Source organism: Embleya sp. NPDC025285, from assembly GCF_055558835.1.
The window spans coordinates 1-57671 of sequence record NZ_JBVHLU010000051.1; the positions used below are offsets into that span (position 1 = coordinate 1).

General features: G+C 69.9%; 55 protein-coding genes. 31 read left to right on the forward strand and 24 right to left on the reverse strand.

What is annotated here, in order from left to right; genetic code table 11:
- Positions 1-971: 971 nt before the first annotated feature.
- The 5 genes from ACZ4FV_RS29530 (at position 972) to ACZ4FV_RS29550 (ending at position 6877) form a co-directional block, all read left to right on the forward strand.
- Positions 972-3308, forward strand: a complete 2337-nt coding sequence (locus tag ACZ4FV_RS29530; RefSeq protein WP_465323675.1) for a hypothetical protein — start codon at positions 972-974, stop codon at positions 3306-3308.
- Between the two features lie 658 nt (positions 3309-3966).
- The gene (locus ACZ4FV_RS29535) at positions 3967-5553 is read left to right on the forward strand and encodes a hypothetical protein (protein ID WP_465323676.1); all 1587 of its coding nucleotides are present in this window, start codon (positions 3967-3969) and stop codon (positions 5551-5553) included.
- 179 nt (positions 5554-5732) lie between these two features.
- On the forward strand, positions 5733-6233 hold the full coding sequence (locus ACZ4FV_RS29540; protein WP_465323677.1) for a hypothetical protein: 501 nt from the start codon (positions 5733-5735) through the stop codon (positions 6231-6233).
- Positions 6234-6297: 64 nt separating this feature from the next.
- Positions 6298-6507 (forward strand): hypothetical protein, encoded by a 210-nt coding sequence (locus ACZ4FV_RS29545; RefSeq protein ID WP_465323678.1) that lies wholly within the window; start codon positions 6298-6300, stop codon positions 6505-6507.
- Positions 6508-6511: 4 nt separating this feature from the next.
- Positions 6512-6877, forward strand: coding sequence for a fic family toxin-antitoxin system, toxin component (locus ACZ4FV_RS29550; protein WP_465323679.1), 366 nt, complete (start codon positions 6512-6514; stop codon positions 6875-6877).
- 50 nt (positions 6878-6927) lie between these two features.
- Here the strand turns inward: ACZ4FV_RS29550 and ACZ4FV_RS29555 are convergent, their stop codons facing one another.
- Positions 6928-7353, reverse strand: a complete 426-nt coding sequence (locus ACZ4FV_RS29555) for a hypothetical protein (RefSeq protein ID WP_465323680.1) — start codon at positions 7351-7353, stop codon at positions 6928-6930.
- 570 nt (positions 7354-7923) lie between these two features.
- A complete protein-coding gene (locus tag ACZ4FV_RS29560; protein WP_465323681.1) occupies positions 7924-8823 on the reverse strand; it encodes a tyrosine-type recombinase/integrase in 900 nt (299 codons plus the stop codon).
- 348 nt (positions 8824-9171) lie between these two features.
- Here ACZ4FV_RS29560 and ACZ4FV_RS29565 point away from each other — a divergent pair, with 348 nt between their 5' ends.
- Entirely contained in the window at positions 9172-9639 is a 468-nt protein-coding gene (locus ACZ4FV_RS29565) for a hypothetical protein (RefSeq protein ID WP_465323682.1), read from the forward strand.
- A 41-nt stretch (positions 9640-9680) separates the two neighbouring features.
- On the opposite strand, the gene ACZ4FV_RS29570 is transcribed toward ACZ4FV_RS29565, so the two are convergent.
- The 4 genes from ACZ4FV_RS29570 to ACZ4FV_RS29585 form a co-directional block, all read right to left on the reverse strand.
- Positions 9681-10130: a hypothetical protein gene (locus ACZ4FV_RS29570; protein WP_465323683.1), complete on the reverse strand. Its 450-nt coding sequence runs from the start codon at positions 10128-10130 to the stop codon at positions 9681-9683.
- Between the two features lie 30 nt (positions 10131-10160).
- Positions 10161-10313, reverse strand: coding sequence for a hypothetical protein (locus tag ACZ4FV_RS29575; RefSeq protein ID WP_465323684.1), 153 nt, complete (start codon positions 10311-10313; stop codon positions 10161-10163).
- 286 nt (positions 10314-10599) lie between these two features.
- Positions 10600-12093 carry a SulP family inorganic anion transporter gene (locus tag ACZ4FV_RS29580; protein ID WP_465323685.1) on the reverse strand — a complete coding sequence of 498 codons (1494 nt, stop codon included), beginning with the start codon at positions 12091-12093 and terminating at the stop codon, positions 10600-10602.
- 312 nt (positions 12094-12405) lie between these two features.
- Positions 12406-13137: a hypothetical protein gene (locus ACZ4FV_RS29585; protein WP_465323687.1), complete on the reverse strand. Its 732-nt coding sequence runs from the start codon at positions 13135-13137 to the stop codon at positions 12406-12408.
- A gap of 358 nt (positions 13138-13495) precedes the next feature.
- Between ACZ4FV_RS29585 and ACZ4FV_RS29590 the strand changes: the two genes are divergently transcribed.
- Together ACZ4FV_RS29590 and ACZ4FV_RS29595 are read left to right on the forward strand one after the other, a co-directional pair.
- A complete protein-coding gene (locus ACZ4FV_RS29590) occupies positions 13496-15094 on the forward strand; it encodes a peptide chain release factor 3 (protein ID WP_465323688.1) in 1599 nt (532 codons plus the stop codon).
- Between the two features lie 58 nt (positions 15095-15152).
- Positions 15153-15365, forward strand: coding sequence for a hypothetical protein (locus ACZ4FV_RS29595; RefSeq protein WP_465323689.1), 213 nt, complete (start codon positions 15153-15155; stop codon positions 15363-15365).
- A 5-nt stretch (positions 15366-15370) separates the two neighbouring features.
- Here the strand turns inward: ACZ4FV_RS29595 and ACZ4FV_RS29600 are convergent, their stop codons facing one another.
- The gene (locus ACZ4FV_RS29600; protein WP_465323746.1) at positions 15371-15802 is read right to left on the reverse strand and encodes a MerR family transcriptional regulator; all 432 of its coding nucleotides are present in this window, start codon (positions 15800-15802) and stop codon (positions 15371-15373) included.
- 390 nt (positions 15803-16192) lie between these two features.
- On the opposite strand from ACZ4FV_RS29600, the gene ACZ4FV_RS29605 reads away from it, so the two are divergent.
- Positions 16193-16915 carry a phosphatase PAP2 family protein gene (locus tag ACZ4FV_RS29605; RefSeq protein ID WP_465323690.1) on the forward strand — a complete coding sequence of 241 codons (723 nt, stop codon included), beginning with the start codon at positions 16193-16195 and terminating at the stop codon, positions 16913-16915.
- A 92-nt stretch (positions 16916-17007) separates the two neighbouring features.
- Here the strand turns inward: ACZ4FV_RS29605 and ACZ4FV_RS29610 are convergent, their stop codons facing one another.
- Positions 17008-18336, reverse strand: a complete 1329-nt coding sequence (locus tag ACZ4FV_RS29610) for a class I SAM-dependent methyltransferase (RefSeq protein WP_465323691.1) — start codon at positions 18334-18336, stop codon at positions 17008-17010.
- 166 nt (positions 18337-18502) lie between these two features.
- Entirely contained in the window at positions 18503-20005 is a 1503-nt protein-coding gene (locus tag ACZ4FV_RS29615) for a SulP family inorganic anion transporter (protein WP_465323692.1), read from the reverse strand.
- Between the two features lie 523 nt (positions 20006-20528).
- Here ACZ4FV_RS29615 and ACZ4FV_RS29620 point away from each other — a divergent pair.
- The 3 genes from ACZ4FV_RS29620 to ACZ4FV_RS29630 all read left to right on the forward strand — a co-directional run bounded on the left by ACZ4FV_RS29620 (position 20529) and on the right by ACZ4FV_RS29630 (position 23561).
- On the forward strand, positions 20529-20939 hold the full coding sequence (locus tag ACZ4FV_RS29620; RefSeq protein WP_465323693.1) for a MerR family transcriptional regulator: 411 nt from the start codon (positions 20529-20531) through the stop codon (positions 20937-20939).
- Between the two features lie 94 nt (positions 20940-21033).
- Positions 21034-21762: a hypothetical protein gene (locus ACZ4FV_RS29625; protein WP_465323694.1), complete on the forward strand. Its 729-nt coding sequence runs from the start codon at positions 21034-21036 to the stop codon at positions 21760-21762.
- Positions 21763-21872: 110 nt separating this feature from the next.
- Entirely contained in the window at positions 21873-23561 is a 1689-nt protein-coding gene (locus tag ACZ4FV_RS29630) for a ribonuclease J (protein WP_465323695.1), read from the forward strand.
- Positions 23562-23819: 258 nt separating this feature from the next.
- On the opposite strand, the gene ACZ4FV_RS29635 is transcribed toward ACZ4FV_RS29630, so the two are convergent.
- Positions 23820-25220, reverse strand: coding sequence for an MFS transporter (locus ACZ4FV_RS29635; protein WP_465323696.1), 1401 nt, complete (start codon positions 25218-25220; stop codon positions 23820-23822).
- A gap of 169 nt (positions 25221-25389) precedes the next feature.
- Here ACZ4FV_RS29635 and ACZ4FV_RS29640 point away from each other — a divergent pair, with 169 nt between their 5' ends.
- Positions 25390-26019 carry a TetR/AcrR family transcriptional regulator gene (locus tag ACZ4FV_RS29640; protein ID WP_465323697.1) on the forward strand — a complete coding sequence of 210 codons (630 nt, stop codon included), beginning with the start codon at positions 25390-25392 and terminating at the stop codon, positions 26017-26019.
- A gap of 32 nt (positions 26020-26051) precedes the next feature.
- On the opposite strand, the gene ACZ4FV_RS29645 is transcribed toward ACZ4FV_RS29640, so the two are convergent.
- Together ACZ4FV_RS29645 and ACZ4FV_RS29650 are read right to left on the reverse strand one after the other, a co-directional pair.
- Positions 26052-27317, reverse strand: coding sequence for an MFS transporter (locus ACZ4FV_RS29645; RefSeq protein WP_465323698.1), 1266 nt, complete (start codon positions 27315-27317; stop codon positions 26052-26054).
- On the reverse strand, positions 27314-27934 hold the full coding sequence (locus ACZ4FV_RS29650; protein ID WP_465323699.1) for a hypothetical protein: 621 nt from the start codon (positions 27932-27934) through the stop codon (positions 27314-27316). The genes ACZ4FV_RS29645 and ACZ4FV_RS29650 overlap by 4 nt, the downstream gene beginning before the upstream one ends.
- Before the next feature lie 174 nt (positions 27935-28108).
- Here ACZ4FV_RS29650 and ACZ4FV_RS29655 point away from each other — a divergent pair, with 174 nt between their 5' ends.
- Positions 28109-28771, forward strand: a complete 663-nt coding sequence (locus ACZ4FV_RS29655; RefSeq protein WP_465323700.1) for a TetR/AcrR family transcriptional regulator — start codon at positions 28109-28111, stop codon at positions 28769-28771.
- A gap of 241 nt (positions 28772-29012) precedes the next feature.
- Here ACZ4FV_RS29655 and ACZ4FV_RS29660 read toward each other — a convergent pair whose 3' ends face one another.
- Positions 29013-30119 carry a tyrosine-type recombinase/integrase gene (locus tag ACZ4FV_RS29660; protein WP_465323701.1) on the reverse strand — a complete coding sequence of 369 codons (1107 nt, stop codon included), beginning with the start codon at positions 30117-30119 and terminating at the stop codon, positions 29013-29015.
- A 1952-nt stretch (positions 30120-32071) separates the two neighbouring features.
- Here ACZ4FV_RS29660 and ACZ4FV_RS29665 point away from each other — a divergent pair.
- The 7 genes from ACZ4FV_RS29665 (at position 32072) to ACZ4FV_RS29695 (ending at position 41335) form a co-directional block, all read left to right on the forward strand.
- Complete coding sequence (locus tag ACZ4FV_RS29665) at positions 32072-33706, forward strand: hypothetical protein (RefSeq protein WP_465323702.1); 1635 nt, start codon at positions 32072-32074, stop codon at positions 33704-33706.
- Positions 33707-33715: 9 nt separating this feature from the next.
- Complete coding sequence (locus tag ACZ4FV_RS29670) at positions 33716-34129, forward strand: hypothetical protein (RefSeq protein ID WP_465323703.1); 414 nt, start codon at positions 33716-33718, stop codon at positions 34127-34129.
- A gap of 2225 nt (positions 34130-36354) precedes the next feature.
- Complete coding sequence (locus ACZ4FV_RS29675) at positions 36355-37518, forward strand: AAA family ATPase (RefSeq protein ID WP_465323747.1); 1164 nt, start codon at positions 36355-36357, stop codon at positions 37516-37518.
- Positions 37519-37531: 13 nt separating this feature from the next.
- The gene (locus ACZ4FV_RS29680) at positions 37532-39157 is read left to right on the forward strand and encodes a VWA domain-containing protein (protein WP_465323704.1); all 1626 of its coding nucleotides are present in this window, start codon (positions 37532-37534) and stop codon (positions 39155-39157) included.
- A 95-nt stretch (positions 39158-39252) separates the two neighbouring features.
- A complete protein-coding gene (locus ACZ4FV_RS29685) occupies positions 39253-40395 on the forward strand; it encodes a DUF6744 family protein (protein ID WP_465323705.1) in 1143 nt (380 codons plus the stop codon).
- A 182-nt stretch (positions 40396-40577) separates the two neighbouring features.
- Complete coding sequence (locus tag ACZ4FV_RS29690; RefSeq protein ID WP_465323706.1) at positions 40578-40913, forward strand: DUF4381 domain-containing protein; 336 nt, start codon at positions 40578-40580, stop codon at positions 40911-40913.
- A gap of 44 nt (positions 40914-40957) precedes the next feature.
- Complete coding sequence (locus ACZ4FV_RS29695; protein ID WP_465323707.1) at positions 40958-41335, forward strand: SH3 domain-containing protein; 378 nt, start codon at positions 40958-40960, stop codon at positions 41333-41335.
- Between the two features lie 16 nt (positions 41336-41351).
- On the opposite strand, the gene ACZ4FV_RS29700 is transcribed toward ACZ4FV_RS29695, so the two are convergent.
- From ACZ4FV_RS29700 to ACZ4FV_RS29750, 11 genes are all read right to left on the reverse strand, one after another.
- Positions 41352-41954 carry a zinc-ribbon domain-containing protein gene (locus tag ACZ4FV_RS29700; RefSeq protein WP_465323748.1) on the reverse strand — a complete coding sequence of 201 codons (603 nt, stop codon included), beginning with the start codon at positions 41952-41954 and terminating at the stop codon, positions 41352-41354.
- Positions 41954-42841, reverse strand: a complete 888-nt coding sequence (locus ACZ4FV_RS29705) for a zinc-ribbon domain-containing protein (protein WP_465323708.1) — start codon at positions 42839-42841, stop codon at positions 41954-41956. The genes ACZ4FV_RS29700 and ACZ4FV_RS29705 overlap by 1 nt, the downstream gene beginning before the upstream one ends.
- The gene (locus ACZ4FV_RS29710; RefSeq protein WP_465323709.1) at positions 42841-43746 is read right to left on the reverse strand and encodes a zinc-ribbon domain-containing protein; all 906 of its coding nucleotides are present in this window, start codon (positions 43744-43746) and stop codon (positions 42841-42843) included. The genes ACZ4FV_RS29705 and ACZ4FV_RS29710 overlap by 1 nt, the downstream gene beginning before the upstream one ends.
- A 111-nt stretch (positions 43747-43857) precedes the next feature.
- Positions 43858-44655: a hypothetical protein gene (locus ACZ4FV_RS29715; protein WP_465323711.1), complete on the reverse strand. Its 798-nt coding sequence runs from the start codon at positions 44653-44655 to the stop codon at positions 43858-43860.
- Entirely contained in the window at positions 44652-45014 is a 363-nt protein-coding gene (locus tag ACZ4FV_RS29720; RefSeq protein ID WP_465323712.1) for a hypothetical protein, read from the reverse strand. Before ACZ4FV_RS29720 ends, ACZ4FV_RS29715 begins: the two co-directional genes overlap by 4 nt.
- A gap of 374 nt (positions 45015-45388) precedes the next feature.
- Complete coding sequence (locus tag ACZ4FV_RS29725) at positions 45389-46426, reverse strand: protein kinase domain-containing protein (protein WP_465323713.1); 1038 nt, start codon at positions 46424-46426, stop codon at positions 45389-45391.
- A 167-nt stretch (positions 46427-46593) separates the two neighbouring features.
- Complete coding sequence (locus ACZ4FV_RS29730; RefSeq protein WP_465323714.1) at positions 46594-46716, reverse strand: hypothetical protein; 123 nt, start codon at positions 46714-46716, stop codon at positions 46594-46596.
- A 98-nt stretch (positions 46717-46814) separates the two neighbouring features.
- On the reverse strand, positions 46815-47426 hold the full coding sequence (locus tag ACZ4FV_RS29735; protein WP_465323715.1) for a hypothetical protein: 612 nt from the start codon (positions 47424-47426) through the stop codon (positions 46815-46817).
- A gap of 236 nt (positions 47427-47662) precedes the next feature.
- A complete protein-coding gene (locus ACZ4FV_RS29740; RefSeq protein WP_465323716.1) occupies positions 47663-48172 on the reverse strand; it encodes an ATP-binding protein in 510 nt (169 codons plus the stop codon).
- A 917-nt stretch (positions 48173-49089) separates the two neighbouring features.
- On the reverse strand, positions 49090-49281 hold the full coding sequence (locus ACZ4FV_RS29745) for a DUF397 domain-containing protein (RefSeq protein WP_465323717.1): 192 nt from the start codon (positions 49279-49281) through the stop codon (positions 49090-49092).
- Positions 49278-49958 carry a DUF5753 domain-containing protein gene (locus ACZ4FV_RS29750; protein WP_465323718.1) on the reverse strand — a complete coding sequence of 227 codons (681 nt, stop codon included), beginning with the start codon at positions 49956-49958 and terminating at the stop codon, positions 49278-49280. Before ACZ4FV_RS29750 ends, ACZ4FV_RS29745 begins: the two co-directional genes overlap by 4 nt.
- Before the next feature lie 390 nt (positions 49959-50348).
- On the opposite strand from ACZ4FV_RS29750, the gene ACZ4FV_RS29755 reads away from it, so the two are divergent.
- The 10 genes from ACZ4FV_RS29755 (at position 50349) to ACZ4FV_RS29800 (ending at position 57482) form a co-directional block, all read left to right on the forward strand.
- On the forward strand, positions 50349-50588 hold the full coding sequence (locus ACZ4FV_RS29755) for a hypothetical protein (protein ID WP_465323719.1): 240 nt from the start codon (positions 50349-50351) through the stop codon (positions 50586-50588).
- 56 nt (positions 50589-50644) lie between these two features.
- Complete coding sequence (locus ACZ4FV_RS29760) at positions 50645-51238, forward strand: hypothetical protein (RefSeq protein ID WP_465323720.1); 594 nt, start codon at positions 50645-50647, stop codon at positions 51236-51238.
- A gap of 161 nt (positions 51239-51399) precedes the next feature.
- Positions 51400-51732: a hypothetical protein gene (locus ACZ4FV_RS29765; protein ID WP_465323721.1), complete on the forward strand. Its 333-nt coding sequence runs from the start codon at positions 51400-51402 to the stop codon at positions 51730-51732.
- Positions 51733-51854: 122 nt separating this feature from the next.
- Positions 51855-52064, forward strand: a complete 210-nt coding sequence (locus ACZ4FV_RS29770; RefSeq protein ID WP_465323722.1) for a hypothetical protein — start codon at positions 51855-51857, stop codon at positions 52062-52064.
- 798 nt (positions 52065-52862) lie between these two features.
- Positions 52863-53291 carry a hypothetical protein gene (locus ACZ4FV_RS29775; protein WP_465323723.1) on the forward strand — a complete coding sequence of 143 codons (429 nt, stop codon included), beginning with the start codon at positions 52863-52865 and terminating at the stop codon, positions 53289-53291.
- A 286-nt stretch (positions 53292-53577) separates the two neighbouring features.
- Entirely contained in the window at positions 53578-54108 is a 531-nt protein-coding gene (locus ACZ4FV_RS29780; protein WP_465323724.1) for a hypothetical protein, read from the forward strand.
- Between the two features lie 108 nt (positions 54109-54216).
- A complete protein-coding gene (locus tag ACZ4FV_RS29785; RefSeq protein ID WP_465323725.1) occupies positions 54217-54930 on the forward strand; it encodes a hypothetical protein in 714 nt (237 codons plus the stop codon).
- 286 nt (positions 54931-55216) lie between these two features.
- Positions 55217-55855, forward strand: coding sequence for a hypothetical protein (locus ACZ4FV_RS29790; RefSeq protein ID WP_465323726.1), 639 nt, complete (start codon positions 55217-55219; stop codon positions 55853-55855).
- A gap of 432 nt (positions 55856-56287) precedes the next feature.
- Positions 56288-56464 (forward strand): hypothetical protein, encoded by a 177-nt coding sequence (locus ACZ4FV_RS29795; RefSeq protein ID WP_465323727.1) that lies wholly within the window; start codon positions 56288-56290, stop codon positions 56462-56464.
- 253 nt (positions 56465-56717) lie between these two features.
- Positions 56718-57482 carry a hypothetical protein gene (locus tag ACZ4FV_RS29800; RefSeq protein WP_465323728.1) on the forward strand — a complete coding sequence of 255 codons (765 nt, stop codon included), beginning with the start codon at positions 56718-56720 and terminating at the stop codon, positions 57480-57482.
- Positions 57483-57671 lie beyond the last annotated feature (189 nt).

Below are 57671 nucleotides of genomic sequence, written 5' to 3' on the forward strand. Positions count from 1 at the left end.
GGGGGGTGGGGGTGTTTTTTTTTCGGGGTGGTCGTGGGCTGTGGGGGGGGGGGGGGGGGGGGGGGGCCCGCCCCCCCCCCCCCCCCCCCTCCGGCACGTGTGCTTACGTCTCAAAAATCAAAGTCGATAAAACTATTTATAAAGTCGATGACAGCTAGTCGGACGAATAGCCCGTATTGGTGCTTTTAGATTCCTGACCTTGGGAAACGCGCCATTGCGCAGTCTTGCTGCAAATCAATGGCATGATCTACCTGTGAGACAACGGCAAGCGGGAGGCGCGAAGCGCGGTACGCGGTTCCGCCTGCCCAATTACGACCCCGCCACGGAGGAGTCGTATCGGCCCGGTTCGAATTTCGAACCGCGACAGGCCGTGAAGCTCATCGCCATGTGCGAAGCACTGGATATCAGCGTGGCCGGGTTTCTCAACGACCTGGTCGACCTCTTGGAGGTAGACCCCTCCACGGGTAAGCCGGTCGGATGGCCAGAGTCTGTGCGGCTGAAGTCGCCGCGACAGGAGGCCGGATGATCTGACCGGCCTAGGGCCGCTCCCGTCCGGCTTCCTAACCGGACATTGGGACTGCGGCTCCACGGTCTTCCGGGATCTCAGCGAACTCCACGGTTCCCCAACCAGCGCCGAGACTCCCGATCCCTGAAAAGGCACTGAACGCGCTACCGGTTTCCTAGGCCGGTGGCGGGCTCTCGTGCGTCCTCATAACACCGAGGTGGCTGCCATCGTAGCGCAGACCTCCGGTGGCGGTACCCCCTTGCCTTCTGCCGGCGTGTCGGTTTCGACACGTGGGCCGAGTCAACTCGCCGCTGCCGGTCATGTTTCTTGTCCTGAAAACCCCGAATCGACCCTGACCGCCTTCCTCTTGTTGTCTCCTCGTGAGTTGGTGCGTGGAGCTGCCCGGCGGCAGTCGGGTGGGTGGGGGAATGTATATCCGCCCGAGGACCAGGTACCGGTCGAGGCGGTGGATTTCGCGCGTCCGGTGGCGATGCACCTCGCCCGCCAAGTTGGCCCCAAGTCGTGGCTCTTCGCCCTGCTGGTTCTCGATTTGGACACCGTGCGCGGCCTGTGGTCGCGTGCCCAACTCCTCGCGTGGGCGGAAGTGTTCGTCTCGGCCGCGCGGGCGGAGGGCATCACCGCGGTGGTGGCGCATTCGGGTCCGGGCGGTGGTGTGCACGTGTGGATGGGCTGCGCCGAGGGCGTGAAGCCGGCCGTCGCGGCTCGGGTGGCACAGGCGGCGCGGCGGTTGTGTCCGGCGGTGGATGTGGCGCCGTTGATGAATCCCGTCACGGGTGCGGTGCGTCCGCCGGGCGCGGCTCACCGCGACGGCGGTCACAGCGTCCTGGTCGGTCACACGGCCGAGGACGCGGTGCGCGAACTCGGTTGGGATTCGCCCCCGGCCGCCGCGTTCACGCGTCTCGCGGCGCGCCTGGAGTCGGTCGGCACTGTGGTGGCGTCGGTGGCACCGGCGCGTGCCGGTGCTGCGGCGCGGGTGGCGGATGGCGCTGCGGTGTACGACCACCGCGCCCTCCAGGCCGCCGTGCGGACGGTTGCGAAGGGGCCGGTGCGGCCGCCGGTTGCGGGTGGGTTGCGGTTGCGTGCGGTGCAGGCGTTCGCGGCGGACGGGGGTGTGTTGCCGCAGGACATCGCGGCGAGGGGTCCGATCCTGTGTCCGGTGATCACGGATGCGTTCGGGCGGGTGCGTCTGGACGTCGAGCCGCGGGGGTTGGGTGCGCGGGGGGTGGCGAGTCTGATGCGCCGTCACGCCCCTTCCGACGACCACTCGGCGCTGTGCCACGGCCCGGCGAAGGTGATGGCGTTGGCCGGGTGGAACTACGTGCAGGCTCGCGAGGTCGCGTTCGACGCGGCTCGCTCGCCGGCGCTGGAGTGGGTACGCACCTCGCGTTCCGGCACAGGTCGCGTGGCGGTCGATCCGGTGGAACGTGAGCGCCGGTTCGGGCGGGTGTGGTGGCTGGCGGTGCAGGACGCCGCACGGATGCCGGTTCGGGGCCCGCGGGCGTCCGGTCGCGCCGCAGCGGTCGAGGAGGCGGTGCGGGACCTGCTGGCGCGGATGCGGTCGGTGGCCGTGGAGGTGTGGTCGCGTCCGGGTGGTCCGGCGGACCAGGCGGTGCTGCGTGTGGTCGCGCTGTTGATGGTGGAGTCGGGCGAGTTGGAGGTGACGGCGGATTGCCGCCGGGTGGCGGTGCTTGCCGGGTATTCCGTGCAGACCGCGAACGAGGCGTTGAAGCGTCTGTTCCGGGACGGGTGGCTGGTGGAGGTGGACGGGGCCGATCTGCAGGCCGGTGTGGCCCGTAGGGTGCGCCCGGCGACCGCGCATGTGTGCACGGGTGCGATTGGGCACCGGTGCGCGGTGTACGCGGCCGCCCCTCATGCCCGTGCCGTCTCGGATGCCGTCGTCGCAGGTCACTACGGGTCTGACAGAAGGCGGAACGCCCGCCCCCCCTACGGGAACCGCAGCCTCCCGGAATACCTCCGTACCACCTCCACCCGGGCCCAAGCGGGTCTGTGGCACACCCTGGGACATCACCTCATGCGGACTCTGGAGATCGTGGAGAGCAGTGCCAAGCCGGTTATCTGGGACGATTTGAAGACCGAGTCGGGGTACGTCGACGCGACCTTGAACCGGCATCTGGGGCACCTACGACGGTTGGGGCTGGTTGTACTGGGCCGGGACGCGTCCGGAGCCCACACAGCCGTACACAGCCCCTCACGCACCCTCTACGAGGCCGGGGAACTCCTCGGCGGGGACGTCCAGGACCGGCCCGCACACCACGCAGTCAAGGCCCGGATCGAGCAAGCCCACGCTCGCTGGTGGGCGGGTGAGGTCGCCTGGTGCCGGTTGTCCCGCGACGACAAACGAGCCCGGGGCCGGCGGGCCCACCCCGACCAGACCGTGCTGCGCGACGCCGACCCCACCGCCCGCGCCTACCCCCGCACCCCCACCGGAGCCCCCGACCACGCCCGCGCCCGCACCATCGAAGTCGCCCGCATCGACGCCGCCGCCCTCCTGAACCACGCCATCCGCCTCGCCCGCGCAGGCACCCTCATCGACCCACCCCGCATCCGCGACACCCCCGTCCCCACCCGACCCCGCACCGCCACCCCCAAGACCCGCACCATGGTCGGCCGCAGCGCCGGCCGGCTCGCCGTCGCCTGCCCCCAGTGCAACGCCCCCACCGGCCACCGCTGCGTCACCTGGCACGGCACCCCCGCCCGCACCACCCACATGGTCCGGCTGTACGCCACCGTCGACCCACAGACCGCATCCACCGGAGCCTGAACGTCGGAGCACGCGGTTACGCTCGCCGTGACCCGGATCCGGCGGGGCATCCCGGGTACGAGGCGGAACCCAGCACGCACCAAGGGGACACCATGGCCGAGCGGTTGAGCGTCGACGAGGTCGTACGGCACCTCACGACCAGCGACGGGGACAACTTCACCGCCGACGACCAGTACGGCGCGGCCGACACCGAACGCCGCAGGCAGATTCGGGCGGCCGTCGCGAAGGTCGTCACCGACCTGCTCGTCGACGGGGCCGACGGCGACTTCGGCGATGGGCGATCGCGGCGGAGAACATCTGCAACACCATGTGGCACCTCGCCGGCGTGGCCGACCAAGAGGACGTACTCGCGCGCACGGAGACGGATGCCGCAGGCGCCTGAGCCCACCGGCGCCGGAACACTTCCTCGGTGCGTCCATTGCCGACCCGCGCCCGCCGTGGCCCCGCATCCGTGAAGGCCGCTTCGGCGTCGGCTGGGCGTGCGAGTATTCCGGGTCGAGGAAAGGGGAGCGTCATCGTCGACATCCCGTGGGAGCATGTGGGGCAGCCGCGATACGACCGGATCGTGGAATCCCTGATCCAGCGCAAGTACGGCGAGAACTGCACCGTCGAGGTCTTCGACGGCCGCGGCGGGGACCAGGGCCGTGACATCGTTGTCGTGGACGCCCAGGACCGGATGTGGATCTATCAACTGAAGTACTTCCCCGACGGGTTCCCCACCGGCGCCAAGAGCCGGCGGCCGCAGATCAAGAGATCCTTCATCAGCGCCCTGAGGCATCGGCCGTGGGGCTGGATCCTCGTCGTCCCGTGCAACCTCACGGCTTCAGAGCGCAAGTACGTGGACGACCTCGTCGCCGGACGCGGGCTGAAGTCCACCGACGTGTGGGATCGGTCCCGGTTGGACACACTGATGTCTCTGCAACCGGGCCTGAACGACTACTGGATGCGTGACCCCCTTCTGGAACAGGCGCGCGTGTACGGCCAGGAGAAGGCCATTCTGCTCGGTGCCGACGACCTCGCCGAGCGCGTTCACGCACTCGGTAAGGTCACCGACGGACGTGACGAGGACTGGACCGTCGACTTCGAACGCGACGGTGACGCAGTGGTGCAGACCGTGCGGGAGCAACACCCACGTGCACACCTGCGAAGCCCGATCACAATCGACTTCGCGGTCTCCACCGACCCGGATCTCCAAGCCGCCATGCGGCGCAGCCTGGGCTACGGCCTGCCGGAAAAGGTGACCTTTCCCCCGGAATCGGTGAGACGACTGGAGGTTCGCGGACCTTCCTGGCTCAGCGCGACACACCAGAACGTCAAGGCTTTCATCCTGCCCCTCGAACGCCCGCAGCCGAATCCCGCCACTCCCGTCGACATCCGCTTCACCGACGACGCCGGTCGCACCACCAGCTCGCATGAGGGCACCCTCGTGCACCTCGGCAGGGGCACGAGGGGCCACTCCCTCAAGGCACGCTTCCACAACTGCGCCGACCTGACATTCTTCCTTCCCGATACGCAGGAGGAGCCCCACCGGGTCGAGAACGACTGTGACGTGGCCCGCCGATCCACCTCCGAGGTGCTGGGGGCCGTTGCCCTGACCCGGTCGTTGCTCGGCCGCGAGTCTTTCGAGATCCGCGTCGACGGGAATCCACTGGGGTCCTTCGACTGGAACGATCCCTCACCCGACGACCCGACGACACACGAACACCTACACGGTCTCGAGCTTCTCGCCGGCGACCTGGAGGCCGTCCAGCGCCACTGCAGCACGACGTTCGGCATGCCTGAAGCGCTCACCCTCGGCGAGCGGATCGATCTGCGAGTCGCGCGTCTGCTGCTCGAAGGGCACTGCGTAATCCACCCCGCGCGCAACACGCGTACGTTCGTCCTCACCAACCCCGACGCCCCGATACTGGGCGACCTCCTGGCCGGGAAGGCGAGGGGGGTCCGTTTTCGGGACCCCGACTACCGCCTACGGCTGGGAGATCGTGTGTTGAACATCGGCCCGGTGGAGGCGTTCCATATGCACACGCTTCTGGACGATCCCGATGATCTCGCCAAAGCCCTGAAGGCCGGAACCGCGACTGATCGCCGCATCAGTGTCACCACCGTGGACCGGACCGGCTTCTGCTTCTTCAAGCCGGACAAGCTCCGGACCGGAGAGCAGTTCGTCGTCACTCCCTTGGGGCTGCCGGAAATTCCCGCTACCGACGACGGCCCCTTCGGCCTCGGCCAGCCGACCGCCTCGTAACGGTCGTGCGCGGTTGCCAGCACGCGTCGTCCCCGCAAAGGCCCCAACAGCCGCACACGCCGGGGACACGCGCGTCAGCCGGCATGGCGCCACTGCCCGATTCCCGGCCGACAAGACATTCGATGACTCGAACGCATATTCGAAATCGAACGTGCTTGGCGCTACCCTGATCGACGTGAGTGACATGGGCGATTCCACCGGGGACGCCGGCGTGGAGCCCTCCTTCACCGACCGCCCCACCCTGGGCGAGCGCGTCGACGCCACCCGCGCGAGCCGCCCGCGAGCAGGGACCCGCGATCCCGGCACCGTCACGGGCCGATCGCGTCGACCCGCTTCCTGTCGACTGGCCACCGGGACTGCCCGGCCCCGGCCGCGTCGGATGGGTCGAGCGGGCGGTCGGGGAGATCCTGGACCTGTCCGCCCTCGCGCACTACCGCGGACACAGGGTCCTGGTCGAGCACCCTTGCATCGCCGCCCGGGTCACCCGCCACCAGATGCTCGCCGAACGCGAGGCCCTGCGCGCCGGGTATCGAACCGCCCGCCTGGAACTCAAGGCCCTGTTCGACGACCCGGCCGTCATCGACGCGGCCCTCGCCCTCTACATCGAACTCGGCCGCGAATGGGGCGAGCGGGCCCACCAGGTCGCCGCCGTCGCACGCCGTCGCACGGGTCTTGCCTGAGCACCTCGAATCCGACCGGGAGGACCGCTCCCCCGCGGATCCCCACGCCCGCTACCGTGTGGGCATGAGCGACACCAGCATCGAGTTCACCGACGCCGAGCTCGCGGCCCTGCGCGAGCGCGCCGCCGAATTCGGCACGACCGTTCACGACTACGTCGTGTCGACCGCGACCGGCGAGCCCGGCGAATTCGTCGACAAGGCCCGGGGCCGGTTCGACGCCTGGATCCAGGACCCGGCGTTCGCCGAGGCCGACCGCGCCGTCGACGCCGCATAGCCGCGTGGCCCGCTACGTCACTTTCGCCGAACTCCTCGAACTCGCCGAGGAGATCGAGGACCCCGCAATCTCCGATTTCGGCGCGCTGATCGCTGCCGTCGCACGCCACCAGGGCGTGGTGATGGGCATGGAGGTCTACCAGGGCGCGCGCGCCAGGGCAGCCGCTCTCCTGCATTCCCTGGCGCGAGTCCCTGCGCTGGAGGCCCACAACGGCACGTTCGCCGCCGCGGTGGCCGCCGCCTACCTCGACGACCAAGGCGTCACCATCGACCCCGATCCCGCCAAGTGGGCCGCCCTGGCCGTCGATGCCGCCGAGGGACGCGCCACCGTCGTCGACGTCGCCGCCCGCATCCGCACACTGACCTCCTGACCGTCGCCGTCCTGCAGGACGGCGACGCGGCCACGCTCGCGCGTCGAGACTCAGCCGACCGGCCAGTGGATTCCCTGTCCTTGCCCGCGGACGGCACGCCACCGGGCGACGGGCACACGACCCTCGGCGACCAGGATCCAACTCGAGTGGTAGGCGCGGTTGACCACGTCGTCCAGGACGTGCCAGTCGGCCTGGACCCCGCACCGTGCGCACCGGTTCGGGTTGAAGCCGCGTCCCCGCTGCCACGCGGGCCGATCGCACAACTGGGCCGCCATGTCCGCGGTGTCGCCGTCCGGATCGGCCAGGATGCCGCGCGCCATCGCGACGGCCTCGGGAAAGTCCGTCGTGGTGAACTCCTCCCCCGACGGTCGATACGACGGCAGCAACCCGAACACCCACCACATCGAGAACGCGCACGACGCGCACGGCATCTCGAAGGCCATCACATCCACCCGCAGCGTCCCCGACCTGCCCAAGACTCCCCCGTCGACGTGCCGGCCACCACAACGGACCGAGTGTGGCATCGCAACGTCCCTTCCCCCGTCGGCCCCGCGAAACCCGGGCACCTACCAACGCCGGTCGAGGCAGCCGGCCGAGCAATTCCGGTGCCCCCCACACAGGTGACCCAGGCCCCGGACCCCGGCGTGCCGGGGTCCGGGGTGGCACGCCGGGGAGCCGGCGCGCGGGTCACGCAACCCGAGTACGACCCGAGCCCTCCCCTACCGCGGCCACCGAGCCCGAGCCCCGTGTCGACTCGGGCCCTGCGAAACGAGCGCGCCCCCGGTCGCGGCGGAGCCGCGAGGCCGCCCCCCAGGCGGCTCGCGACCGGAGGGCGCGAACCAAAACGCCCGTTTATGCGCACAGAGACGGCGGCCGACCGGCCTGTCGTCGAGAACTGTGACCCGCGTTCGAGGTCGAACGCCCCGAACGGATCTGATACCTGCGAGAGTTGCCCTAGGCGCCCGCCCCGGGTCCGTCGTCACCCGTCGGGTGCTGTGCGGGCTGTGCCCGGGGCGGGCGCCGATGTCGCAGCCCCCGGCCCCGCCTCAGCCTTCCGCTCCGACGCCGCGCCGTAGTTGTTCGAGTCGGGTCGGCAGCGGTTCCCAGCCCGGTTCGCCGGCCAGCTCCACGTTCAGCTCCACGACCGCGCGGGTGTAGGCCCGTGCCAGACCCCGAGGCATCAGCGGCATGCCGACGGGCCCCGAGGGGTGCGCGCGCACCGACACCCACACCGCGGTCGCCGTGCCCTGCACCCGGCGGACCAGGAGCGCGCGCACATCGAGCCAGTTCCGCAACGCCTTCTGCGTGGACGAGGAAAGCGGTTCCACCCGGCTGACCGGTGGGCTCACCGAACGGGCCTGGGGCCGGCGGGTGATCACCACGCTCGCCCGATCGTCCCCCAGATCGTCCAGCCGCATCGCGCACAGCTCGCCGAGCCGGGCGCCGGTGTCCAGGACCACCCCGATGACCGCGAACAGCCGGAGCCGGCCGGGGTCGGCCCCGGGACGCTCGGCGTGAGCGGCGAGCCGGCTCAACAGGTGTGAGCGCTGTCGGAACCCGACCGGAACTCTCAGCTCTGGCATCCCCGGGCGCTCGGGCAGGTCGACGACCACCTCACCCGCACGGGCCAGGATTCCCAGGCAGTCCAGCCGCACCCGCGTGCTCGCCGCGGACGGCCTGACGGGGGCGACGGACGCACGAGCACTCAGTTCCCCCGCCTCGGCCAGCTCCACGTACCTGCGAACGCTCGCGGCCGACAGAAGATCGGCCAACGAGCCATCCGCACCGCCGGGGAGAACGTCGCCCCGCGCGAGCGCCCTGCGCAACTCACCGGCGACCCAGCGCAATTGACGCGCGCGAGCGGGTGACGTCTCCTCGTTCGCGGTCGCTCGCAACAGGGCTCGATCGAGTTGATCCAACGCCGGAGCACGCGGAGTGGAATCCATGTCGGCACTATACGGACGATTCAGCCCGCAACTGAGACGGATAACGGGCTTGGCAGACATTCCCGTCGGACCCGACATCACCACCGGTCGGCATCGCATTCCCCTGGCCGACGCGCGACGGTGGCCCGACCCAACGCTGGGAGCACTCATCGAGGACGCCATGGCACTCGACCCTCGCCTCGCGTGCCGGCGCGATCGTCCGCCCTGCCTGACCGCCGACGGGCGGGGCGGCGTCGGCCCGATCGTGTGGTGCCGCTTCGGGGGACGGTGACCCGGCATCGGAACTCCAGACGGGCGCCCTCGTTGTCTCCGGGGACGGTCACCGTTGTCTCGAAGGGAAGTCGCCCGATGGGTAAGAAGTCTCGGACGAAGGCGTCGCGGCGTGCGGCGGGGACGAGCCGACGCAGCAACCAGGTGCGGTATCCCCTGTACGTGGCGTGCGCCCCCGGTGAGGCGGAGGCGGCCGTGGGCGCCGAACGAGCCGCCGAACTGCTCGCCCTGTACGAACTTCCCCTGCGGAAGGTCGACGTCGCACTCGACCGGGCTTTGCGGGGGTCGTTCGTGGTGGTGAACGACGAGTGGCCGCAGGGCCGGACCTGGACCCTGGACACCTACGAGAGCGTGTGGGCGAAGGACGACGAGATCGAAACCTCGCTCGGGGACTTCCTGCACCAACTCCATGCCGACGGCGCGTTCTTCGTCGACCGGGAAGGCGCGCTGCGGGAAGAGTGGATGGGGACGCTGTCCGGCGATCATGCCGACAGCGCCGTCCGACGCCAGGTGCTGAACCTGCCCACCCAGCGTTTCTGCCCCTGACGGGCCCGACCGCCGCCGATCCCCGGCACTGCCGAGTCTCCCTAGAAGCATCGGATGGGGCCGGGGTCCCGAGGCAGAGTTGCGGCGTGCTTCTCTTCCTCCATCCGCTGCCGATCCCGGTGCCGGGCGTCCTCTCGGGCCTCGGCGGTGACGGCCTCGCCGAAGATGATCGCCGCCGAGCTGGCGACCGCGCTCAGCGAGTACCGGACGGGAGAGCGGCTGGACCGTGCCGGCAGGTGCAGACGCGCGACACCGGCCGGGAGGTTCGTACGCAGCGCTCCGTGCCAGCGGATCCACAGCGCGGGACGCCCACGCAGCCCTTCGTCGCGGAGCTTGTCCACGGCGGTGCCGCGCTCCTCCCGGTCGATCTCCACGGCGATGGGAGGGCCGTTCCCGCGCACCAGGCGGAGGTCCAGATAGGCGGTCCAGGGCGGCGACCAGTAGATCCGGCATCCCCCGCTCAATGGGCGAGGCGGGTCGATGTAACGCATCGGCGCCTCCCCTTCGCTCCTCCAGCCCGACTACTTCGCCCATTCCGCCACGGCCCGGGTGATGCGCCGGGTCGCCTGTTCGCCGGTCAGGCCGGTGAAGGCGAACTGCGTCTCGGACAGGTACGCGCGCAAGGCGGCGGCCAGGTCTTCGGACTCGCCGATCGCCGTCGATTCGAGGGTCACCCGCCGATTGTCCGCCTGGGCACTGACACTCGCCGAGGCTGTCGAAGCGGACAATCCACGAACGGAGGATCTTCCGGTGGAGTCGGGATCCGTATCGGTGCGACAGCCCGTGAGTTCCCCTTGCGGCGCTGATGGCGCCGCAACGCTCGGAACCCGATGTGTGCGCCTGCACGCCCCCGAAATACAACGCTGCGCTGACAGTTCGGCGTTGTCAGCTTGGTGTTGTGCGAGGAGGATCCGGAATATGACGAAAACCGATGAACCGACTCGGTCGACGGTGCGGTTTTCAGTGTCCGCCGCTGAGTTCTCCGGTGAGGTTGCCGTGCATCGCGGCGGAGTGTTCGTTGAGGCCGGTGATCTCGACGGTCTTGCCGTAGCGGGCGTATTTGGTGGTGATGGCGTCGAGGGTGGCGACGGTCGAGGCGTCCCAGATGTGCGCGTCGCTCAGGTCGATGACCACGTGGTCGGGGTCGCCCGGGTAGTCGAAGCGGTAGACCAGGTCGTTGCTGGAGGCGAAGAACATTTCCCCGGTGACGTGGTAGACGACGCTGTCGCGGTCGGGGTCGAGCACCGCTTTGACGTCGGCGAGGTGGGCGACGCGGCGGGCGAAGATGATCATCGCGGTGATGGTGCCGACGACGACGCCGATGGCGAGGTTGTCGGTGGCGACGACGACGGCGACGGTGACGACCATGACGGTGGTCTCGCCGATCGGCATCCGCTTGAGCGTTGCCGGCGCGACGGAGTGCCAGTCGAACGTGCCCACGGAGACCATGATCATGACGGCGACCAGGACGGCCATGGGGATGTCGGAGACCACGGACCCGAAGGCGACGCACAGGATCATCAGGAACACCCCGGCGAGGAACGTCGACAGGCGGGTGCGTGCCCCGTTCTTGACGTTGATCATGGTCTGGCCGATCATCGCGCAGCCGCCCATGCCGCCGAAGAACCCGGTGACGATGTTCGCGACGCCCTGCCCGATGGACTCGCGGGTCTTGTTCGAGTGGGTGTCGGTGATGTCGTCGACGAGCTTGGCCGTCATCAGCGACTCCATCAACCCGACCAGGGCCAGGGCGAGTGCGTAGGGGGCGATGGTGGTGAGGGTGTCGAGGTTGAAGGGCACGTCGGGCAGGCCCGGGGTGGGCAGGGACGAGGGCAGTTCGCCCTTGTCGCCGACGTTTGGAACGGCGATCCCGGCGCCGACGGTGAGCGCGGTGAGCGCGACGATCGACACCAGCGGGGCGGGCACGATGTTGGACAGGCGGGGGAAGAACACCATGATCGCCAGCGCGAGCACGACGAGCGGGTAGACGGCCCACGGCACGTCGTGCAGTTCGGGGACCTGCGCGATGAAGATCAGGATGGCGAGGGCGTTGACGAAGCCGACCATCACCGAGCGGGGCACGAACCGCATGAGTTTGGCGACGCCGAGCGCGCCCAACAGGATCTGGAAGACGCCGCCCAGGATGACGGCGGCGATGAGGTAGCCGAGGCCGTGGTCGTGGTTGAGCGGGGCGATGACCAGCGCGATGGCGCCGGTGGCGGCGGAGATCATCGCCGGGCGTCCGCCGACGATCGCGATCGTCACGGCCATGGTGAAGGAGGCGAACAGGCCGACGGAGGGGTCGACGCCGGCGATGATGGAGAACGAGATCGCCTCGGGGATGAGCGCGAGCGCGACGACGAGGCCGGCGAGGATCTCGACGCGGGCGACTTTGGGGGACAACCAGGACGGCCGCTCGAAGCGCGGGCGTGCGGTCAGGGCGGGACTGGGCAAGTTCGGGAACCTTCACGTGGGACGGAGCGCGTGCGCTCGGATCGGGGTGCGACGGGTTTCGGTCGCGTTTCACCGCCGGGCGGGACGGGGCGTACGAGAGGGGGCGACCATGGGCGTTGTGCCGGCTGCCCGGCCGCGTCACGGCGGGCACATGGCTGCGCGAGGCGGTTGAGGCGTGACGCGCTCCCATTGGCCGTGATGATCAGGGCGAAGCCGTCGAGGCCCCGCCGGGCAGCGCGCGGCAGGCGCTCCCCCCGACGTCATTTTACCTAACGTAAGGGTAGAGATGGCGGCGGGCGGGAGAGGGGTCGGTCAGGGGTGCAGCAGGTGGAGACGTCCGGGCAGTGGAAGCAGGTCGACCGGTCCGTGCGCGTCGTGGGCGGGCACGCCGTCGATGTCGAGCCTGTATGGGCCCCAGTGGTGGTCGTGTCGGAGACGATCCGCGGTTCGGTGGCCCAGCGTGGGGCTGTGGACCTGGAGCCGCGGAGTTCCGGGGATCAAGGCGACGTGCAGTGGTTGGTGGTCGGGGAGGGCCAACGGCTGACCGTCGAGGGTCACCGTGAGGGGGCCCGTCGAGGGATGGGCCGGGAGCAGCGTGACGTCGCGGATCGCGGCATCCGTCCGGCCACCGGCGAGGACGACGCCTATGACGTCGTGGCGGCCGGCGCCGAACAGGTTCGACGTCTGCGGGGGATCCCCTTCGACTCGGGGAGCCAGAAGCGGTAGTCGCCACAGGGCGGCGAGTCGCCGGGAGCGGGTGTCGGCGGAGCCGCTGACGTCGGCCAGGAGATCCACGGGCGGACGCGTGGGTTGGCGTCCGTGGTGCGTTCGGTCTCCGGCCGACGGGACGAGTGTGTGGGCGGTTGTCGCGATGCCGTGGGCTTCCAGGTGTCCGCGAAGGCGGGCGGCTTCCCGGCGGCTGACCGGGTCGAAGTCGTGTAGGACGGCGACGCGAGGATGCGCGGAGGTGCGCCGGGCGAGAAACAGTGCCGCGGTGCGCATGCGCAGGTGCGTCGGGTGTTCTGTGTCGTCATGGCCGTTCATGTTCGCCCCCCGGATATGGTCGGCATCTGGTCCGACGCGACCGATGGCAGGTACGCGTCGAGGTGCCGGGTGGAGGGTTGCCGTGGCGGCCCATGCGGCCGGTGATCCGATGAGGCTCCGCTCGACATGGCGGCTTCCCTCCCGACGCAACTCTACTCTAGCGTGAGGGTAGAGTTGTGTTTCGGGGGGGACGGAAGACCGTCCGATTCGTGTACGGGACCCGCATGCAGGCGAAGGGAGGTTCGCGTGGCCGAGGCGGACGAGGACACGAACGCGTGGCCGCGATGTCGGCGATGCGGACCCGCGGCGGCCCGCGGAAACGTGGCGTCATGGGGATCCGCCCCACTGGAGGACGCCCGTGAATAGGGACGGCGACGTCACGGTGCTCGACGAGTCGGCCCGGCGTCGGACATTCGCGGTGATCAGCCACCCGGACGCGGGCAAGTCGACGCTGACGGAGGCGCTCGCGTTGCACGCGCGGGCGATCTCGACGGCGGGGGCGGTACACGGGAAGGCCGGACGCGCACCGGTGGCGAGCGACTGGATGGAGCTCGAGCAGGCCCGGGGCATCTCGGTCACCTCGGCGGTGCTGCAATTCCCCTACCGCGGCGCGGTGTTGAACCTGTTGGACACCCCCGGTCACGCGGACTTCTCCGAGGACACCTACCGTGTCCTGTCGGCCGTCGACTGTGCGGTGATGTTGATCGACGCCGCCAAGGGTCTGGAACCGCAGACGCGGCGGCTGTTCGCGGTCTGTCGCGCGGGCGGGGTGCCCGTGATCACGTTCGTGAACAAGTGGGATCGACCGGGTCGGGACGCGTTGGAGTTGACGGACGAGATCGAGCGGCATCTCGGGTTGCGGCCGACTCCCGTGGTGTGGCCGGTGGGAATCGCCGGGCAGATGTGCGGCCTGGTGGACCGTCGTGCGCCGGGACGGATGATCCGTTTCTCGCGGGCTCCGGGTGGGGCCCGGGCGGCTTCCGAACAGGTGTTGGACGCGAGCGGGGCGGCGTCTTTGGACGCGCGCGCGTGGGCCTCGGCCTGCGAGGAGATGGAGCTGTTGGACGTCGACGGCGCGAACCACGATCCGCGGGCGTTCGCCGACGCCGTCACCACGCCGGTGTTCTTCGGGGCGGCGGTGTCCAACATCGGTGTCCGCCTGCTCTTGGACGCGTTGGTCGACCTGGCCCCTGCGCCCGGTGGTCGACCGACGACCGGCTGTGACGCTCGGCCGGTCGACGCGCCGTTCTCGGGACTGGTGTTCAAGGTGCAGGCGAACATGGACCGCTCCCACCGCGACCGCGTCGCTTTCGTGCGCGTGTGCTCGGGGGCCTTCACGCGTGGCATGACCGTCATCCGCGCGGCCTCGGGGCGCCCGTTCTCCACGAAGTACGCGCACACCCTCTTCGGTCGGGATCGCACGTTGACGGAAACCGCCTATCCCGGGGATGTGGTCGGCCTCGTCAACGCGACCGCGCTGCGCGTGGGCGACACCCTCTACGCGGGCCCGGCGGTGCGTTTCCCGGAACTGCCCGCCTTCGCCCCGGAGCACTTCGCGGTGGCCCGGGCCGCGGACGTCGGCCGTTCCAAGCAGTTTCGCCGCGGCATCGCGCAACTGGAGGAGGAGGGTGTCGTCCAGGTCCTGGCGAGCGACCGGCGTGGCGATCAAGCCCCGGTGCTGGCCGCGGTCGGCCCGATGCAGTTCGACGTCGCGCAACACCGCATGGAGCACGAATTCTCCGCTCCGATCACCCTGCAACGCCTGCCCTACACCCTGGCGTGCGCCACCGACGCCGTAGGTGCGGCGCTGCTGACGGACGATGCCCGCGGCGAGGTGTGCACGCGCCTGCGCGACGCCGGCCTGCTCGCCCTGTTCGCCGACACCTGGCACCGCGACTCGTTCCGCCGACGCCACCCGAACGCCCGCATGGACGACCTGGCCGGCGCCCTCGTGTGACAGGGCGCCCCCTCCCTCACACGAACACCCGATCCCCGAAGGAAGGGAGCCCTTCACCGTGACGGACATCGCCGTCACCCGAATGGAATTTGCCGGCCGCGTCGAAGACGCGTTCGCGGCCGATCGCGTCGACCGGAGCGCACTCGTGGCCACCGCCGCCGGCGCCCGCGTCGAGGTCCTGCACGTGCTGCGCGGTCTGCCCGACCGGGTCTTCACCGACCTGCGCGACGTGTGGGTCGATGTGCCCGGCGTCGCCGTGGGCCGTGCCTGACGGCCCTACCGGTGCGCTTCGGCCGACCCGGGCCCGCTCGGTGTGGCCGGTTGGGCGGGCAGATGGTGTCGCAGGGTCGCGGCGAACTCCTCGGCGATCGCCAATTGAGTGCGCAGTGTCTCGCATCGGGCGTCCGCCAGCTGCTGGTACTCATGCAGGCGCGTGCGTACCTGCTCCTCGTCCCGTGTTCCCTCCTCCGGGGCCGAGCCCTCCCCCGACAGGCGGGAGACGATGTCCAGCAGCTCCCGCATCTCCTCCAGGGTGAAGCCCAGCGGCTTCATCCGACGGATCACCATCAGACGCTCCACGTCCGCGTCCGTATACAAGCGGAAACCGCCGCGGCTGCGCGCCGAGGGCACGACGAGATCGACTTCCTCGTAATGCCGGATGGTGCGCAACGACAGTCCTGTGCGTTCGGCGACCTCGCCGATCTGCATGTGCCCTTCCACCACGCCCGGCACCCCTTTCAACTCGCTCACAGGCGACCCTCGCGGCCCGAACCCATCATGCCGTCTCGTCGGGTCGGCCCGACGCCCGGCGTGCGCCCGGCGCGGGAATCCGCACCACGCTATCTACCCTGACGTTAGGGTAGACTCTCGCGCCGTTGGAATCACGACCTCCGGGTCGCGTCGGCCGGTGATCGGGACGGCCCGGCGGATGGCGTCCTCCGGTGGCCGATCACCTCGACGGACATCCGCGGAGCAACGACTCGGTCTTTCATCGATCCACGGTCGGCCGGCCACGGGCGGCGGCCGTCACACGAGAAGAGTCCTCATGACCCGTTCATCGATCGAACGCGCTCCACGGTCCCGGACGGGTGGCCTCGGGTGAGCGTGGTGCTCACATCGTCCCCCGCCGACGTCGATCGGGACGTACTGGTGGGGCTCAACGGATTCTCGCGTCACGCGCCGTGGGCCGATCACGCGGTCGAGTGGACGGGCGAGTTCGGGATGGTCCTCGCCCTGGTGATTCTGGTCGTCGCCGGTTGGTGGGTCGCGCGCCGCGGGCCGGACGCCCCCCGCTCGGTGGCGTGCGCGGTGTGGATCGTGGTTCCGGTCGGTGTGGCCCTGGCGGTCAACGTGCCGTTGCGCGCGTGGGTGGACCGGCCGCGACCGTTTGTGGACCACCCCGGATTGAACGTTCTCGTGGAAGGCAAGACGGATCCCTCGTTCGCCAGTGACCATTCGACGCTGGCGATGGCCGTCGCGGCGGGCCTGTGGCGCGTCGACCGCCGGATCGGCCTGATCGCGGTGGGTGTCGCTCTCCTCCAGGGGATGGCCCGGGTGTACATGGGAGTGCACTACCCCAGCGACGTGCTGGGGGGACTGGCGTTGGGCGTTCTGGTCACGGGCCTGCTGGCGCCGATGGCTCTGCCCGCGGTCACACCGCTCACCCGGGCGCTCGCGTCCTCGGTGTGGAGGCCCCTGATCGTCTCCCGCTCGCCGCGCGTGCGCGAGACTCCCGCCCGCGTCGGAAGCGTGGAACCGCCGGAGCGCGAGGGCGGGAGCCATGGGGATGTCCGGCGACGACACGAGGAGGACCGCGTGTGAGACGGACGCCGCACACACCTTGACCCGCGTCGGTTCGCGGACATGGAGGACGGGCGGCGCACGCCGTGGTCGACACATCGGCGATCGGCGGGCTATCGGCTCTCGTCGATGGGCCTTCGGGTGTCCCGCCGGTACGGCATCCCGGACGCTCCACCCGCGGCGGTACGCACGGCGAGCACCTGGTTGACGCCGATGGCGTTGCGCTCGAAGGCGAGCGCCGAGGCCGCCATGTACAGGAGCCAGACCCTCACGCGTCCCGGTGAGGCCAGATCCGCGGCCCGGTCCCGGTTCGCCTCCAGGTTCGCCACCCACGCCCGGAGCGTCGGGGTGTAGTGCTCGCGCAGGGCGTGCACGTCCCGCACTTCGAAGCCGGCGTCCTCCAGGTGGCGGATGGTCGTGCCCAGCGGTGCAAGTTCCCCGTCGGGGAAGACGTAGCGGTCGATGAACTCGTCCGCCCGGTGCGCGCGTTCGTCGGCGGCGGGTCGGCGGGAGATCTGATGGTTGAGCAATCGACCGCCGGGCCGCAGGAGGGCGTACAACGCGTCGACGTACGTCCGAAATCCGGTCGAGCCGACGTGTTCGGCCATGCCGATCGAGGAGACGGCGTCGTAGGGGCCGTCCGGGATCTCCCGGTAGTCCTGCACTCGAATGTCGATCTGCTCGGCGAGACCCGCGTCGGCGACCCGCTTGCGGGCCAAGGTGGCCTGCTCCACCGAAACGGTCACCCCGACGGCTTCGACACCGTGGTGGCGAGCCGCGTGGATCACCATGGAGCCCCAACCGCACCCGACGTCGAGCAGACGCATCCCCGGGCGCAGGGCGAGTTTGCGGCAGACGAGGTCCAGTTTGGCCTCCTGCGCCGCCTCCAGGGTGTTTCGGAAGAGGGTCCGCTCGTCCCAGTAGGCGCACGAGTAGACCATCGACGGGCCCAGGACCAAGGCGTAGAAGTCGTTGCCGACGTCGTAGTGGTGACCGACCACGGCCCGGTCCCTGCGCACACTGTGCAACGGACCGCGGCGGCGGGCCACCTCCTCCGCCGGGGGCGCGGGGGGCAGGGCCGGCCCGAGCAGGGCCAGCGCCTCGCGGACGAACCGTGTCGTGTCCCGATCACGCAGGGCCGTCCACAGGCGCGCGCTGACGGGTCCGCGCGGCGCGGGTCTCCAGAGGAGGTCGGCGATCCGGTCGAGCGCCTCGTACAGGTCACCCTCGACGTCGATCTCCCCGGCCACCCAGGCGCGTGCCAGGCCCAGTCTTCCCGGCTTCCAGGCCAGGCGGTGAAGGGCGCGTCGGTCGTGGACGACGAGGACGGGCCCGTCGGCGGACCCGGCCTCGCTGCCGTCCCAGGCGCGGATCCGCAGCGGCAGTGGACGCCCCAGCGCCTGCTCGGCCAGTGCTGCGAGCCGTCGGGCGGTGTCGGACACGGTCGTACCTCCACAGGGGATTGTGCTCCGGCGGTGACGCGTCGGGCGGTGACGGGGCCGGTTCCCGCGCACGACGCGCATTCGGCCCCTTCGGCCGAGGGCGCGCACGCCCACCGGCCCCTTTGCCTTCCGCGGAACCCAAAGCGGGTCGGAAGTCGAGGACGGGTCAGTGGCTGCCGGACAGTTCGCCGGTCAGGTTGGCGTGCATGTCGGCGCTGGGCTCGTTGAGTCCGACGATGGTGACGCGCTTTCCGTAGCCCCTGTACTTGGTCTCGATCGCGTCCAACGCGGCGACGGAGGAGGCGTCCCAGATGTGGGCGTCGGAGAGGTCGATGACGACGTCGTCCGGGTCGCCCTTGTAGTCGAACTGGGACACCAGGTCGTTGGAGGAGGCGAAGAACAGCTCACCGGTGACCGCGTACACGACCTGGTGGCCGTCCGGGTCCACGACGCCGGACACGTTCGCGAGGTGGGCGACGCGCTTGGCGAAGATCACCATGGCGGTGACGCAGCCGACGACGACGCCGATGGCGAGGTTGTGGGTGGCCACCACGCAGACGACGGTCACGACCATCACGACGGTCTCGCCCACCGGCATGCGCTTGAGCGTCCTGGGTCGGACCGAGTGCCAGTCCAGGGTGGCCACCGAGACCAGGATCATCACCGCTACCAGGGCGGCCATCGGGATGTCGGAGACGACCGAGCCGAAGCCCACCACGAGAACGAGGAGGAAGACACCCGAGAGGAACGTGGACAGGCGGGTGCGTGCGCCGGCGGTCTTCACGTTGATCATGGTCTGGCCGATCATCGCGCAACCGCCCATGCCGCCGAAGAACCCGGTGACGATGTTGGCGACGCCCTGCCCGAGGGACTCGCGGGTCTTGTTGGAGTGGGTGTCGGTGATGTCGTCGACCAGTTTGGCCGTCATCAGCGACTCCATCAGGCCCACCAGGGCGAACGCGAAGGCGTACGGGGCGATGGTGGTGAGCGTGTCCAGGGTGAAGGGGACGTCGGGCAGGCCCGGAGTGGGCAGGGACGAGGGCAGTTCGCCCTTGTCGCCCACGTTGGGCACGGCGATGCCCGCCGCGACCGTGATCACGGTCAGTACGACGATGGCGATCAGCGGCGCGGGCACGACCCGGGTGAGCTTGGGAGTGAGCACCATCAACGCCAGGCCGCCGACGATGAGCGGGTAGACGGCCCATGGGACGTCGTGCATCTCGGGCACCTGGGCCATGAAGATCAGGATGGCCAGGGCGTTGACGAAGCCGACCATCACCGAACGGGGCACGAACCGCATCAGTTTCGCGACGCCCAAGGCCCCGAGGACCACCTGGACGACGCCGCCCAGGACGACCGCGGCGATCAGATATCCCAGGCCGTGTTCGTGATTGAGGGGGGCGATCACCAATGCCATCGCACCCGTCGCCGCGGAGATCATCGCCTTGCGACCGCCGACGACGGAGATCACCACGGCCATGACGAAGGACGCGAAGAGACCGACGCTGGGATCGACTCCGGCGATGATCGAGAACGAGATCGCCTCGGGGATCAGTGCCAGCGCGACCACGAGGCCGGCCAACACCTCCGTGCGAAAGATCTTGGGGGACCCGAGCCAGTCGGGCCTGGTCAAACGCGGCCGTGGGGCCGCGGACAGCAGAGTGGACATGCAACCGTTTCCGTGTCGGGGGCGCGTCCCGCCCGGGGATGCGCGCGTGGTGCCACCCGCAAGGGGGCGGGTTGTGGGTTCTCGCCGACCGCGCCGTCGAAGCCAGGTCCCGACGAGGGCTCGACGGCCCGGACCGGCCGCCGATCGGGTGTCTCCACCCGGAAGATCGTGGGTGCCGTCGGTCTCGACGGCGGGGCTGCCAGCGTTTGCACAACTCGAGCGGCCCGCACCCACTCTACTCTAACGTTAGGGGAGAGTCGAGCGACCGGGTGCCTCGCGCGTCGTGTCGTGTCGGCGCGAGGAGCGTCATCGACGCGTGAAGGCGGGGCGCTCACGCGCACGTTTGCGACCGGCTCCGCGCCGCGCGCGCAGGAGTCTGGTGGTCGTACGCGAAGCGACCTACCCTGACGTCACGGTCGAATCGTCCCGAGCTGTGGGACCGGCGGCCCTCCGCGCCTCGTGACGCCTTCGCCGCCGCCGCGGGGGCGGGCCCACGGGCGGTCGCGCAGGAAGGAGCCGGCGCGTGGACCGGGAGCACGTTCGCATCGGCGAGGTCGCCGAACGCACCGGATTGTCACTGCGCACGATCAGGCACTACGAGGAGAAGGGACTCGTTTCACCCTCGGCCCGCAGCCCGGGCGGCTTCCGCCTCTACGACCGCGCGGACGTGGAGCGCCTGACGCTGGTCCGCCGGATGAAACCACTCGACTTCTCGTTGGAGGAGATACGCGAACTGCTGCGGACGCTCGACCGTCTCGCCGCGAATCCGGGCCCGGACGCCGAAGAGCGCGATCGCCTGCGCCTGTGCCTGCGGGAATATCATCGACGCGCCGAGGCGCGGTGCGGGACCCTGCGCGCGCAATGGACGGCCGCCGAGGAGTTCACGACGACGCTGCGCGGACACCTCGCCGCCCACTGCGAGTCGCAATCCTGACCCCACTTCGGGGCAGCCCCGCGCATCTGTACCCTCTCGTGAAGGTACGGTTGCGTGGAGTTGCCGGCAGCCGCGCGAACGGAGGTGGTGCCCGATGCGGGATTTCGCGTGCCCGACCTGCGGGGAAACGGAAGACCTGGTCGGCGGGAAGGCGGAAGACGAACGCATCCTGGTGCGGTGCCGCGTCTGCGGCGCGCGCTGGATGCGCGGCCGAGCCGTCTGCGACTCGTGCGCCGGCGACGATCTCGTGGAACGCCCCCTGGCGACGACGCGCACGTCGCGGGGCACCCAACTCTCGATCGTCGGCTGGGACCGCGTCCTGTTGTGTCCGGCCTGCGACTCCTCGGTGCTGGAGGAATCCCTGCGCACGAACCGCGCGGTTCCCGCCGGCTATGTGCCCCGCGCCGCCGCGCGTCCCGACGACGGCCCGCGGACTGCGACCCCCGCCCGCCCGGCGCCCGCCCCGATTCCCGAGCGCGCCGACTCCCGCCCGCCGCCACCGGCGCCCGCCACCCGCGCGCCGCGGCCCCGGGTTCGCACGGTGCGTCAGGCGACGGCGGCCTTCCTCGAAGACGTCGACGGGGCGAACGCGGACCCCACCGCGATCCTGCTGCTTGCCACACACCTGGGACAGGCCACCGCACTCGACACCCTGGACCGCGACGACGCGGGCCCGGCGCTGACCGCCTGGTTCGAGCAGACATGGGGCGAGCGACCGGGCCCGGCACGCGCACGCGCCGCGTCCACGGTGCGCGCGGCCCTGGAGCACTGGCGCTCGCACGGCTGGACCACCGTGACCTTGGGCGAAGGCATCCGCCCCTGACCCGGAACTCGTCATCCCCGGCCGCGTCCCACGTCGCGGACCGGCCACCTTCGGCCGTGCGTGGTCCCTTCCCTGTCCGGGACGAGGGCCGCGCGACAAGGAGAGAACCCATGAGCCACCCCCACCCCGAACTCGGCCCCCCTCCCGCACTGCCCAAGGGCGGACTTCGCGTGACCCCGCTCGGCGGTCTCGGCGAGATCGGCCGCAACATGACCGTCTTCGAATTCGAGGGCCGGCTGCTGATCGTCGACTGCGGCGTGCTCTTCCCCGAGGAGGAACAACCCGGCGTCGACCTCATTCTTCCGGACTTCACCTCGATCCGGGATCGCCTGGGCGACATCGAGGCGATCATCCTCACCCACGGCCACGAGGACCACATCGGCGCGGTCCCCTACCTGTTGCGCGAGAAGCCCGACATCCCGCTGATCGGGTCCAAACTGACCCTCGCGTTCATCGAGGCCAAGCTCACCGAACACCGCATCCGGCCGTACACGCTCGAAGTCAAGGAAGGCGACACCGAACGACTGGGTCCCTTCGAGTGCGAGTTCGTCTCGGTGAACCACTCGATCCCCGACGCGCTCGCCTTGGCGATTCGCACAGGGGCTGGCACCGTGGTGCACACCGGCGACTTCAAGATGGACCAGCTCCCGTTGGACAATCGCCTCACCGACCTGCCGGCGTTCGCGCGCTGGGGCACGGAGGGTATCGACCTGCTGCTCGTGGACTCCACGAACGCCGAGGTCCCCGGCTTCATCCCGGCCGAACGTGACATCGCCGGCGTGCTGGATCGGGTGTTCGCGGACGCCGACCGTCGGATCATCGTCGCGAGCTTCGCGAGCCACGTGCACCGCATCCAACAGGTGCTGGACACCGCGTACGCCTACGAGCGCAAGGTCGCCTTCGTCGGCCGCTCGATGGTGCGCAACATGAAGATCGCCGGGGACCTGGGCTACCTGAAGATCCCCGCCGGCCTCGTGGTGGACGTCAAAGCGCTCGACGACCTGCCCCCCGACGAGGTCGTTCTGGTGTGCACGGGTTCGCAGGGCGAGCCGATGGCGGCGCTGTCGCGGATGGCCAACCGCTCGCACCAGCAGATCCGCATCGTTGAGGGCGACACCGTCGTGCTCGCCTCGTCGCTGATCCCCGGCAACGAGACCGCGATCTACCGCGTCATCAACGGCCTCACCCGCTGGGGCGCGAACGTCGTCCACAAGGGCAACGCCAAGGTGCACGTCTCCGGCCACGCCTCGGCCGGCGAACTGCTCTACTTCTTCAACCTCACCCGCCCGCGCAACGTCATGCCGGTGCATGGCGAATGGCGCCACCTGCGCGCCAACGCGGACCTCGCAGCGAAAACCGGCGTGCGTAGGGACCGGATCGTGCTCGCCGAGGACGGCGTCACCGTCGACCTCGTCGGCGGAGTCGCCAGAATCACGGGCAAGGTTCGCGCCGGATACGTCTACGTGGACGGCCTCTCCGTCGGCGACGTCACCGAGTCCTCCCTCAAGGACCGCCGTGTCCTGGGCGAGGAAGGCTTCGTTTCCGTGTTCCTCGCCGTCGACTCGTCCACCGGCAAAGCCGTCGCCGGACCACAGTTCCAGGCTCGCGGATCGGGAATCGACGACGCCCTCTTCGACGCCGTCATCCCCAGGATCGAGGAAATGCTGCACAAGGCCGCCGCGGACGGTGTCGCCCAGCCCTACCAGTTGCAACAGCAGATCCGCAGGATCGTCGGGAAATGGGTCTCGGACACCTACCGCCGTCGGCCGATGATCCTGCCGGTGGTGGTGGAGGTCTGAGAGCCAACCACTCGACGGCGCGCCGCCGTTCGCACATCCGGGAAAAGACTCGACGATCAACGACCGGTCGCGGTCCGGGTATCGGCCGGCACGAGCGTGCCCGCCGCGTCGACCGAATCCGGCGGTTGCATGCTCCTGCCCAGTGCCGGTCGGTGATCGAATCGGCCACCGGCCCGGCCGTGTCCGACAGGTCGCACCCGTCCCCTGCCCGGATGCGGCGTCGCCGTCCGGCCCGACACACGCGCCGCCCCGTCGCGGTCAGGTCGTTCCGGCGGGTGGGGCCGCCTCCGGGTCGTCCTTGGGCAGGGCGAGCGTCGCGGCGACGACGGCGGCCAGGATCGCCGTCATGACGAGGAAGACGCGGCCGTAGCCGGCGGCGAGGTCGGCCGGCGCCCGGTGGGTATCGCCGGCGCCGGCGACGGCGACCAGGGCGGCCAGGCCCAAGGCGCCGCCGAGTTGGCGGGTGGTGTTCATCAACCCGGAGGCGGCGCCCGCGTCGCGGGGATCGACACCGGAGGTGACGGTGGCGGTGATCGGGGTGACCAGCAGGCCGATCCCGGCGGACATCACCATCCCCGGCCCCAGCACGCCCAGGGCGTAGCCGCTGTCGGCGTCGGCGCCGCTCTGCCACAGGAAGCCCGCCCCGGCGAGCGCGGAGCCGAGCAGGATCAGGGTCCGCGCGTCCACGTGTCGCATCACCCACGGCGCCGACCGGGCGGCGCCGATGCCGACCAGGGTGTGCGGCAGGAAGCCCAGGCCGGTCTCCAGGGCGTCGTAGTGCAGCACGTTCTGCATGTACAGCGACAGGAAGTACCACATCGGGATGAAACACGCCCCGGCCAGGAGCATCACCGTGTTGCCCACCGAGATGGCCCGTGTCCGCCACAGCCTCGGCGGCATCAACGGCTCCGGAGACAGCCGTGCCTGGACCAGGGCGAACGCGCCGAGCGTCACGAAGCCCGCGATCAGGGCTCCCGCCGTGACCGGATCGGCCCAGCCCCTCGCCGGACCCCGGACGATGCCATAGGTGAGCGCGGTGACGCCGGTGGTGGCCAGGACCGCCCCCGGGACGTCCAGCCGTCCCCTCGTCCGGGCCGTCACCGTCGCCGCGACGCGCGGCAGCAGCACGAACGCCGCCGCCACCGTAACCACGCCGATGGGCACGTTGACCAGCAAAACCCACCGCCACGACAACGTCCGGGTCAGGACCCCGCCGACCAGGTTCCCGGCCGCGCCGCCGGCCGAGCCCACCGCCGTCCACGTGGCCAACGCCCGTGTCCGGGCACGGCCTTGCGCGAACGTCGTGGTCACCAGCGTCAACGTCGCCGGCGCCAAAACCGCCGCCCCCAGGCCCTGCACGGCGCGCGCGGCGATCAACGCCGCCGGGGACGTCGCGAGCCCGCCCACCAGGCTCGATCCCGCGAACAGCGCGAGCCCGGCGACGAAGACCCGCCGCAGCCCGTACAGATCCGCGAGTCGCCCCCCGAGCAACAGGAACCCGGCGAACACCAACGCATAGGCGTTGACCACCCATTGCAGGCCGGCCTCGTCGAAGTCGAGCGCGGCGCGGATCGAGGGCAGCGCCACGTTCACCACGGACACGTCAAGCACCACCATGAACTGTGCCGCGCACGCCAGGGCGAGCACCCACGACGCCATCCGTCCCGTCACCCGCGGCGCCGGTCGCCCCCGCTTTTCACGGGCCGCCGCCGCGGCGTTCGGCCCGGCCTCCCCTTGCCGTCGTCCCATCTCTTCCCCGTTCGGCGCGTCGACTTTGTTGATACAGTTGTAACGTAAAAACGGAGGGCGCGGGAAGAGGGGCGAGTGGATGCCGAAGCTGGTCGATCACGCGGAGCGCCGCGCGTACATCGCCGACGCCCTGGTTCGTTTCGCCGCCCGCGAGGGTCTGCACAAGGTGACGATGCGCGCGGTCGCGGCCGAGGCCGGCGTGTCGCTGCGGACGGTGCAGTACTACTTCGAGACTCGGGCCCATCTGATGCACGCGGCGCTGGAGCGTCTCGAACGCCGCGGCAACGAACGGTGGGCGGCGCGGCTGGCCGCCCTGCCCGCCCCCGCGTCCGCCCGCGCGGTCCTGGAAGCCCTCCTGGCCGAGGCGTTGCCCACGGACGAGGACAGCCGCGTCTTCCACCTGGTGTGGACCTCGTACGCGGTGCTCGCGATGACCGACCCGGATCTGGCCGCGCGACCGTTCGTCGAGGGCCCCAGGCGCCTCGAACAGCAGGTGGTCGACGTTTTGCGACGGGCCCAGTTCGACGGCGATCTCGCCGGCGACCGTGATCCCCGGGCGGAGGCCGCCCGTCTGTTGGCGATCGGCCACGGCCTGGGCACCGGCGTCCTGGTGGGCCAACGCACCGCCGCGGCGGCCCAGGCGATCCTTCGCTACCACCTGGACCGTTGTCTGGCCGGCGCCCTACCCGGCCCGCCCTCCCTGGCGTGACAGGGCCGGGCGCCATCCGGCGGGCCCACGGTTCACACAGGTCCCTCCGCCGGCTTCGCGGTTCCCACGGTCGTTGCCGCGACAACGTCCGGATCGTCCCCGCCGGGATCGCGCAGACGCAGCAGGAGCAGGAACATGAGGGTGGTGCCGCCGGCGGCGGTGAGCGCGCCGGTGGTGACCGAAGTGGCGTCGACGAGCGGCCCGAACACCAACGGTGAGCCGAATTGGCCACCGAACAGGGCGCTGGCCTGAAGCGAGGTTGCGGTGCCCCGTCGGTGCGCGGGCGCGGCCCGGTCGATCAATACGGTGAGCGTGGGCATGGCGATGCCGCTTCCGAGGCCGGTGAGCGCGGGGACCATCCACAGGACGGCGGCATGGTCGGCGAACGCGAAGAGCACGAACGCGCCCGTCCACGCCCCGGTCGCGCACCGCAACAGAGCCGGGTAGCCGAGGCGTCCGCGCATCCGCGTGTAGGCCAGCCCCGCGAGCGTCGCGGTCGTCGAGGAGGCCACCGACGCGTAGAGCGCCACCAGCAGTGTGTCGTGCACCCCCACTTGGTCCAGGCGGCGCGGCAGGAACACCGCGAGCACCATCATCAGTCCGCTCGTGGCCACCCACACACAGCACAAGCCCGCAATCAACGGGCGTTCGCGCAACAGCCGCCACGCCCCGCCGCGTGCGGTCGCACCGATTCCCGCAGCGTCGGGGGTTGGTGTGCGAGCGGAGGGCACGGCGACGAGGGCGGCGAGGCCCAACGGGACGCCGACGAGGTAGATCGCGAAGGGGGCGTGCCAGGACAGGTGCCCCAGCGCGCCGGCGAGCAGGGGGTAGACGAACCCGCCGACGCTGGTGGCCACCGTGCGCCATCCCATCACCCGGTCGCGTTCGCCGCCGCGATACAGCGCCAACAACGCCAGCGTCGAACACGTGAACACCGCCGCCGTCCCCGTTCCCAACACCAGGCGCGAGAGCACCAACGCCGGATACGAGTCGGCGACCAGGCCCGCGCCCCCGCCGAGCCCGTACAACACCAGCCCGGCGCCCAACGGCACGCGGGGCCCGAACCGGTCGGCCGCTCGGCCCGCGAAGGGACTGACGATCGCGATCGTGAGCGCGTGCGCGGTCAGGATCGTTCCCGCCGCGGTAGCGCCCACCCCGAGGTCCTTGCGGATCACCTCGATGATCGGGGCGATCGTCGCGCCGCCCGCGACCCCCAGGGTCGAGGCGAGCAGCAGCACCACCAGGCCCGCCCGCGCGCCCGCGGCCGGCCCGGGTTCGGGTGCCACGGCGGCGTTCACGGTGCCACGAGCATGGTGTGCGGGTGCCACCGCCGGTATCCCATCGGACGCACGCCCGGCGTGGTCCCGGTGACCTTCACGGCGGTCGTCGTGCGGGGCCCGGCCATGGCGTCGACGTGCGATCGTTCGTCGGCCCACTGGGCGTAGTTGAACACCCGAGTGCCGTCCACACTTGCGTGGAAGTGCGCCCCGATCGCCCCCGGCGGGGGCGGTGTCCCCTCGACCATCGCGAACACCGCGTCCACGAGCAGGCGCTGACGATCGGGACCGTCCGTGTCGAACGTCGGCGTCACCACACAGCCCGTCACCCCGTCCGTCCCCAACACGGCCGAGCGCAACACGCGATAGCGCACCGGTGCGGACACCTCCGTCCCCGGGATCCCCGGCACCCACGCGTCACGACCCACCAAGGCGATGTCCAACGCCCGGTCTTCGGTCCACTGTTCGTAGGCCATCAACGCGCAGTCGTCGGTGCTCGTGAACAACGACCACGACAACAACCCGACCGGCCAAGCCCCCGCCACCCGCCTCGTGACGGCCGCCTTCGCGGCCTCGCCCACGTCCGTGTCGACGTGACGGGTCGTGATGACGACAACCGCCACGTCGGAACGCGTCATCTCCGGCGAACCCGCCACCTGCCGTGCACCCATCATCGAACTCCCCTCGCCGGACACGGGCGCGCCGAACGACACCCCGTGCCCAAAAACAGGACCGAGTTCCACTCTGTCACTGGTGCATATCGAGGTCCAGTGTGTATTCGATCCGAGACCGTATCTCGGTAGGCTGGGGCGGTGAACACCGAACCCCACCCCGCCGGCGACGACCGCTCCCTGCCCCTGCGCGAACGCAAGAAGGCCCGCACCCGACGAGCCCTCGCCGACACCGCCCTGGCACTCTTCACGGAGTACGGCTTCGACCGGGTCACCCTCGACGACCTCACCGAACGCGTCGAGATCGCCCGCAGCACCTTCTTCCGCTACTACGCCTCCAAAGAGGACGTGGCGATGGCCGCCGAAGGTGAACTCTGGGCCGCCTACCTCGACGACTTCACTCGCGCGCGCCACCGCGGGGCCGCCCTCGCCGCCCTGCGCACCTCACTGGCCGCCGCCATCCACACCATGGACGCCGAGTGGGAGACCCGCTTCATGGCCACCCGCCGCCTCGCCGCCGGCACCCCGGTCCTGCGCGACCACAGCGTCCTGTCCTCCATCAAGACGCAGGAACAACTGGTCGCCGTCCTGGAGGAACGCCTCGGCGTCCACGGCCGCGACGACGTACGCCTACGCCTGCTCGGCGAATTCGCTCTGGCCGCCTGGCGCTGCGGTGCCCGCAACTGGGTCGCTGGCCGCGGCCACGACGGCAGACGCGGCCACGGCGGACGCACCACGCTCGCCGAACGCGTCGAAGAAGCCTTCGACGCCATCCCGGGCGGCCTCACCCTCCAACTCCCGTAAACGGGCCTGTTCTCCCGAAGGAACGACGAAACGACAAGTTGCTTTCTGTAGCGTGTTCGAGGCTTGTTTATCTGCGTTTTAGGGGTTTTCGAAGATGTGGTGGTGATCCTGCGTCACCGTCGTCGTGTAACGACGACGGTGAGACCGCCGATGCGGCAGGAGTGGGAACCCGAGGACCTCATCGAAGTCTGGACGTTGCTGGAGGAGGTGGCGTCCTGGCCGTTGAGTTCCGACCACCGGGTCAGGGGATCCAGCGGTCGATGAGGTGGTCGTAGAGGGGGACGGCGGCGGCGGCGTGGGCCGCGCGCCTGGTGCCGTCGTCGCGGCGGCGGACGTACACCAGCGTGGTCGCGAGGTCGGCGTGGTCGGCGTACTCCCTGATCTCGTCCAGGGGCACCTTGTCGTCGTGCATGTGGGTCAGCCGGGACGCGCGCAGCACGTGCGGGGTCAGATCGCGTCCGGACAGGACGCCGGCCCGGCGGCCGAGGCGGGTCAGCAGGTAGTCGACGTCGTGCCGGGTGAGACGTTCCCCCTGCTCGTCGACGAGCAGGGGGCCGGTGGTGCGGCCGTCGAGGACGGCCAGCAGGAGATCGGCGACGCGGTCCGGGAGAACGAAGTCGGTGTGCTTGTCGCCCTTGCGTCGGAAGGTGACGATCCACCGCCCGCCGCGATGGACCAGGGCGTCGACGTCGGCGCCGCAGGTCTCGCCGACGCGGCCGGCGAGGGTGTAGATCAGGGTGACGACCAAAGCCTCGTGGACGGTCTCCGCCGCGTGGACGACGCGTTGAATCTCGGCCTTCTCCAGGATCGGCGTGTCGGAGGAGTGATCGGCGCGGTCGATCCGGGGCCGGTTGTCCCGGGTGACCGGGTTGACCAGGGGAACCTGTCGGCGGTCGGCCTGGAACCGGGTCAGCGAGGACAGGGCGGCGAGGCGGCGGGCGATCGTGCGAGGTTTGGCGCCGCGGCGTTCCTCCGCGAGGCGCCACACGGTGACGTCGTCCGCGCTCAGGCAGCCGAACACGAAGGGCACGCGGCCGAGTTCGGCGGCGTACCCGGCCCACATCCGCAGGTCGTCGGCGTACGCGCGCTTGGAGTCGACCGACGCCACCGCCGTCGAGCTGAGCCAGGCGACGACGAGTTCGAACGTGGCCCGGTCGCACAGCCGGGCGAGCAGGGCGATCCGGTCCTCGCGGGGGCCGAGCCGGCCGGTGGCCGCATCGCGCGGTGCGACGGTGCCGAGCTGGTCGCGGATGTGCGCGTAGGCGTCCTCGGCGCGGCTCGGCGCGAGCACGAGTTCGGCGCCGGACCGGGCCTCGATCCCGGGGCCGGGCCGGGGGTCGGTGTGCATGGCCGGCACGCTACCCCACCTTCCGCATAATCCACGTTATGCGGAAGATCGGCATCGTCGGCTCATTCGCGATACGCCCCCGTCGTATCGCGAATGAGGAGCGCGAGCAGGTGCCGCGCGGGCCGTGAACCCTCGATTTACACATGCCCTGACCTGCAACGATGCCGTGTACGGCGATCTGACAGGCGATCACAGGGTCAGACAACGGATCACCCTCGGCGGCCTCAGTTCGGCCTCTAGATGGGGAATCTCGCAAACATGCAGGTCAGAGCCCCTGTATGCGATGTTGACGAATCTGCTTGGGCCCGAAATCGGGCGATTCGCGTGGATTCGATCAAGGGGGCCATTCACACCCAAGGCCGACCCCGATGCTGCCCGCATTCCCTTTGCGGAAGCCGGGATGGGGATATCGAAACCCTTCACGACGTGTTTCCGCAGGTCACCGGCTATTCGAATCGGAAAGGGTCAGCGAGGGGAAAACCGATGGGCTGTCGCGCTGAATTCGGCTATCGTAATGGGCGTGAGGCCGCCTGCCCGGAACGTCTTCTCAGGGACGGGTTCCGGGCGCGGCGACCTCATGTTTTTTCGGTTCTCGCTTTTTCTTCTTAGAAGGGAACTCCCTGTGGCATCCGAACCCGAAAGTTCTTCAGAGTCTCAGTTCGTCCCATCCAATGGTGAGTCTACCAATCGCTTCCCTGTCGCGACAACAGGTATAACGTCGCTTCATGGCAGGGCTTGTCTCAGCGGGAAGTTTCGGTTGTTCCTGCGTGGAATCGACTGGACGCGCAACTTCGTAGGTCTCTACGACTACTTCTTCATGACGAGTGACATCGACGTTCGGTGGTACATCGCAGTCTCTGTAACCACGTTCGTGGGCAAGATGTGTATCGCGGCCTGGAAGTACCGCAGCCAGCGGTAGTCGTCCCACTGGGCGTCACAGTCTCAACTGTGGCCCCGTTACCCCGAGTCTCGGGGTAACGGGGCCACAGTTCGTTCCACTACCGCGGGAACGATCCGAAGACTCCGACCAATGATTCAACGTGAGCCAAAATCACCGAGCACTATCCCACTCGGTAAGCAGACCAAAGTTTCGTCGCATCGATGCCAACCGCAGACGAAACCCTCTCCCCGACGGCTACCACGGCCACAGATCGTTCGAGACACACACATCGAATAAGTGCACCACCAACTCGTACAAGCGGTGGAATCTCACGATCCACATTCCGTATCGCATCGCATACTCCATTTTCTCATCCAGCTTCAAATTTTCGCGTTTCATCTCGACCTTCCAATCTATGAGGGTGGAACCGGAATTGGTTCCTCGTAAAAGTCTAAGCGTGCACCACATGCATGGAGCTCGTCCCAGTAATAGGTGGCAATCCCTTCCTTCTCGCGCGATGGATATGTATCGCAGAAATGAGCCCCCTCTGATTTCTCGGAGGCTTCGACGGCGAAGGTGCGCAACCGTGGTCTGGTAGCCGGATCACACGGGTGTGTGACTGAGCGCCCGAGTTGGCCCGCGCGGCCAACTCGGGCGCTCAGTTCCCCAAGGGCTCTGGGACGTGCCCGATCGGCCATCACGTGGGCTTGAGCGGAAATCCGCAAGTCAGGGCGCCGGAGCACACCGGGTGGGGCACCCACGGCGCCGGCTCCGGATTAGCAGGATGGGCTACAGAGGGATTGAAATCTAACCCAGATCCGTCTATATACGGAATTCGTTTGCAGCAACACAATGCGTTGTACGGATTTAGAACATAGAATAGCAGTTCAGAGGCTTGATCAATCAATGCAATACAATAGATGCATTGAAACGAATTGTATTGAGCTCGCAACGCATTGCGCTATGCTGACTCGGACACGGACAGCGACCGTGCCCGCCGTCGCCGTGAACGCGACGACCCCCGCCCCAGCGCCGCCCCTGGCCCGCCGGGATGCCCCTGGAGAGGAATCCGATGGACGGCACCGACGCATCCACCGACCCGATCGGCGTCCGCCGCCTGGACGAGGGGCTGACCGGCCGTGGCTGCCCGCTGTGCGGCGCCCCGCCTCGGCCGCGCACGCCCGGGAGTACGGGGCCCAACCCGAAGTACTGTGCGGAGCACAGCAACCCGGCTCACCGCCTGGAGGCGCTGAAGCTCCGCCAGGCCGGGGGCTCCCCCGCGCCCGCCCCGATGGCCACTGTGGGACGGGACGCCTCGACCGCCCACGCGGTGCTGCTACGCGGCGAGCGCGCCCGAGAGCGCGCCGGGGAACTGCTGTCGGAACTCATCGCGTTGGCGCCTGTGCTGACCGACGCGCTGGCCGCCGCCCGCGACACCGACCGCGTGGCCCGCGAGATCGCCGACGCCCGCACCCGCGCCCACGACGACGCCGAGACCCGCGTCCGCGAACACCGCGAGACCGCCGAGAAGGCCGGCACCGAGGCGGAACAGGCCAAGCGGGACCGCGGCGAGGCCATCGTTCTCGCCGAGACCGCCGCCGCCGACGCTGCCGCCGCCCGCGCCGAGACCGAGACCGCGCACGCCGGCGAACACCTCGCCCGCTCGCACGCCCGCCTGCTGCCGCCCTTGGTGGTCGCCGCCGTGACCACCGCGCGCACCGCGCTCGCCCGCGCCGCCGACCTCGAACGCGACCTGCACGACGAACGCGTCGCCCACCACGCCTCTGGCGAGACCGCGAACCGCCACCAACGCGAACGCGACGCCGCCCGCGCCGAACTCACCACCCTGGCCGTCGCCCACGAAGAGCTCGTCAAGGCCCACGCCAAGCTCGACCGCGAGGCCGCCGTGGACCGCAGCAGCCTGGAGGCGCGCCAGCGGACGCTCACCGAACGCACCGACGAACGCGACCGGGCCCTCGCTGACCTCGCCGCTCTGCGCGAGGAACACAAGACGCTCACCGACACCGCCGGCGAACAGCGCGGCCGGCTCGACGCCATGCAGCCCCGACTCGAACAGCAGACCCGGGACCTGGCGAAGCGCGACGAAGAGATCAAGAACCTGCGCGACCAGGTCGCCAAGGCCGAGAAGGAGGAGGTCCGCCTGGTGGGCGCCGTCAAGAACGAGACCGCCCGCGCCGGACGTGCCGAACGCGACCTCAAGACCGCCCGTGAGCGGACCCGCGCCCTCGAACGCGAACTCGCCGCCCTCAAACCGCCGCTTGCCCCCGCCGCCGACGCGAACGAGCCCGGAACACCGGTGCTCGACGGCCAGATGGCCATCGATGTCCCCGCCGACGTGTCCGAGCCCTCAGCGAACCCCCGCGCGGGCGCCCCCGAGGACTCGGCCGAACACCTGGGGGTGCCCAAGGAGATGTACGACGCCGCCGCTCGCGCCGCCACGCGCCTCGACGTCCGCAAGGGCCGCGCCGCCAAACTCTCCCGCAAGACCAAGAACGCGCTCAACGCACTCGCCCAGCGCCGGCCCACACAGGCCCACTGGACGGAGCTGCTGGCCGTCGACCCGACCAAGTTCGGCACCACCGAGCACGCCCGAGCCCTGGCCGCCTCCCTCGATCGGATCCGCGCCCTCCGCGCGACCGCCCTCCAGCCGGCGGACAACCGGCCCGCGCCGGACCTCGCGCCCTAAGACACGCTGTTGACCCTCCCGACGGAGGCACCGGCCGCCGCTGGGAGCGCGACCGGCGAGGCCGAGGCCCCGCCGTGGGAGGCCGTGCCGCGCGCGGTGTACGACGAGATCCGCCGCGCGGCGAGCTGCATCAACCCGAACGCAAGCCGGGCTGCGAAACTCGAGGCCACCAGTCGGGACGCACTGCACGCCGTGGCCGCCGACCGCGAGCCCGCTCCCGAGCACCTGACCGCGCTCCCGAAGTGCGGCAAAGGGACGTTCGGCGCCACCGCGGATGCCAAGGATCTTGACCGAGCACTTGCCGAACGCCGTACCGCTCTGCCCTTGCCTCCGCAGCCGGGAACCGAACGGACAGGCGCCGTTTCCGTTGCGCCGGAGGCGGCCGGTCATCTTTATTCAATCGAAAATCTCGTCTGGTGTTGAACAACGGGAATTTCAGAGCGGGCGGCTCGGCCCGCTCTGAATGGTTCGCCCTTTTTCTGACACTGGGGCGTGAGTGAAATCGTGATCCCGCAACGGAGGCCTCTATCGCTACTTGGGAGTGCGCAAAAACGTACGTTTTTACGCAACCGTTGTTCCAGTTCGGGACACCGGCGAGGTTCGTGGGTCGCCAGAAGGGGGTGCTTCCGTGAAGAAGGGCGGGGCCGGGGTCATGAAAGTCCCGCGCGAACGGAACACACGCTTGCGCGCGCACGCGTATCGAAAGCCTGCGGGAGTCGGATCTCAACCGCGGGCCCGGGGGATCACGGGCGACCTATTCGAACTCAGGTTCGTGTAGCGGAGACCGGAGTGGCGACATATGTGCAGGTCAGAGCCCTGAAGGGCGATACTCACTCGTCATTATGCGCCGACTTCGGCTGATTGCGAGCTGTCGATCTGCCAGGTGGCTGTTTCTTCGCCGACCCCTTCGAGGGGGTGAAGAAGCGACACGATGTCGGCGACTTGAGCGCCCTGGCGGTTCTGTGGATTAAGCTCCCACCCCACGCCATCCGAACCACGTCTCGCAGGGACCTCGTGAAGCGCCGCGGTTTTCACGAATTCATCCCTGTTTCGGGAATACCAACTGTCATGTCTTCCAGAAAGAAAGGCGAATTCGAGGTGTGGAAGTGGTTGATTGCGAGGGTTCTCCTCGTATGGCGAGCGGTGCTGGCGAAGCGGCCCGCGATGAAGCGAATCCGACGGCTGGTCGCGTACTACCTGCGGACGTACGGAGCGGTTCTCACCGGCGCGTTCATCGCGTGGCGAGCCTCCGGTCTCTGGCCCTGGTGAAAGGGACCGGAGACCGGAGGTACCACAACAACACACAGGGAGTCTGAACCGTCGCGTCAGGGCCTGGAAACCAACAACCCGGCGATTCGGAACCTCGAGGGAGCCTCGCTCGACCGAGCGGGGCTCCCCCGGCGCGTTGCAGACGCGCATTGTTTCACCGGCTGTCAAGCTCTGTCCTGGGTCGAAGGTTGCGGGAGCACGGCGCAAGAGTGTGGTGAGCCGTGCTGGCAACTGCGTCGAGGCCGCGGCTGGCGGGCAGGTTGCTCGATCTCCCAGAACGTGCCCAGATAGGGCGTCGCAGATCTGTCCTTCATCGGATCTCGCGTCTTGATTCGATGCGGATGAGCTTGGACAGCGACCAGTCCATCTCCGGCGCGAGGTCGCGCTGGGTGAACCCGCGTTCAGACCTCGCACCCCCTCCCGGAACGGGACGGGGTGACGGCGAACGGAAGGCAGCGGGGCGAGGTATCGGGCATGAACCGGTGCGTCTCGAAGCTGATCCGGATCGAAACCGGCCGGGCGGACGTCTCGACCACCGATCGGGATCCGCAATTTCGAACCGCCCTTGTTCCCGGGCCTGTCTACAGACGCAGGTGCCGTCCGGTCCTCGCGGACCGGTTCAGGCCGTGACCGGCGCGGCGACCTCGCCGAACGCTCCCAATCGCCGACGGGAGCCGCAGAAGGCTGGAGCGCTCGTTTCGGCGACGGCGCCCGGCCGGTGCGGATGCGATACCCGGGGAAGGACCAGCCGTGCGAACGGCAGTCGACCGTGGTCGTTGCCACGGTTCTCTCCACGGGCGTCGCATCGGTCATCCCAGGTCCCTTCGAGGCGATACGCCGTCGGTCTCGCACACTACTCCGTACTCGGCACTCGGGTGGGCAGGCGAGTCCTGTAACAGCGTTGGTGCGAGCGATCGTTGCCCTGCTGCCGGAAGCCACGAAGCGATCTGCGATATGGCCGTTCGCCACCTGCGAAACAGCATCGCCACAAGAACGCACACCACAGCCAAGCTGGACCTTGCTCCCTACAAGCCACCGGACCAGGTTCTCGGGGTCCCAGCCGCCGATTCTCCGCTCGCGCGGTGACAACGGCCGGAGCACGGCTGAACAGCAGGGAGGGGCACGGACGTTGTTGCCCGATGTGCAGAGGACGGACGGCGGCTCGCCTCGCGCCGATTCACCCCACCGATCCGAACCCCGTACTCCTCCCCGACTCGTAGGAGCATCGAACCGGGCGTCCGCCACTCACGTGGATGAAGTTGCGCAGAAACGGACGTTTTTACACTGAGTGACCGCTAGCCTGCCGGTGCCGACTGGGCGGATGCGCGAGGAGAGGAACAGACGTGGACGACGGCGACGCGGTGGACACGGCACGGCGGATGCGCGCGATCGTGGACGAGTTGGCGGCTCGTTTCTGGGAGCGGGACGAGACGATCCGGGTCCTGGTGGTGACGATGCTGGCGGGCCAGCACTCGCTGTTGCTGGGGCCTCCGGGGACGGCGAAATCCGAACTCGCGAGGGAGCTGACGGGGCGGATCGAGGGGGCGAACCTCTGGGAGATCCTGCTGAGCAAATTCACCTCCCCCACCCGCATGTTCGGCCCGATCGACATTCCGGCGCTGGTGAGAGGCGAGTATCGCCAGGTCTACGACGGTCGTGCGACCACGGCCGACATCGCTTTCCTCGACGAGATCTTCAAATGCTCCGTGGCCGCGTTGAACGAGACGCTCGCCTATCTGAACGAGCGGTTGTATCACCCGGAGAACGGCGGGCCGCCGATCGTGTGCCCGTTGATCGGCGCGATCTGCGCGTCCAACGAGTTGCCGACCGGTGACGAGTCCGCCGCGATCTACGACCGGTTGCTCGTGCGGATGGAGGTGGACTACCTCACGGATCCGACGAACTTCGCCGACCTCATGCGGTCCGCGGTGGTTAAGCGGGCCGAGTCCGCGCGGACCACGGTCGAGTTGTCGGCGCTGCGGCACGGGGTCGAGGTGTCGGTGCCTGCTGTGGGGGTCCCGGACGTGATCGTGGACGCGATCTGCGCGCTGCGGGTCGCGTTGCATCGGCAGGAGATCGTCGCCTCCGATCGCCGGTGGCGACAGTCGGTGCGCCTGCTTCAGGCGTCGGCGTACCTGGCCGGTCGCGACGAGGTGGTCGAGGATGATCTCCAGATGCTGATGCACGTGTTGTGGGACTCCCCCGTGCAACGGACCACGGTGGAGCGCGAGGTGCTGCAACTGGTCAACCCGGACGCCCGTCGGGCGCTCGATCTCGCGGCCGGCATCGGGGAGGTGGAGGCCGCATTGGACGCCCAGGCCGGGCATTCGGCGCAGAAGCTGAGCGACTGGGCGGTCAAGGAGGGCAACCGCAAGCTCAACAAGGCGAAGAAGGAGCTGGTGAAGCTGCGGGCTGCGGCGGAGCGCAGCGGACGCTCCACCGCGTCCATCGATCGTGTCCTCGCCCGGCAGCGAGCGGTGCACGCACGGGTGTTGGTCGAGGCCCTGGGCATCGACGCCAGCGTCGCGCAGACCCATGTCTGAGGAGCGCCGCCCCGTGTCGGAGCACATCCCCCGCCTCCGCGATCTGGCTCGCCGTGCCGGGCGGTGGCTGGCCGCGGCCGGTCCACGGGCCGATGCCGCGACGGCCGTCGTCGTCGCGGACCGCTTCGACCGCATGACCTGGGCCGAGGTCGGGCAGACGCCCGCGTTGGACGAGCTCGCCGAAGACCTGCGTGAGCACCACGACTACACCGACGACCTCCTCGTCGATGTTTTCAACTGCGCCTACAAGGTCGCCCCGACCGTGCGCGAGGCCGATCGGATGGACCCCACCCGCCTGGTCAACCACCGCATCGTCACGGTGATGACGGGCAGCCCCGAGTACGCGGACCTGCACCGCGAGACCGCCGGCGACCCGTACGCGGCCGCGATGGCCGTCCTGGCGCAGGCCGACGCGCTGCGCGACATGCTTGCCCACACCGAGGCCGCCCGGGAACGGGCCGACGCGGCACAACGCGCCCGCGACGTTGCCGCCGACGCCGCGCAGGCGGTGGCCGACACCGTGAGTGAGGCGGCGGACCGGACCGGCGAGGACGGCATCGTGCCTGCCGACGCCGCCACCGCGGTTCAGGACGCGGTCGAGACCGCCGAGCTTGCCAGCCTCGCCGTCGACGTCGCCGAGGCCGACGCGGCGAGGGAGCTCGCCGCGTCGATCCCGGCCGTCCTGATCGCCGCGCGCCGGGCGTGCGCCGAGGCGACGGAGGCCGTGCGTGCCGAGGCGGTCATGATGCGCGCGTGGGGCGTGGACCCCGGTCGCCTCCAACACATGTCCGGCGCACGGCGCGCTGAACTCGCCGAGCGCCTGCGCACCAACCGCCTCGCCGAGTTCGCCGCCCTGATCGGCAGATTCCGGCAGATGGCGCAGGGCGAACGCGCCCACCGCGTCGAGAACACGGTCGGGGAGCTCGTCGGCATCACCCTGGGCGACGATCCGACCCGCCTGGTTCCCTCCGAACTCGTCAACCTCGCGGTGCCCGCACTGCGTGCCGTGTTCGCGGTCCGTCTCGCCGAACGACATCTGATGACCTACGACATGCGTGGCGAGCAACCCGCCGGACAGGGCGCCGTCATTGTCTGCGTCGACTGCTCGGGGTCCATGGGGGTGCCCCCGCGCGGTGCCTCAACCGACGTCACCGGGGAGGCGTGGGCTAAGGCGCTGACGCTGGCCCTGCTCGACCAGGCCCGGGGTGCCCGGCGCGACTTCGTCGCCATTTTGTTCTCCTCGTCGATCGAGGTTCGCGTCTTCCGGTTCCCCGCGGCCGCTCCGGCCGCGATCGACGACGTGCTGGAGATGGCCGAGCTGTTCTTCGCGGGCGGCACCGACTATCAGGCCCCGCTGTCGTCGGCCGTGGAGATCCTGGCCGCCGAGTACGACAGCGACGGTCGCGGTCGCGGCGACATCGTCATGATCACCGACGGCGCGTGCCACGTGGACCCGGACTGGATGCGTACGTGGAACGAGGCACGACACCGGCTCGGATTCCGCATGTTCGGTGTCGGCATCGGCAACCCGCGCCTGTTCGCTCCGGGCACGACCCTGGACGCCCTCGCGGACAACATTCGCACCATCGGCGATCTCACCGACGTCCGGGCTACCGCCGACCTGTTCCGCGTGATTTGACTGCAACCCACGAGGGCCGTCGCCCCGTCCCGGGCGCCGGCCGCCGCCGCCCTATCCTTTCCGAAACGCTCGTTTTCGCACGGAGGACATACGTCATGTCGGCACATCCCGAGCGGGACGACCCCGATGCCCCGGACGCCGGCCCGGCCGACGACGGGACGCAGGCACACCCCCCGGAGCCGGATGGGCGGGCCGATCTCCGCACCGGCGACGCCGCGTTCGACGGGTACACGGCCGCCCTTCAGGGCGACGGGACCCCGCTGCTGGGCTACATGGTCCTGTACAGCATCTTCGACGGCGACGTCACTCGCGAGAACCTGCTGGGGTGGGTGCGCGAACTCGGCCTCGACGAGGACCTGATCCCGCCTCCACTGCGTGCCGTCGACGCCTACGAACGCATCACCGGCACCAACGGCGTACGCGTCGCCTACTCGCTGGATGACCCCACTACGCCCAAGAGCCAACGCCGCAGGCGCCGCCGGGGCGAACTGCGGCGCACCGCGACCCTCATGGTGCGTCCCGTGCGTCAGGACGGCGGACAGATCGTGCGCCACGTCGTGCGCGAGGTACGCGACGAGGCCCACACCAGCCTCAGCTACGACACCCGCATCGCTACCGCGACCTTCCACCGCGAAAGCCTGCTCGGCAGCGCCGAAGGAGCCGGAACCCTCGCCGTCGAACCCGACCACGCCACTATCGCCGCCCTCCCCGAAGCCGAACAACAGCTCGTGCGAGGCATGCTCGACGACATCCGCACGGGCTACAAACGCGGCTGCACTTACCTCACCGGGGACAGACTCCGCACCGTTGTGCGCCGCTACGTCGAACACCTCGATGCGGTGCGTCTGCGATCGACCGGCGGCGTCTACTTCGTCCGCCATCGACACGCGGACATCCTCGCCGGTCTCCGCGACCTGGTCCACCGTTTCGGATCCGGCAGCCACTTCGTCCGCATCCCCTTGGCCGACCAGGACGAGATGCGCGAGATGGTTGCCGCCGCCTACGCCACCAAGGCCAAGGACGAACTGGAAAGGCTCTCCACCGACATCGCCGCTGCGCAACGCGACGGCAAGGCCGACATCGCGCAACTCCATGCCCGGTTCGGCGAGCTCAAGAAGGCCACGGCCGACCACGCCGAGCTGCTGTCCACCTCGCTGGAGGACACCCACGCCGCCCTGCAACTGGTCAACCTCCAGCTCACCAGCCTCTTGACGGCCATCGACGACGAGGACGCGTGACCCGACATCTCAAGAACGGGTTCGCGCGTCGGGGCAAGATGAGGACGCGCGAACCCGCTTCCGGCACGATGCTCCCAGAGCCATCCGACAATCCCGATCCGAGCGAGTGAGCAGACTCGGCGATCGGGCGAACTCTCGTCCGGATACTGGAGGGAACGAGCCGGACCGCCGACACCTCGCACATGACGATCACCAGCGGCGAGACCAACACTTACGAGCTGGACGGCAAGACGTGGCAGGTCGACGCGTCCGGCCTGCACGTCGACCTGCCACGCCCTGCCCGGGGCCGGATCCAGGGCGCGCCGTACAGACCGGTCGAGTTCACGGGTACGGACCTGGCGGACCTCTTCGAGCAGGCCGCCGTGTGGTTGCGGGAGACGGAGGCATGGCTTCAGGAAGGGGTCGACGTGATGACCGTCGCCCTGGAGTACACCGATGGCGAGGAGGAGTATCTCGCCCTCAAGTTGTTGTGCCTCGAGGAGGATGTGGACGGGACCAGCCGATCCGCGCACCTGTGACTCGCGGTCCCGTGTCGGCCCGCCCCTGCACTCGTTGGCCCGACATGGTCCGTACTCCCCTTCGCGCGGTCGCCGTTGCTGCCGTCATTGCCGCAGCAACGCTTGCGCCGGCAATCACAGCCACCGCCACTGCGGTCCGATTCCAGCAGACGGAGACCGTCTACCACGTCACCACCGAAAGCCTGCGCGTGCGATCGCATCCGATCGCGGACGCGACGGTGGTCGGCCTAGCCGAGCGCGGAGACGCCCTCACGAGCCTGGGCGACTATCGAAACGGCTGGTATCACGTGCGGGTGGACCGCACCGGCGTCGTGGGATGGGTGGCGGAACGTATATCGACACCCACCCCGTGCCGACCCAACTGCTGCACTGATCACACGTCGAACGGCGGCTCAATCGAGGATCGAGCCGCCGTTCGGTGATCCGGGTGTGTGCGGGTCATCCCTTTGCCGGACGGCAACGAGCTGCCTCGCGGCAGGCTGGACAACTTGGTGGGCGGGTGTACGGCACGGCCTGTTGCCATTTGTGGCCCAGGGGGCACAGCCACCAATGTCTGACCCACGCGTCGGTGCGGATGCGCACTTGGTCGGACCGCGTGGGCAGGTTGAGGGTCGGGTGCCATAGGGCGCGTAGTTCGGGAATGCTCCCGATCGATGGCGGCGCCCCACGCACGCAGTATCCGCAGCGTGGTTTGAATCGTTTGACGCGGTTGTCGATCGAGCCGATGATCGGGACCTTGCAGGTTTCACAGGTCCACCACGCCCGTGTCGCGTCGTGGAGTGCGACGAGGTCCGGAGTCAGGGTGCCGTTGAGCGTGGGGTGCCACCGCGCCGCGATCTCCGGACGCAGCACAGCGAGGCTACGCGCTTGACGTGGGACGCCTCCGCACTGTGGACAGTCCAGATCCCGATTTCGTCGGACTGCCCTGGTCACGACCGCATGCCAGCCGTGACCACAGCGAGGGCACAGCCACCGGGAGGGATCACGGGAGCGGACCGGTCGGTCCGCGGCGCCCTTGTCCTTGGGATGCAGCCAGCGCATCAGGTCGGGGTCGCTCGCCACGGTGTTGTGGCGAGCCGCCGGCGGGTTGTCCCCGTTCCACTTGCCAGCGTCGACCCGAGCCAGAGCAGACGAGGGTGCCCGGCACGGCCGCTGCTCACGAACCGGCGCGACGGCAACAGCGCGATCTCCCTCCGAAGGACGCTGCGGGGGACGCCCAACGCCTTGCCGAGTTCGGCGAGATCGTAGTGTTCGTCGGCGGTGATCCTGCCGTCGCGTACCGCGGCCGCGATCGCTCGTCGCGTGGACGCCACCCAGCAGCGGGGACACTCGGGTACACCCACTCCCGACACGCCCTGTTGCCATTGGTGTCCGTTCGGGCATCGCCACCAGTAGCGGCGCGATGGATGCGTCACGGCCTGCCCGGGCAGCAGCGGCAGGTTGCGGGAGGGATGCCACAGCCGGGACAGGACCGGCACGACGGAGACGAGCGTGATCCGCGCGTACCGGCATGCGCGGCACCGGCCGATACGAAGCCTCGCCTGCCGGCAGATCGCAGTCCGGTAGGCCGCGCCGCACGTGTCGCAGGCCCACCACACCGAAGTCTTGTCACTGACCCGGACCAGGTGCGGCGTCAACGGGGCATTCAGTTCATGGTGCCACCGCGCGGACGTGTCGGGGCGAATGGCGGCGAGACTGCGGGCCCGACGCGGCACCACTCCGCACTGCGGGCAGGGCAGTCCGGGGCTGTGGGCCACACTGAGGACATCTGCCTCCCAGACGTGCGCGCAGCGCGGACACACCCATTGCGCGGGGCCGCTGGAGAGCAGGGTCCATCCGCCGCCGGCGACGTCCGGATGCAGCCATCCCGCGAGTTCCGGATCCGTCCGGGCGAGGGTGGGCATGATGTATCCGTGGCGGGACTCCATCAGCGCGAGTCCTCGTGCATTCCGTCGCCGACCGCGCTGGCGGGTTCCCCGGCCCAGACCGAGAGGTCGGAGCCCAGCCATGTCAGACGGGGCACTCCACCGCCGCGAGCACGCGGTTGCGGCTGGCGTGGCGGCAGGATCGCCTTGTTCCTGTGTAGCGTCTGCGCGTGGACTCCCAGGGCGGCTGCGAGCTGCCGGATGTCATAACGGACTTCGAGCCTCAGCCGCCCTTCGGCGAGCGCGGTCCGCACCAGGTGGCGCGTACGCTCGAGGACGCCGAAGGTCGTCTCTCGGCATTGCGGGCAGGCCGGAAGTCTTTTCTGCGGCACGGTGCCCCGCCATTCGTGACCGGCCGGGCAGCGCCACCAGTAGGTGCGACTGCCCTTGAAACGGCACGGGCTGTGTTCGGGAACCGCGGGGAGATTGCGGGTGGGGTGCCACAGGTCCACCAGACCGGGGACGGCGGAGATCATCGGGGCCCGGGGACATTCCCGGCACGTGGGAAACGTACGTGCGCAGCGCAGCTTGACCGTCCGCCGATACGAGCTGCCGCACGACTTGCACAGCCACCACACCGACGTGGTGTCGGTGATCAGGACGAGCAACGGCGTCAACGGCATGTTGCGGGTGGAGTGCCAGTCCGCGGCGACGTCCGGACGACGTGCGGCCAGACTCTGCTCCCGGCGCGGGACGATCCCGCATCGGGGGCAGTGCAGGCCCCTTTTGCGACTCGCGACCTGCTTGACGGCCTTGTCCCACGTGTGGGCGCATCGGGGACACCGCCATCGGGCCTTCCGCCCGGTACCGGGTGTCCAGAACGCGGCATCCGTGCTGTCGGGGTCGAGCCAGCCGACCGACTCCACATCGACCTCGACCAGCGTGACTCTGACCGGCTTGGTGTCCAACGGACCGATCCCTTTCTGTGGGCGCGGGACTCGAACCCGCGCGCGAGAACGCACACCGAGCGGAAAGGCTGCGACAGCGGCCCGGGTGCCGTGTACGGAGAAAGAAGCGCGTCAGTGCGCCAGTTCGGCCCAGAAAGGCGCCTCGTGCGCGGCGCTGGCGAGCAGTGCACCGGCCAGGCCCCTCACCCGTTCGGGTGGCGCGTGGCGCCAGGCGGGGAACTGGGCCAACCATGCACGGGCTTCGTTCGGGCCGTGTCCGGCTCGGCGCAACGACGGGTACAGCAGGGCGAACTGGGCCCATGCGGGTCCGGTCAGCACGCCGCCCCAGTTCAGCACCCACACCCGGGACTCGACGACGCGACCTTGTGACGTGGTCCGGTGCACGCGCAGGTTGTCGGCCAGGTCGGGATGCAGCAACGTGCCCCCGGCGAACGGAGGCCCACCGACGTGCGGTTCGTCGCCGCGCCAGCGCCGCGCGAGCAGGGGAACCCCCGTCTGCATCCACGTGCGCGCGATCCACCGCAGTTCCGCGGCCACCGGTGCGAGGTCGGGCGAGGCGGGCCGCAGATCGGCGCGACGGCCCGGCGCGTGGCCGAACACCAGTACGTGCCATCCGGAGGTGGAGCACCGGGCCAAGAGCGGAGGCGTCAGGCCGGACACGACGTGCGCGACCAACGCTTCACGCCGCATGCTCTCGACTGCCTCGCGGGCGACCCCGCCCCGGGCGGCTGCCCGAACGAAGACTTGACCGGCCTGTGTGTCGACGACCATCGACCATGTGCCGGGCCCCTGCTTGATATGCGTGAATGCCAGGAGACGACCGAAGCGCGCGGTGAGGCCACGGGTGACGTCCTCGGGCAGGTCGCAAGTGCCGTCGACGGCGATTACCCGGCGCGATGAAGCCGTCATGACGACGCCCTGCCCGTGCGTCCCCGAGGGACGGGGTGGCGGTTGCGGGCACCGATCAGACTCGCGGCGGCGAGGAAGTCCTGAGGGTGATCGCGGATGACGTCGACTCCGAACGGGCGGTGCCGCAGGACCCGATGCAGGCGTTCGCCCACCTCCCCCAAGGTGGTCACAGGACCGTGATCGTGAGCCGTCCACAGGGCCAGCCACGCCGGCACCGCCGCGACCAGGCGGCGGTGCTCGGTGACGGGCCACGGCGGGCCGATCCACTTGCGGGAGTCCTCGTGGGCCGCGACCTCCCACAACGCCGCGCGACGCACGCCGCCGCGAGCGTCGGTTCGGCACACGAAATGAGGGATCACGTGGCGATGGGCGCCGGCCACGGGCGGCACCAAGGCGATGACCGGAGGCCGGTCCCGGCGTGCCGTCCGGGCACGACGGGACAGGTCCTTCGTGGGGAGCCGGTGAATCAGAGTGCTGGTGGCCAGGGCAAGACCTACGGACTGAGGAGGCGTCCCGGCGGGCACCACCGCGACCCCGGTCGGTCCACCCGCGACGCGCATTGCCGAACGCGCCAGCGTCGCCGCGAAGGCCAGGTCCTCGGCCGGCCACCACACCACCCGACCTCGGCGCGCCGGCGGTTGACTGCCCAGCGCGACGGCCCCGGGCCCCGGGGAGACCACACGGGAAAACCATGCCACCACGCCCGGCGCCGGCATGACGCCCGAGCACGGAGTCATACCGCCCACCGCGGCTGCATCCAGTACACACGGGTGCTCCACGAACCGACCTCCTCTCCCACGGCCGCCGGACGGGACAGGACACCAGCGGTGATCCCCGAGTCCTTTCGGGCGCGAGAGGACACGGCGTCCTCCAAGAGACACGCGATCTCGTCGGCGCCCGGCCGCTTGCCCGGGTCCGGGTTGAGCGCGCGCGCCATCAACGCGGCCAGCTCCGGCACCCGGCGAGCCGTTCCCGGTGCGAAGGGGCGAGCAAGACCCCGCGCCACCGCCCCCCACACCGCCTCGCCCTGCCCGAGACGAGGCGCCCGACCGCCGAGCGCGACACGCATCGACTCCGCCAACGCCCACACGTCCGCCATCTCGGACGGCTCCGGCCCACGGCCCTGGACGACCGCGCGACCGATCTCCGGCGACGCGTACCACGGGCAACCCCCCGTGTATGCCAGAGGCGGCACGGCAGGGGTGGCGATCGAGGACATCGGCCGAGTGAGCATGCCGGAGGACCAGTCCACGATCATGGCCGCACGTTGGCCACGCTCGCACAACAGATGCTCCGGGCGCAGATCCCCGTGACGAACTCCCGCCCTGTGCAGGGCAGCGAGCGTGCGGGCACACGCCGCGGCGTCGGCCAGGACCGCGCGCGTGACACGGGGCGGCCAATCGCCCGACGCAGGCAACGAGGCCCAGGCTGCCCGCAGATGCGGCGACCACTGCCACCAGGTCGCCACCCACGCGACATCCTCACCGCCTCCTCGTGCGGCCAACAACGGACGAGGCAGCACCCCCGCGGCGTCGAGCTCGGCGACGACGTCCCCCTCGCGCGGGACCCCACGATCCGCGCCCGCCGGCGACACCTTCAGGGCGACCACGCCCCGAGGACCCGCCAACCGCCACACGCTCGATCCCGGACGCAGATGAGCCAGCACCGGCCGCCGACCAGGACCGATCAAGGCGGCCAGCGTCTCGACGACCCAGGGCGGAGGGCGCGTCGCGTCGAGATGCGGCCCAAGCGCCGCGGTTGCCCAGGACATCGAGGACACCACTCCTTGTGTGAAGACAACGAAGAGAGGGCGGAGCCGGCCCGCGATCACACCGACCGGCCCCGCATGGCCGCCCGCGTCGTCGGGTGACGCGGACAGCGGTCACGATCGGTCGCGCAAGTCCCGTACCTGCGCGACCGGACCACGAAAGTGCGACCTCACCAGGGCGTCCAGGTGGCCACCGACAGCACCGTGATCGCCAGAATGGTCAGACCCGCACAACCGGCGAGGTCGATGCAACAGCCGCGCGCGGCGCGCCATTCGCGCCCGATGTCGATCACCGGCCCAGGCCGCGGACCGCGCTCCTGGTCACGGACCCATGACGTCCTGCCGCAGCAACGTCGGATAGGCGCCGCAGCCGCCGGGCGCGTTCTCGTCTTCACTGGGCGGTCAGCTTCGAATCAAGCCGAGCCAGGGCATGCCGACGAGGGTTGTTCCACCAGCTCCAATCGCCGCATAGGCGTTCGATGCGCGTCGCCTTGTCGGCGACATCGATCACGGCCTCCGGCGTCACGTACGTCACCAACAACGCCGTCCAGGACTGAGAACACCCCAGGCGGACCGGAGAGCGGATGTCCGTCCACACGCGCGCGCCGATCCCGCCGGGAGCCTGAGCCCACGCCCACTCGCGTGCATCCCGGAGCCGAGGCCACGTCCCGAAAGGGCCTTCGGTCGACACGAGTTCGTGCGGCAGACACCCCACACCGTGCGAATAGGTGGCGACGCTCAGAAGGTCCGAGTCGGTGCCCGGTCCCCGGGCGATCACGAAAATGGCCCGTGCCGCCTGCGTGGGGTCGATCGTAATCCCGCGCGGATGCAATCCCTGATGGACAGGCAGCGACCCCCCGGGGCCGGAACTATGGCTCAGGAGCGTGCTGGAGACGACACCCAGGTTGCGGGTGTCGAGCACCCCACGCGGCGTGGCGAGCGCCATCGGATGCTGGACGATCAGCGAGAACCACCGAGGCAGGCCGACGTGAGGGTTGTCCAACCGTGCCTGACCTGCGCACGCCCAATGCGTTGCGGCTGCTGCCGTCAGTAGCCGCTCGGCGTCCCAGCGCGGGGAGCACCACTCGTCCGCTGCCCAGTTCACGTTTCCGAGAGAGGATGGAGTTCGCCCAGCCGGAGAAGGAACGTTGGCCGCACGCATGGTCGGAGAGTCCGCCGTCGCGTGAGGGGCCAGGCGCCCTTGCCGGACTTGTGATAGTGAGGCCGTCTGCTGCGGGGTCACCATGCGAGCACCGCCCACGCGGTTGTTGCCAGACCGTCCGACAGGTGTCCGTGCCGAACCGACAGCGCAGCGACGATCGATAGTCCACGGCCACTGGACGACCAGAGATCGCCCCTCACCGTCGGGATGGGACGGCGGCAGGGGCCCATGTCCACCACTGCGATGACCAGATGACGCCGGAGACAACCGACGTGGACCCGCATGATCGGGCCGTCCGTGTGCCGAACGGCATTACCAGCCAGCTCGCTCACTACGACTTCGCTGTCTTCGACCACGGGTTGGGGCACTTCCCAGCGTTCGCAGAAGTCGAGAGTCAGCCTTCGTGCTTGAGGCACGCTTCCCCGCTCACATGGCAATCCGATGACGAGTGCCCGGCGAGTGAACTCTGTCTGGAGCAGGGGTTGTTGGCGGGGTGAGGCAGGGCGGGTCAAGACCGTCACTTCTGCGACTCCAAGGCCATGAGCCACGTACAGCTCGCCGATGGATTGGGCGAGGCCAACGGCCATCCGGCCGCCGATCCGAAGATGGGCGGACCCTCGTCCGATCCTTGGGCGCGCCCTCCACGAACACGGAGGAAGCCGGGTGAGCGCGCGTGAACGTCTCCGTAGGCGACTTCGGAGTCGCCGGAGTAGCAGCGCAGACCATGATCACCAAAGGTGATCATGAGTGCGCACTGCGTGTCACTGGTAAGAGTATGGCATTGCGTAGTTCGTCATGTAACTCTCATGAGAAAACTCTCTAAATGGCTGGGATCGGCGGGATCCTTTGGGATTCTTGTCGGCGGGGGGACCGCCATCCGGCACTCTGGTCCCCCGCTCGCGACTTCGGTCGCACCGACTCGAGAGGACTTACCGATGACCGCTACGTCGTCGTCTGGACCCAGGCGCATGCAGATTGCCAAGGGGCTGACGGCGCTTCGTGGCCGAGCCGACCTGACTCAGGAAGAAGTGGCGAAGGCATGCGGTGTCAGCAAGGCCACCCTCTAGGATTCGCCGGTCGATCAGATGCGCGCCGGTTCCAAGCGGTGGGCGCGCCGAAGTCGAAGTCGGTGGGCCCTCCGGCAGTTGGCCCGCCGGAGGCGCAGTAGACCACCGTTGCTGGCAACGTTCGCCCCGCACCCGGCGGGGGCTGCGCGCGCGTTGGCCGGGTGGACGGCAGGGATGTAGCGGGCGGGATCCCTCCGTTGTCGGCGGGCTGCTTCTCCCCGGGGGACGGGCCGGCGGGCTCCCACTGCGTGCGAGCCCGCCGGCCCGTCCCCCGGGCAACTTCACCAGCCGACTACGGAGGGTCCCCGCCTCTTCTGGCCGCGCACCCATCGACCAACCGCAAGACCCAGTTAAGGCACCCGGGCGGCGTCTCACGTCACCAAATACGAAGGCCGCGACCTCTTTGAAGGTCGCGGCCAGTACAGCGAATAGTGAATCTACCCAGTGTGGTCAGCGAGTGAAGTAGCGAACCGAACCCAGGCCGCGGCGCCATACTCGACGATCGGACGAGTGGTGTCCTTGGAGTCACGGACCCCCACGGCGGCGCGTACTTGAGCCACCTCAACGCACTCGTTGCCGCCGCCGCCGCTGTACGACGACTTGCGCCAGGCGTACCCCTGCTGTGTCACTGATGCTCCTTGCGCATTTCAATCATGAACTTCCGGGACTCTGCGGTGCCGAGGGCCTGTGAGCAGAGGTATTCCCAAGCGACGCTATACCGCTGGGTCTGCGCGACCTTGTCGAGGTACAGACCACCTCCAAGAGTCTCGACGTAGACGACCCGGAGCGGGCCGCTGTCCACGATCACGAAGTGACCGAGACCAGCCGCGTGTGCTCCAACCGCGAACGGCAGTACCTGGATATCGATGTTCGGCCGCTTGGCCATCTCGCACAAGTGGTCGATTTGCGCCACCATCACAGCAGCGCCGCCGACCACTCGGCTCAGGACGGCCTGATCGATCACGACCCAAAGGTGCAAGGCGGGTTCGCGATCCAGGATGGTCTGTCGCTGCATGCGTGCATCGGCCAACGCCTCGTTGTGCTCGTCGGTTTCTCGGACCTCCTGCCCGCGGTTGATCGCCAGCGCATAGTCGCGAGTCTGAAGCAGACCGGGAACGAAGGCATTGACGAATGTCGATTCGCGATCCGCTTCGGCCTCCAGGCTCAGCAACGGATTGAGCAGGGTCGGGACAGCGTCGTTGTTGAGCCACCACCCGGCCTGGCTCTTCATACCCTTGGCGAGTTCGACCAGCCCGTCACGCTCGGCCGGAGTCGCTCCGGACGCGTCCGCAAGATCGCGAACCACTTGCCATCGGATTCCGGTGGGTGAGGTCCACTCTTCGTACCTGCTGACCGTGGAGGCACCTCCGGGCGTCGCGTCAAGTAGAGCGCTCACCCTGATGGCGCAGACGAAACGGCAGGTCAACGCCCAAGAGAGTGCGCGAAAGCTGGTAGCGTTTGACGTGTCGAAAGAGGGTGGCTCCCTTGGTCGGCGAGCACCGGACCACACCAACCACGGAGCACACCTTGAGGGATCACTGCATCATTCCCGTCGTCGCCACCGATGTCGTCGACCGACGTCACATGAACCGCCGGTCCCGCCCGGCCGGCACCGACCGCCGCTGACCTCCCGGCGCCCGGGTGGGCACATCCACCCGGCGCCGCGACAGGCGAACACCCCACGCCGTCACCGACAATGGACAAGGTCGCCGCCCGGTGTGCGCAGGTCCTGCCCTCCCTCGCGCGCCGTGTGTGGCGAGGTGAGACCTCCACGACCCTGACCGACGTCGCGGCCCGGATCGAGGTGCGCGTGTCCTACGACGCGTCGAGCCTGGATCTCAACATCCGCGACGTGCCGACCGCGCTGACCGAACGCCTGCTCGCGGTGTGCGCCGAGTTCTGGCGCGAACAGGTCGCCGCTCCCATCGCAGCCTGAAGCCCGCCCGCCCATCCGCCGGGCGCAGAGCGCCCGGCGTTCCACCGGAGTTGACCGTGACCGAGGATTTCGACACCCGCTCCCTGGTCCACGCCCTCGCCCCCTTGTTGGGCAAGGGGTGGGCGCCCGACCTCACGCACTACTCCCCCTATACCGGCGCGGTGGCGATCGCCGGCCCCGGCGGACGTGGCTGGTTCCTGTGGAACGCCACTCGCACCCATGTGGAGATCTCGGGGAACCTTCCCGACGGCACCAGTCACGGCGGCATCCGCGTGCGCGCCGACCGGGCAGCCGAGGCGTTCGCCCGAGAGATCCGCCGACGTCTGTGGGACGACTACGAAGCGGCGTTCGTCGCGGCGATGGACGGCATCGTCGACCAGGCCCGCGCCGAGGACGGTCGCCGCACCGCCGCAGCCCGCTGCCGGGCGGCGCTTCCCCCGCTCGCCCCGCCGAAGTACCGGCGGGGCGAGTACGCCGAGACCCTGTCGTGTCGCGTGCCCGGGGACGCGCCGCATGCCGGGGTGCAGGTGACCTTCTCCGCAAGCGGTGCCTCGGCCTGGTTCGAGGGCTCGTGGCTGCCGCCGGCCCTGGGGGAGCGACTGCTCGCCGAAGCCGCGCGGTTCGCGGCGGAACGCGCCGGCACCGCGTGAGCGCGGTCGACGGCCGGCCTACGGCCGGCCGTCGGCCCATCACCCGAAGGAGGGACTCGGAAACAACGTCGAACGTGCTTGAAATCAGGTAACGTTTTCGATGTCAAAAGGGGATGGTTTCCCTGGTCGGCGTTCCTCTCGCGAACACAGGAAGCAGGACAGTGAACGACACCGCGCCGCGCCGAATCCCCACGCACCAGCAGATGTTGACGGCCGTCGAGCTGTGGACGATCTGCATGGTCCGCACCGCCACGACCGCCGGCCGCGATCCCGAGGAGTTCGTTGAGGGCCTGGCCCCCGACCTCCTGCGCGCCTATCAACGCGCCTACGTGGCCGCCGTATGCGCCGGCCACAGCGGAGAGGCGGCCCACCGCGCCGCCTCGTTCAACTTCCTCGCGGCGCTGCGTGCGATGCCCGGCCGCAGGGACCTGCCACGGATGGTCGCCGACATCCACCAGGCGTATCGAAGGAAGAACGGCACCCCGGCGTTGTGAGCGCCGCTTCGGGCGGCGGGGCCACCGCCGCCCGAAGGCACGGCACGGCCCCACCCCGGCACCGCCGACTACGGCGGCGGTCCCGGGCTCCGTGCCTCCCAACCCCCACCGAGAAGGACTCCATGGACGACAAGATCCGCAAGGCCGTGCAGGCGTACTACCGATTGACGCAAACCCTCGGTGGCGCGATCGAGGACCCGTTCCGGTCCGGCGTCGCGGTGTCCGACGCGGCTCGGGAGGCCAACGCGGCCATGGCGGACGCCGGGCTGCTCGACATGTCGTTCGAGAATTTCGCCGTGCTCGTCCGGGAGGTCTACCCCGACTTTCGGTGACGACCGAACGACGCGCCGGGCCGCCGGCGTTCGCGGCGGGAGCGGCATCGAGCCGCCGCACCGTCGAGGGCCTCGCCGCCGAGCTCCGGCGCCCGGCCCATGAGCGCCCCCCGAGGAGCGACGGCCGGGGTCGGCCCGGACGGGCGCGCGCGGAACGTTCCCGGGGGCGGCGCGTGGCGTGCGGATCCTCGCCTGCCGCGTGCGTCGTCCCCGGCGCGGGACGAGGGGCCCGGCGGCCCGGTGGTCCGGGCGGGTGGGTCCCTCCGTTGCCGTCACCCTTCGGGCGTACCCGAACCGGCCCGGGGCCGCGCCGGCCGAGCCGCTCCACGATTGCCCGGATCGCGCAAACCCGGCGCGATCCGGGCAATCGCTCCACGGTCGCGCAAGCGCGAGCCGACGCGGCCCCGGGCCGGCTCGGGTAGGGGCGAGCTGCCGACAACGGAGGGACCCACCCGCCCGGGCGGCACCCTGCCCCCGCCCCCGCCTCCTCGCCCGGGACCCACCCGCGAGGGCGGGTGAACCTCTCGTCCGGCCGGGCTCGCAGGCGCCCCCGGCGGGCCAACTGCGGGAGGGGCCGGGCTTTTCGCGCGATGCTGCGGAAACGGCTCCGACGTCGAAACGCCGGCTCGCACGCGCCTCCCCAACCCCCGCCGTCCGACGCGAACCATACACGGATGGAGCACACGAAAACGCAGGTCAACGACCATGTACATGCTCGAAAGCTGGTATAGTTTTAAATGTCGGAAGGGGTTGGCTCCCCGGATGGCATCCGAACCGCACACGAACCAGGAGCACATCATGGCGACCGTCGTCACCCGTCACATCCCGCTCGTCCGCGACGTCCCCACCCGCACCGAGATGATCGAGCACGGCACCCGCGAGCAGGCGTTCGCCAAGGGCCACCTGATCGCGGTCGAGCCCACCGCGTGCGACGACGCCGGCACGCCCGCCGTGCGCGGCGAGCGCCTCCCGATCGCCTTCACCCCCGCCGCGTGGGCCACGTGCTTCGCCGACGAGGACGGCGAGCCGACCGGCATGCGCCACGTGCTCCGCGCGTTCGCCGAAGCCGCCGCCCGCGCCGCCGCCGCACCCCGCCGCACCGGTGTCGTGAACTTCGCCGCGCCCATCGTGACCGCCGCGCGCGGCACCTGCGCCCGTCTGCGAGCGGTGGCCGGCCGCAACGCCGACGGAACCGGGTTCGTGACCCTCACCCTCGCGCCCCGCTGACCCTCGCGCCGGGCGGCGGTTGGCCCGCCGCCCGGCTCCCGAACCATCCTCGACACCGCCGAGCGGTGCGCGCGAGGCCACGCCGAGGCCCACCGCACCCGGCGCGGATCCCGTCGCGCGCGCCGGCGGACGGGACGGCGACGGCATCGAGCCGCGCCGCCCCGGGCTTCGCCGCCGCTCCCTGCGGTCCGATCGAAACCCCGACCGCCCGCGAACCACCCTGCCCCAGCGCCCAGTTCCCCGTACGCGAGGGGCCGCGCTCGCGCCGACTCCCCGTGGAGAGCCCTTGTTCACGCTGACCGAACGTCCCCGACTGACCCGCCGCCGCGCCGAGTTGATCCGTGAGATCGCAGAGGCGGCCGGCCGCGCCCACGTCCGCCACCACGCCCGCACCGGCAAACCGTACGTCGCCATCGGATTCGCCGGCGGTTCGACCACGCGCGAGATGCAGTGGCTGACCGACGCCGGCTACCTGACCCACACCGGCGTCGAGCACGCGCCCGTCTACCTCACGGCCGACGCCCAGGACGCGTACGCGTACTGGCTCGCCTGCGACAGGCACAAGGGCTGGGCCGCCGCCGTCTCCGAGGAGGCGAACACCGGATGGGCCCACCCACCGACCGCATGGTTCCAAATCGTTCGCGGCGGCTGCTGGTGCGGCGCAAAGGGCGGCCACGGCGACATGCACACCGCCCGCCTGTGGGCCCGCGAACACCAGGAACAGGCCCGCTACACCGTGTGGTCCGCAACCGTCGCACGCCTTCAGCGACTCAAGCTCCAAGCGCTGGCCCGCGCGGTGGACGCCGACCACTCCTAGGGCACGCCGCGCCCGCCGCAGGCCGACACGCGCCCGCCGCCCCGACCCGAACCCCCTCCGAACCACCGCCCCGGACCGACATCCCCGCACACCACCAGGAGCACAGCCATGCGTCAGCCCGACATCCTGATCCGCCGCGACGTCAGGGGGATCGCGATGGAGTCGACCACCTATTGGACCGACGTCGAGCACGCGGCCATGTGGGTCGGCCTCTTCCCGGACGGAGAAGAGGGCGACGGCGGCCCCATGAGCACCACCGAACCGCCCGGTCCCGAGTACGAGACGAAAAGGGTTCTCGAACTCACCCACTGGCTCACCCGCAGCGGGCTGGTCGTCGAAATCGCCGAGGACCTCGACGACGCCCCCGGCATGCCGCCCCGAGGCGCACCCTGCCCGCCGTTCCGCCCCGACGGGGGCCACGGCTTCATGGCCCACCCGTACGACCCGAACAGCAGGGCCGCCCGCGAACGCGCCGCGTTCGCCGCCCTGATGGACGCGATCGAGACGTGCGCCCACGCCGTCACCGCCCGGGTGCGCGACCTGTGCGGCGACACGACGGACCACGAGGGCGCCGCCGGCGAGGCGGGCGTGACCATGGAGGTCGCGGCCCAGATGCATCGCGGGTGGCTGCACTGGTGGGACGCCAACCGCTCGATCGGCGTCGACGTCCGGGGCATGGGCGCATTCATGCACCGCCACGACGTCCGGTACGGCATCGGCCGCCGGTACTGCCCCCTGTGCGGCGCGGTGCAGTCGGACGAGGTGTTCGAGCCCTGCCGCAACTGCCCGGGACGCGTCATCCCGAACGTCGACTTCGGGTGAACGAGCCCGCCGGCCGCCCCCGCGACGGGGCGGCCGGCCCACCCCCTCGCGCCGGACGACCCCGGCCTAGCTGCCGCAAGGACACCCCGAAGCCCACCGCGACCGACCGCCGACCGCATCGGCCGCCCCTCGACGCCCGCCCCCTTCGACGGGCGCGCGCGGAACCCCCCGATCGGAGCAGTCCGACACCACATCGCAATGCTTTAAATCTGGTAGTGTTGAGCATGTCGAAACGGGCTGGCCGCCCGGGTCGACACCCGAACCGCATCCCCCACCAGGAGCCATCGTGATCCCCCTCGACTTCCACCCCTTCGGCCACGACCACCTACACGTCACCGGCGCCGACGGCACCGTGACCACCGACCTCGCGGCATGCCTGACCCATCACTACGCGGGACACGTCGCGGTCGTCATCGCCGGCACCGCCGGAGCCGTCCGCCGCGATCCCCTCATCCCCGGCGCCCGCGTCCGCCTCGACGCCTTCACCGGCTACAGCCGGGGCACCGGCGCCCACGTGGCGTGGGACGGCCGCGACGGCAAGGAACGCCGCACCACGCTCCCCGTAACGCGCCTGGGCGTGCTGCTGCCCGACGGCGAGGCCGTCCGCGCCGCCGCCCGCCTGTACTGCTCCACCCGCCCCGGAGCACCCGAGTTGATCGCCACCGGCGCCCCCGTCATCGACATCACCTACGGGCCCGCGCGCGACACCCCCGGGATCCTGCGCCTGGTCGTCACCCCCGGAATCGCCGGCACGCAGGGCGAGTTCGCCGCCGCCGGCCACCCCCGCGTCGTCACCGTCCGCGACGACAACCGACGCTCCTCCGCCGACAACGCCGCCTTGAGCGTCCGCCGTTACCTCCACGGCTGCGACCTCAAGTTGCGCGTGCGCCAGGAAGGCAGCCCGGACGCGCTCTTCAGCGCCTGAGCCACCACCCCGGCACGACCAACCCACAGGCGGGAGCATCCCCATGGACGAAGACACGTGTCTGCACTGCGGAAAGCGGATCCTCCACAGCGGCTTGTACTGCGGCGACGAATGCAGGCGCGCCGACCTGTGCAGGTGCCCCGCATCCGAGGACTGCACCTGTCCGTGACCTGACCGGCGCCCGGCAACCCCGGCAAGGCGCCTGAGCCGTGGGCGGCGGGAAACGAGAACCCGCCGCCCACACCACCGAATTCACCCGAACGGCCGACGCCGTCGCGGCGCTGGCGCGCCGCGTCGCGACGACGCGGCATCGAGCCGCGCCGCCGCGGCTTCGCCCTCGCACCCGGCGATCCCCTCCCCGAGGCGAGAACCACCTCGAGCGCGCTGCCTTCAGCCGCGATCCACCCCACCCGCCCCACGCACGGAGAAACCATGTCCTCCAAAAGAATCCTCCGAGACAAACCGCACTACCTGATGACCTGCCTGGTCATGGCGGTCATCGTGTTCCTCGTCATCGACTTCGCCTGCTACCTGATCGTCGAACTGCCCATCCGGGCCGTCCTGTGGGCAACCCGGTCCCTTCGCCAAGGCGAGCGCGCCTCGTCCTGACACCGGACTCCCCATCGGGAACCGGGTAGTACGGCGCAGCCGACGCCCACGGCGCACAGCCCCGGTCGATTGCCAGCCCCCGCCGTTCGATCCCGGCCCCAAGCCGCCCGGCCCGCCCCCGCTAGGCGGGGGCGGGCGTTCCCACGTTCCGGGCCACCCTCATGTCGTGCTCTAAATGGGGTATATTTTTGATGTCAAAGCCGGTGGTTCAACGGTATGATCCGCACTCTCTCGCGACCACCTGGAGACCATCGTGATTCCCCACGGCACCACCGCCGTCGGCATGGACGGCGCGGCCAGGATCCTCGGGAAGAGCCGTGGCACCGTGCGCAATTGGAAGCTGCACACCAAGCTCCGCACCATCCAACGGGACGGGGCCAGGATCTACCTGTGGGACGAGGCCGACGTCATCGCCTTCCGCGACGGCCGACCGCTGCCGCCCCGCCCCGCGCTCGAACCGCACGAACTCGACCTCCTGGACATCGAGGAGTCCTACGACGAGGCCTTCGCCGAGACGCCCGAGGACAAGCGGCCCACCCGCGAGACCTTCCGCGGCTACTACGACAAGGCCGTGGCACGTTTCCCGCCCACCGACCGGGAACCCGGCGGGGTTCCGCACTGGTACCGGCGCACCATGCGCGCCTGGGCCGCCAACCGCCCCGGCCCCGGCGTCGGCGGCGGGCGCCCGCCCGGACCCCAGGCCCCCAAGGTCAACGCTGCGGCCCAGGCGCGCCGCCGGCGCGCCGCGGAACTGTACGCCGCCGACCCGGACATCACGCCCGCCGCCGTCGCGGCCGACCTCGCAGTCTCCGAGCGCCAGGCCGAACGCCTGCTGGCCGCCGCCGGTCGTGTCGCCCCCACCCGCGCCCGAGCGAAGCAGCGCCGCGACGACGTCCGCGCCTGGCTCACCGGGAACCCGGGCGCCACCGCGTCCGACGTCGCGGCGCACTTCGACATCGGCCAGAGCAGTGCGGCGAAGATCCTCGCCGCACTCCGCAAAGAGTCCATCCAGGCATGACGCCCCCGTGCCGGGCCACGCGCGAGCACGCCCGGCAATCGGTGGGCGAAACACCCGAGGAAGCCCCACCCACGACGGCACGGGGACCAATGCGGGATGACTACAAGCCCACGCCGCCGCCCGCGTTCGGTGGTCCACGACGACTCCCGAAGTCGAAGGCGTACCGGCGGAGGTTCCACCGGCCCTGCC

What these genes read in the sequence shown, in the direction of transcription:
- ACZ4FV_RS29545 (WP_465323678.1), top strand. Translation starts at nt 6,298, where the DNA reads ATGAGCGACACCAGCATCGAGTTCACCGACGCCGAGCTCGCGGCCCTG.
- ACZ4FV_RS29560 (WP_465323681.1), bottom strand. Translation starts at nt 8,823, where the DNA reads ATGGATTCCACTCCGCGTGCTCCGGCGTTGGATCAACTCGATCGAGCC.
- ACZ4FV_RS29565 (WP_465323682.1), top strand. Translation starts at nt 9,172, where the DNA reads ATGGGTAAGAAGTCTCGGACGAAGGCGTCGCGGCGTGCGGCGGGGACG.
- ACZ4FV_RS29570 (WP_465323683.1), bottom strand. Translation starts at nt 10,130, where the DNA reads ATGCGTTACATCGACCCGCCTCGCCCATTGAGCGGGGGATGCCGGATC.
- ACZ4FV_RS29585 (WP_465323687.1), bottom strand. Translation starts at nt 13,137, where the DNA reads ATGAACGGCCATGACGACACAGAACACCCGACGCACCTGCGCATGCGC.
- ACZ4FV_RS29600 (WP_465323746.1), bottom strand. Translation starts at nt 15,802, where the DNA reads ATGCAGATCGGCGAGGTCGCCGAACGCACAGGACTGTCGTTGCGCACC.
- ACZ4FV_RS29615 (WP_465323692.1), bottom strand. Translation starts at nt 20,005, where the DNA reads ATGTCCACTCTGCTGTCCGCGGCCCCACGGCCGCGTTTGACCAGGCCC.
- ACZ4FV_RS29625 (WP_465323694.1), top strand. Translation starts at nt 21,034, where the DNA reads ATGCGGGATTTCGCGTGCCCGACCTGCGGGGAAACGGAAGACCTGGTC.
- ACZ4FV_RS29630 (WP_465323695.1), top strand. Translation starts at nt 21,873, where the DNA reads ATGAGCCACCCCCACCCCGAACTCGGCCCCCCTCCCGCACTGCCCAAG.
- ACZ4FV_RS29635 (WP_465323696.1), bottom strand. Translation starts at nt 25,220, where the DNA reads ATGGCGTCGTGGGTGCTCGCCCTGGCGTGCGCGGCACAGTTCATGGTG.
- ACZ4FV_RS29640 (WP_465323697.1), top strand. Translation starts at nt 25,390, where the DNA reads ATGCCGAAGCTGGTCGATCACGCGGAGCGCCGCGCGTACATCGCCGAC.
- ACZ4FV_RS29650 (WP_465323699.1), bottom strand. Translation starts at nt 27,934, where the DNA reads ATGACGCGTTCCGACGTGGCGGTTGTCGTCATCACGACCCGTCACGTC.
- ACZ4FV_RS29660 (WP_465323701.1), bottom strand. Translation starts at nt 30,119, where the DNA reads ATGCACACCGACCCCCGGCCCGGCCCCGGGATCGAGGCCCGGTCCGGC.
- ACZ4FV_RS29665 (WP_465323702.1), top strand. Translation starts at nt 32,072, where the DNA reads ATGGACGGCACCGACGCATCCACCGACCCGATCGGCGTCCGCCGCCTG.
- ACZ4FV_RS29675 (WP_465323747.1), top strand. Translation starts at nt 36,355, where the DNA reads ATGCGCGCGATCGTGGACGAGTTGGCGGCTCGTTTCTGGGAGCGGGAC.
- ACZ4FV_RS29685 (WP_465323705.1), top strand. Translation starts at nt 39,253, where the DNA reads ATGTCGGCACATCCCGAGCGGGACGACCCCGATGCCCCGGACGCCGGC.
- ACZ4FV_RS29690 (WP_465323706.1), top strand. Translation starts at nt 40,578, where the DNA reads ATGACGATCACCAGCGGCGAGACCAACACTTACGAGCTGGACGGCAAG.
- ACZ4FV_RS29695 (WP_465323707.1), top strand. Translation starts at nt 40,958, where the DNA reads ATGGTCCGTACTCCCCTTCGCGCGGTCGCCGTTGCTGCCGTCATTGCC.
- ACZ4FV_RS29700 (WP_465323748.1), bottom strand. Translation starts at nt 41,954, where the DNA reads ATGCGCTGGCTGCATCCCAAGGACAAGGGCGCCGCGGACCGACCGGTC.
- ACZ4FV_RS29705 (WP_465323708.1), bottom strand. Translation starts at nt 42,841, where the DNA reads ATGGAGTCCCGCCACGGATACATCATGCCCACCCTCGCCCGGACGGAT.
- ACZ4FV_RS29715 (WP_465323711.1), bottom strand. Translation starts at nt 44,655, where the DNA reads ATGACGGCTTCATCGCGCCGGGTAATCGCCGTCGACGGCACTTGCGAC.
- ACZ4FV_RS29725 (WP_465323713.1), bottom strand. Translation starts at nt 46,426, where the DNA reads ATGTCCTGGGCAACCGCGGCGCTTGGGCCGCATCTCGACGCGACGCGC.
- ACZ4FV_RS29740 (WP_465323716.1), bottom strand. Translation starts at nt 48,172, where the DNA reads ATGGCCGTTGGCCTCGCCCAATCCATCGGCGAGCTGTACGTGGCTCAT.
- ACZ4FV_RS29755 (WP_465323719.1), top strand. Translation starts at nt 50,349, where the DNA reads ATGGACAAGGTCGCCGCCCGGTGTGCGCAGGTCCTGCCCTCCCTCGCG.
- ACZ4FV_RS29770 (WP_465323722.1), top strand. Translation starts at nt 51,855, where the DNA reads ATGGACGACAAGATCCGCAAGGCCGTGCAGGCGTACTACCGATTGACG.
- ACZ4FV_RS29775 (WP_465323723.1), top strand. Translation starts at nt 52,863, where the DNA reads ATGGCGACCGTCGTCACCCGTCACATCCCGCTCGTCCGCGACGTCCCC.
- ACZ4FV_RS29785 (WP_465323725.1), top strand. Translation starts at nt 54,217, where the DNA reads ATGCGTCAGCCCGACATCCTGATCCGCCGCGACGTCAGGGGGATCGCG.
- ACZ4FV_RS29795 (WP_465323727.1), top strand. Translation starts at nt 56,288, where the DNA reads ATGTCCTCCAAAAGAATCCTCCGAGACAAACCGCACTACCTGATGACC.